The organism is Bifidobacterium pluvialisilvae, assembly GCF_019331695.1.
Classification (GTDB): domain Bacteria; phylum Actinomycetota; class Actinomycetes; order Actinomycetales; family Bifidobacteriaceae; genus Galliscardovia; species Galliscardovia pluvialisilvae.
The window spans coordinates 115,344-165,211 of sequence record NZ_JAHBBI010000008.1 but is presented as its reverse complement, the minus strand read 5'-3'; the positions used below and the strand labels follow the sequence as shown (position 1 = coordinate 165,211).

32 protein-coding genes, 1 tRNA gene and 2 pseudogenes are annotated in these 49,868 nt (G+C 63.3%); 19 read left to right on the top strand and 16 right to left on the bottom strand.

Annotation, left to right across the window (positions count from 1 at the left end):
- Window positions 1-641: 641 nt before the first annotated feature.
- Window positions 642-2,513 (bottom strand): methionine--tRNA ligase, encoded by a 1,872-nt coding sequence (gene metG, locus KIH77_RS07830; protein WP_219100696.1) that lies wholly within the window; start codon window positions 2,511-2,513, stop codon window positions 642-644.
- Between the two features lie 271 nt (window positions 2,514-2,784).
- Here metG and KIH77_RS07825 point away from each other — a divergent pair, with 271 nt between their 5' ends.
- Window positions 2,785-3,636: a hypothetical protein gene (locus KIH77_RS07825; RefSeq protein WP_219100694.1), complete on the top strand. Its 852-nt coding sequence runs from the start codon at window positions 2,785-2,787 to the stop codon at window positions 3,634-3,636.
- 140 nt (window positions 3,637-3,776) lie between these two features.
- The gene (locus KIH77_RS10480; RefSeq protein ID WP_236024560.1) at window positions 3,777-4,235 is read left to right on the top strand and encodes a variant leucine-rich repeat-containing protein; all 459 of its coding nucleotides are present in this window, start codon (window positions 3,777-3,779) and stop codon (window positions 4,233-4,235) included.
- A gap of 32 nt (window positions 4,236-4,267) precedes the next feature.
- Here KIH77_RS10480 and rsmI read toward each other — a convergent pair whose 3' ends face one another.
- Window positions 4,268-5,278 carry a 16S rRNA (cytidine(1402)-2'-O)-methyltransferase gene (gene rsmI / locus KIH77_RS07815; RefSeq protein WP_372445379.1) on the bottom strand — a complete coding sequence of 337 codons (1,011 nt, stop codon included), beginning with the start codon at window positions 5,276-5,278 and terminating at the stop codon, window positions 4,268-4,270.
- A 183-nt stretch (window positions 5,279-5,461) separates the two neighbouring features.
- Here rsmI and KIH77_RS07810 point away from each other — a divergent pair, with 183 nt between their 5' ends.
- The 4 genes from KIH77_RS07810 (at window position 5,462) to KIH77_RS07795 (ending at window position 10,374) form a co-directional block, all read left to right on the top strand.
- Window positions 5,462-7,699: an RNA degradosome polyphosphate kinase gene (locus KIH77_RS07810; RefSeq protein ID WP_219100690.1), complete on the top strand. Its 2,238-nt coding sequence runs from the start codon at window positions 5,462-5,464 to the stop codon at window positions 7,697-7,699.
- Window positions 7,700-8,030: 331 nt separating this feature from the next.
- Window positions 8,031-9,092, top strand: coding sequence for an NUDIX hydrolase (locus tag KIH77_RS07805; RefSeq protein WP_219100688.1), 1,062 nt, complete (start codon window positions 8,031-8,033; stop codon window positions 9,090-9,092).
- Complete coding sequence (locus KIH77_RS07800; RefSeq protein ID WP_219100686.1) at window positions 9,082-9,795, top strand: thymidine phosphorylase; 714 nt, start codon at window positions 9,082-9,084, stop codon at window positions 9,793-9,795. Before KIH77_RS07805 ends, KIH77_RS07800 begins: the two co-directional genes overlap by 11 nt.
- 505 nt (window positions 9,796-10,300) lie before the next feature.
- Window positions 10,301-10,374, top strand: a tRNA-Lys gene (locus KIH77_RS07795).
- Between the two features lie 335 nt (window positions 10,375-10,709).
- Here KIH77_RS07795 and KIH77_RS07790 read toward each other — a convergent pair.
- From KIH77_RS07790 to kdpA, 5 genes are all read right to left on the bottom strand, one after another.
- Window positions 10,710-11,402, bottom strand: coding sequence for a response regulator (locus KIH77_RS07790; protein ID WP_219100684.1), 693 nt, complete (start codon window positions 11,400-11,402; stop codon window positions 10,710-10,712).
- Complete coding sequence (locus KIH77_RS07785) at window positions 11,399-14,350, bottom strand: sensor histidine kinase (RefSeq protein ID WP_219100682.1); 2,952 nt, start codon at window positions 14,348-14,350, stop codon at window positions 11,399-11,401. The genes KIH77_RS07790 and KIH77_RS07785 overlap by 4 nt, the downstream gene beginning before the upstream one ends.
- A 192-nt stretch (window positions 14,351-14,542) precedes the next feature.
- The gene (gene kdpC / locus KIH77_RS07780; RefSeq protein WP_236024559.1) at window positions 14,543-15,172 is read right to left on the bottom strand and encodes a K(+)-transporting ATPase subunit C; all 630 of its coding nucleotides are present in this window, start codon (window positions 15,170-15,172) and stop codon (window positions 14,543-14,545) included.
- A 42-nt stretch (window positions 15,173-15,214) separates the two neighbouring features.
- Window positions 15,215-17,389, bottom strand: coding sequence for a potassium-transporting ATPase subunit KdpB (gene kdpB, locus KIH77_RS07775; protein ID WP_219100678.1), 2,175 nt, complete (start codon window positions 17,387-17,389; stop codon window positions 15,215-15,217).
- A gap of 1 nt (window position 17,390) precedes the next feature.
- Window positions 17,391-19,067 (bottom strand): potassium-transporting ATPase subunit KdpA, encoded by a 1,677-nt coding sequence (kdpA, locus tag KIH77_RS07770; RefSeq protein WP_219100676.1) that lies wholly within the window; start codon window positions 19,065-19,067, stop codon window positions 17,391-17,393.
- Between the two features lie 617 nt (window positions 19,068-19,684).
- Here kdpA and KIH77_RS07765 point away from each other — a divergent pair.
- The 3 genes from KIH77_RS07765 to KIH77_RS07755 all read left to right on the top strand — a co-directional run bounded on the left by KIH77_RS07765 (window position 19,685) and on the right by KIH77_RS07755 (window position 23,830).
- Window positions 19,685-21,097 (top strand): THUMP-like domain-containing protein, encoded by a 1,413-nt coding sequence (locus KIH77_RS07765; RefSeq protein ID WP_219100674.1) that lies wholly within the window; start codon window positions 19,685-19,687, stop codon window positions 21,095-21,097.
- 123 nt (window positions 21,098-21,220) lie between these two features.
- Window positions 21,221-22,414, top strand: a complete 1,194-nt coding sequence (locus tag KIH77_RS07760; RefSeq protein ID WP_219100672.1) for a pyridoxal phosphate-dependent aminotransferase — start codon at window positions 21,221-21,223, stop codon at window positions 22,412-22,414.
- 753 nt (window positions 22,415-23,167) lie between these two features.
- A complete protein-coding gene (locus KIH77_RS07755) occupies window positions 23,168-23,830 on the top strand; it encodes a hypothetical protein (protein ID WP_219100670.1) in 663 nt (220 codons plus the stop codon).
- A 212-nt stretch (window positions 23,831-24,042) separates the two neighbouring features.
- Here the strand turns inward: KIH77_RS07755 and KIH77_RS07750 are convergent, their stop codons facing one another.
- Entirely contained in the window at window positions 24,043-24,411 is a 369-nt protein-coding gene (locus KIH77_RS07750) for an endonuclease domain-containing protein (RefSeq protein WP_219100669.1), read from the bottom strand.
- Between the two features lie 400 nt (window positions 24,412-24,811).
- On the bottom strand, window positions 24,812-25,561 hold the full coding sequence (locus KIH77_RS07745) for a hypothetical protein (RefSeq protein ID WP_219100668.1): 750 nt from the start codon (window positions 25,559-25,561) through the stop codon (window positions 24,812-24,814).
- Window positions 25,562-25,816: 255 nt separating this feature from the next.
- On the opposite strand from KIH77_RS07745, the gene KIH77_RS07740 reads away from it, so the two are divergent.
- Genes KIH77_RS07740 through KIH77_RS07730 form a run of 3 tightly spaced genes read left to right on the top strand, consistent with a single transcriptional unit; the run spans window position 25,817 to window position 31,347 of the window.
- On the top strand, window positions 25,817-28,546 hold the full coding sequence (locus tag KIH77_RS07740) for a YhgE/Pip domain-containing protein (RefSeq protein ID WP_219100666.1): 2,730 nt from the start codon (window positions 25,817-25,819) through the stop codon (window positions 28,544-28,546).
- Window positions 28,543-30,732 (top strand): YhgE/Pip domain-containing protein, encoded by a 2,190-nt coding sequence (locus tag KIH77_RS07735; protein WP_219100664.1) that lies wholly within the window; start codon window positions 28,543-28,545, stop codon window positions 30,730-30,732. Before KIH77_RS07740 ends, KIH77_RS07735 begins: the two co-directional genes overlap by 4 nt.
- A gap of 39 nt (window positions 30,733-30,771) precedes the next feature.
- A complete protein-coding gene (locus tag KIH77_RS07730) occupies window positions 30,772-31,347 on the top strand; it encodes a TetR/AcrR family transcriptional regulator (protein WP_219100662.1) in 576 nt (191 codons plus the stop codon).
- Window positions 31,348-31,681: 334 nt separating this feature from the next.
- On the opposite strand, the gene KIH77_RS07725 is transcribed toward KIH77_RS07730, so the two are convergent.
- Window positions 31,682-32,635, bottom strand: a complete 954-nt coding sequence (locus KIH77_RS07725) for a hypothetical protein (protein WP_219100660.1) — start codon at window positions 32,633-32,635, stop codon at window positions 31,682-31,684.
- A 132-nt stretch (window positions 32,636-32,767) separates the two neighbouring features.
- Entirely contained in the window at window positions 32,768-33,115 is a 348-nt protein-coding gene (locus KIH77_RS07720) for a DUF4186 domain-containing protein (protein ID WP_219100716.1), read from the bottom strand.
- Between the two features lie 466 nt (window positions 33,116-33,581).
- Here KIH77_RS07720 and KIH77_RS07715 point away from each other — a divergent pair, with 466 nt between their 5' ends.
- A complete protein-coding gene (locus KIH77_RS07715; protein ID WP_219100658.1) occupies window positions 33,582-34,925 on the top strand; it encodes an alpha/beta fold hydrolase in 1,344 nt (447 codons plus the stop codon).
- A gap of 18 nt (window positions 34,926-34,943) precedes the next feature.
- Here KIH77_RS07715 and KIH77_RS07710 read toward each other — a convergent pair whose 3' ends face one another.
- The gene (locus KIH77_RS07710) at window positions 34,944-36,758 is read right to left on the bottom strand and encodes a RecQ family ATP-dependent DNA helicase (RefSeq protein WP_219100656.1); all 1,815 of its coding nucleotides are present in this window, start codon (window positions 36,756-36,758) and stop codon (window positions 34,944-34,946) included.
- A 161-nt stretch (window positions 36,759-36,919) separates the two neighbouring features.
- Between KIH77_RS07710 and KIH77_RS07705 the strand changes: the two genes are divergently transcribed.
- Complete coding sequence (locus tag KIH77_RS07705) at window positions 36,920-38,884, top strand: zinc-ribbon domain-containing protein (RefSeq protein WP_219100654.1); 1,965 nt, start codon at window positions 36,920-36,922, stop codon at window positions 38,882-38,884.
- A 381-nt stretch (window positions 38,885-39,265) separates the two neighbouring features.
- Here KIH77_RS07705 and KIH77_RS07700 read toward each other — a convergent pair whose 3' ends face one another.
- The 3 genes from KIH77_RS07700 to KIH77_RS07690 all read right to left on the bottom strand — a co-directional run bounded on the left by KIH77_RS07700 (window position 39,266) and on the right by KIH77_RS07690 (window position 43,420).
- A complete protein-coding gene (locus KIH77_RS07700) occupies window positions 39,266-39,472 on the bottom strand; it encodes a hypothetical protein (RefSeq protein WP_219100652.1) in 207 nt (68 codons plus the stop codon).
- 273 nt (window positions 39,473-39,745) lie between these two features.
- On the bottom strand, window positions 39,746-42,961 hold the full coding sequence (locus tag KIH77_RS07695; RefSeq protein ID WP_219100650.1) for a DUF3427 domain-containing protein: 3,216 nt from the start codon (window positions 42,959-42,961) through the stop codon (window positions 39,746-39,748).
- Between the two features lie 6 nt (window positions 42,962-42,967).
- Window positions 42,968-43,420 carry a (deoxy)nucleoside triphosphate pyrophosphohydrolase gene (locus tag KIH77_RS07690; protein ID WP_219100714.1) on the bottom strand — a complete coding sequence of 151 codons (453 nt, stop codon included), beginning with the start codon at window positions 43,418-43,420 and terminating at the stop codon, window positions 42,968-42,970.
- Between the two features lie 388 nt (window positions 43,421-43,808).
- Here KIH77_RS07690 and KIH77_RS07685 point away from each other — a divergent pair, with 388 nt between their 5' ends.
- The 5 genes and pseudogenes from KIH77_RS07685 to KIH77_RS07675 all read left to right on the top strand — a co-directional run bounded on the left by KIH77_RS07685 (window position 43,809) and on the right by KIH77_RS07675 (window position 48,859).
- On the top strand, window positions 43,809-44,987 hold the full coding sequence (locus tag KIH77_RS07685) for an ATP-binding protein (protein WP_219100648.1): 1,179 nt from the start codon (window positions 43,809-43,811) through the stop codon (window positions 44,985-44,987).
- Window positions 44,926-45,210 (top strand): annotated as a pseudogene (locus tag KIH77_RS10640) (zinc-ribbon domain-containing protein); the annotation flags it as partial. The gene KIH77_RS07685 and the pseudogene KIH77_RS10640, both read left to right, overlap by 62 nt.
- Before the next feature lie 36 nt (window positions 45,211-45,246).
- Window positions 45,247-47,166, top strand: a complete 1,920-nt coding sequence (locus KIH77_RS07680) for a hypothetical protein (protein WP_236024558.1) — start codon at window positions 45,247-45,249, stop codon at window positions 47,164-47,166.
- A gap of 238 nt (window positions 47,167-47,404) precedes the next feature.
- Window positions 47,405-47,488 (top strand): annotated as a pseudogene (locus KIH77_RS10635) (zinc-ribbon domain-containing protein); the annotation flags it as partial.
- A 138-nt stretch (window positions 47,489-47,626) separates the two neighbouring features.
- Window positions 47,627-48,859 (top strand): hypothetical protein, encoded by a 1,233-nt coding sequence (locus tag KIH77_RS07675; protein WP_236024557.1) that lies wholly within the window; start codon window positions 47,627-47,629, stop codon window positions 48,857-48,859.
- Window positions 48,860-49,032: 173 nt separating this feature from the next.
- On the opposite strand, the gene KIH77_RS07670 is transcribed toward KIH77_RS07675, so the two are convergent.
- Window positions 49,033-49,536, bottom strand: a complete 504-nt coding sequence (locus KIH77_RS07670) for an FMN-binding protein (protein WP_219100642.1) — start codon at window positions 49,534-49,536, stop codon at window positions 49,033-49,035.
- Window positions 49,537-49,868 lie beyond the last annotated feature (332 nt).

Sequence of the window (49,868 nt, the reverse complement as noted above, 5' to 3'; positions counted from 1 at the left end):
CCGCCACCGGCGTCGACGCCTACGAAAGCGGGTTCGGCATCAGAACCGGCTGGGCCGGACGCTCACACTAACCTACCAACACGCCAACAACACGCGCGAATAAGACCCACGTTTTGACCCTTAGCCCCGAAAACCTTGGAGTTTTCTGGGAATCCGATGTCCATGCCGACAACCGCCCCATCGCGCTTTGCATGGCGCGGATAGGCGAAGCGCGGATGGGCGATGGGAAAAGAAAAAAGAAGAAGCCCGGCGGGAGAGAAGCCGCCGGGCTACTAGAGAGAGAAGAGAGAAGAAGGGTTAAGTTATCAGATTCCTTGGGAATCTCATCTGCGGTGCTGTCCGCTGACATTTCTTATATAACTACCCGTTCCTTGGCAAAACGATGCGAAAACCTTGGAGTTTTCTGAGAATCGCAGCATCGGACTACGAACATGCCGTCCTGCCGTACAAAACGTGGGCCGAAATCCCCGAAATCGGCGATTCATGGTGTCTTTCGGTCGTTATTCACAGCGAAAACGACCATTTGGCACCGCAAATCGCGGATAACGGGGATTTCGGCCCGTGTTTTGTCAGGGGTCAGAGCGCTCAGGCTAAGGGTCCGGGCGTTCAGATGACGTCCGGACGCCCCTGACTCCGTTCGGTCATTTGGATTCGGCGGCGAGCTTGGCCTTGGCGGCGGCGAGGCGCTCGGCCTCCTTGGCGCGACGGGCGTCGAGCTCGGCCTGGAAGCGGTCGAGCTCCTCCTGCACGGCCTCCTTCGGGATCTTCGCGAAGATCGGCTTCGGCTTCGGCACGACGGCGCCGACCTCGATGGGTTCGCTCGCCCACGGGTGCACGTTCACGCCGAGCTTGTAGTCGCCGGTGATGATCGGGTACTCGAAGCCGGGCTTGTCGAGGTCCTCGACCTCCTCGATGTGCGGCAGCGGCGAGAACGTCCCCTTGCCGCCGAGCGCCTCCCACACCTTCTGCGCGGAGTGGGGCAGGAACGGGGCGAGCAGGTGGTTGGCGTCGGAGACGGCCTGCGCGGCCACGTGCAGCACGGTGCCGAGACGGGCGTCGTCGTCCTTGATCTTCCACGGTTCGATGGCGGAGATGTACTTGTTGATCTCGCCGACGATGCGCATGGCCTCGGTCAGGGCGGCCTTCTGGTGGTGCTTCTCGATGAGGTTGCCGACGGTGTCGAACGCGGCCTTGGACTCGTCGAGCAGGGCGCGGTCCTGATCGGTGAGCTTGGCGTCGTCGATGGCGGGGATGGAACCGAAGTTCTTGGCGATGAGGTTGGCCACGCGGTTGACGAGGTTGCCCCAGGCGGCGGCGAGCTCCTCGTTGTTGTGGCGCACGAACTCGGCCCACGTGAAGTCGGAGTCGGAGGATTCCGGGCCGGCCACGGAGATGTAGTAGCGCACGGCGTCAACGGGGTAGCGGGCGAGGATGTCCTTCACGTAGATGACGATGCCGCGGGAGGAGCTGAACTTGCGGCCCTCCATGGTCATGAACTGGGAGGCGACGACCTGCTCGGGCAGGTTGAGCGGGCCGAGCGGGCCGGTCTCGCCGCCCTTGGAGCCCTGGCCGTTGTAGGCGAGCATCTCGGAGGGCCAGATCTGGGAGTGGAACGTGATGTTGTCCTTGCCCATGAAGTAGTAGCCGGGGGTGGCCGGGTCGTTCCACCAGGCGCGCCAGGCTTCGGGGTCGCCCTTGCGGCGGGCCCATTCGATGGATGCCGACAGGTAGCCGATCACGGCGTCGAACCATACGTACAGCTTCTTGTTCGGGTTGTCGATCCAGCCGGCCACCGGCACGGGGATGCCCCAGTCGATGTCTCGCGTGATGGCGCGCGGCTTGACCTCCTTGAACAGGCCGATGGAGAACTTGATGGCGTCGGTGCGCCAGCCCTCACGGGTCTTCAGCCATGCGAGGTTGGCGTCGGCGAGCGCCGGAAGGTCGAGGAAGTAGTGTTCGGTCTCCTCGAAGCGCGGGGTTTCGCCGTTGATCTTGGAGACGGGGTTGATGAGGTCGATGGGGTCGAGCTCGTTGCCGCAGGCGTCGCACTGGTCGCCGCGTGCGCCTTCGGTGTGGCAGATCGGGCATTCGCCTTCGATGTAGCGGTCGGGCAGGGTGCGGCCGGTGGACGGCGAGATGGCCACCTGCTGGGTGCCCTTGTAGATGTAGCCGTTCTTCAGGCACTGCTTGAACAGTTCCTGCACCACGTGCTCGTGGTTGCCGGTGGTGGTGCGGGTGAACAGGTCGTAGCTCAGGCCAAGGTCGCACAGGTCCTTGGCGATGACGCGGTTGTAGCGGTTGGCGAGCTCCTGGGCGGTGACGCCTTCCTTTTCGGCCTCGACCAGGATCGGGGTGCCGTGTTCGTCGGTGCCGGAGACCATGAGCACGTCATTGCCCTTCATGCGCTCGTAACGGGCGTAGACGTCGGAGGGGACGCCGAAGCCGGCGACGTGGCCGATGTGGCGGGGGCCGTTCGCGTACGGCCAAGCAACGTTAACAAGAATATGACTCATAAACCCTGATTATCCGTACCGGCATTGACACGGTGCGGGGCGGGGCGCCGAGGCGGCCGGACGAGGCCGGAGGGTTCGGGGAGCGACGGCGGACGGCTGTGCGGCGGAATGGCCGGAAATCGGTTTTGGATTGGTTTTGGAACGGTTTCGAGTCTGTGGAAACGTTGGCCGGTTATCCACATTTTCCCCGATGGATGAGGTGGTTATCCACTTATCCACATTTTTTCCGGACGGCCGGCGGGAACCACGATGTTTCCGGTACCGTCAAGGCATGGATACGCAGACCACCACAACGGCGGAGGCCATCACGGCCGCCGCCCCGCCCACGACCCCGCAGCCGACGTTCATGGATCCGACGACGTGGAGGCCGAGACTCGACCCGGCGACGTTGTCGTCCATTGCGACGTTGTCGATTCCACCGGCGCCGCTCGCCCCGCCGACGTTCGCGTCGATGCCGTCCGCATCGGTGCCGGACCCCATGGATCAGCGGTCCGTCATGGAAGCGACGGAGGAGATGCCTACGTACGCGGCCATGGGGACCGATGGCCGCGCGAAGTCGGATTCCTCGCCCAATCCCCCGCTGGTCAATGTCGATGACGTCCCGGGAGGCATCGGCATGTCCAGGCTGCTGGACGAGGACGTGCTGGTCGGTCTCGACGACGAATGCGGGTACATGAACGACCACGCCGACACGTTGTACGGCAGGGCGTCGATCGCCAATCGCATGGTGCCGTTCGGTTCGATCGCCGCCGGACCGCTGGCGGCGTGGGTGTGGGTCGGCGGAGAGTTTCCCCACCGGCTCGACATGATTTCGAACTCGCGGTACCGGACGCTGGCCCATGGACGGCAGATAACGGTGTACAACCGCAAGACGCCGCCCGACCATGTGATGCGGCTGGGACAGCTGCGGGTCACCTCGCCGTTGCGCACGATATGCGACATCGCGTGCATGGACGAGGGCGGCAAGATCCTCGCCGGGGCCGACTCGCTGCTGCCGATGCTGCTGGAACGGTACGAGGTGAAGGTGGAGACCTGCCTGCAGACGCTGTGGGAGAACCCCCGCTGGCCGAACCATGGCGGCGGCGTCCACACGCTGATGCGGCTGAGGCATCGGAGACCATGAGAAGGGAGGTACAGAGGACACGACGGAGGACAGGCTCGCCAGGGGCATTCGGGAACGGCGTATCCATGGCCGATCGGCTGCACGGCACGGTGGTGCGGGGCGACGCCCTGCCTTGCGACGGCCTGCCCTGCGACGATGGCATGGACGGTTGCGGAGGCGGGGGCGGGGGCGACCGCGAGGACGGGGACGGCACCCGTGCGGATGCCGAGGTCCACGGCATCGCGGACGTCACACGGATTCCGGCGCCATGGGGCCGAACGGTGCGGCGGCGCCAGCGCGCGCGGATGGCGGAGCGGTCCGCGCCGGCGCCGAGGCGGCTGAAGACCATGCGGGGTCTCATGGCCAAGGCCGCCGGGCAGCCGAAGGCCCGGGGATTGCAGCCGCCCGAGCCTCCGCTGCTCCTGACCTCCCAGGTGGCCAGCGACCCGGACACCGATGAGGATGTGCTGTGGCATATCGCCGAGCATGCGCCGGAACTGCGCCGGTGGCTGATTGCGAACACGGCCGCGTCGGCCGAACTGCTGGAGTATGTCGCACAGGCGGGAGGGCCCGGCGTGGCACGTGGATTCGAGGTGCTGTTCGAATCGCTTGAGGAGTGAGGGCACAGCGGCCGACGGAGCGGCGCCGGACGCTACTGCTTGATCTCCAGCACCGCGGAGTAGACCTGCTTGCGGTTGGCGAGGGAGCCGTCGGGCAGCGGATGCTCCTCGATCACCTCGGCGATAGCGTCCTTGATGCGCAGGCCGTCCTCGAGCGCCCGGTCGATGGACAGCACGGCGAGCTCCTCGACGCTGAGCGTGGAAGCCGAGTTCTCGCGCGCCTCGTCCTCGGACGCGCCGGCGATGACCAGCACGATCTCGCCGCGCGGAGGATCCATGACCACGCCGTCGAGGATCTCGGCGATGGTTCCGCGGCGGATCTCCTCGTAGTCCTTGGTCAGCTCGCGGGCCAGGGCCATCCGCCGGTCGGGGCCGAAGGCGGAGAGCAGGTCGTCCATGGAGTCGGCGATGCGGTGGGGCGTCTCGTAGAACACGATCGTGCGTCGCTCGGCCTGCAGCGAACGCAGACGCTGCACGCGTTCGGCGTGCTTGCGCGGCAGGAAGCCCTCGTAGCAGAACCGGTCGGTGGGCAGGCCGGAAAGCGCGAGCGCGTCGAGCACGGCGGACGGGCCGGGCGCGCAGGTGACGGGCAGGCCACGTTCGATGGCGCGGCGGACGATGGACAGGCCCGGGTCGTTGATGGTGGGCATGCCGGCGTCGGAGACGACGAGCACGCAGGCGCCGGCCTCGACCTCGTCGAGCAGGCCGTCGGCCTTCGCTCGCTCGTTGTGGTCGTGGAAGGCGACCACGCGGCCGTTCACGTGGACGTCGAGACGACGGGCGAGGTCGTGGAGCCGGCGCGTGTCCTCGGCCGCGACGATGTCGGCATGCTCCATCAGGGCCCTCAGCCGCGCCGACGCGTCGCCGGTGTTGCCGATCGGGGTGGCGGCGAGCACGACCGTGCCGCGCGGGACCTCCACCGTCAGGAGCGTTCCGCGGTCGGGCCCCGCGATCGCGGGGCCCGCGTCGGAAGCGCCCTCCGTGACGTCGGATGCGATGGTCGTGGGGGTCGGCTGTGATTCGCCGTGTTTTGCCGAATGCATACCTCCAGTATCCACGATGCCCATACGAGACGTCGTATTTGCGGGAAATGTCGCCATGGACCGTCCGTCGGAACGCCGCGGGCACGCCCGCGCACCCCAAGAATTCACCGGGAATATGAATTGCCGTTGAATTTTGGCGGGTTACTGACCGTTTACGGGCGAGCGGATAATAAAGTGATAGGTATGGCCCAAATATTCAATGCACCCTCAAAGGCGATTCTGAAGAGTCAGATCGCGGAGCATATCGCGGAGACGCCCAAGCAGAGCCGTCTCAACCCGAACGCTCCCCACTACGAGCCGCTGCCGACCGATCGGTTCTTCGATCGCGAGCTCAGCTGGCTGAAATTCAACAAGCGCGTGCTTGAGCTGGCGCAGGATGAATCCCTGCCGGTCCTCGAACGTGCGAACTTCGAGGCGATCTTCGCCTCCAACCTCGATGAGTTCTTCATGGTCCGCGTCGCCGGCCTGAAGCGCCGCATCGACACCGGCCTGGCCGTCACCGCGGCCAGCGGCCTGAGCCCGCGCCAGCAGCTGCGCGCCATCACCGAGCAGGCCCACCGCCTGCAGGACGAGCACGCGCGCTACGCCATCGAGCACATCCTGCCCGACCTCGCCAAGGAGAACATCGTCCTGCTCAAGTGGAGCCAGCTGACGATCTCCGAGCAGGAGCGCCTGAGCAAGTTCTTCCGCCGCCAGGTGTTCCCCGTGCTCACCCCGCTGGCCGTGGACCCCGCCCACCCGTTCCCCTACATCTCCGGCAACTCGCTGAACCTCGCCGTGATCGTGGAGAACCCGAACTCCGGCAAGTCGCACTTCGCCCGTGTGAAGATCCCCGACAACCTGCCCCGTCTCGTCGCCGTCGACGACCTGACCGAGGACGAGAGCAACGACGTCCGCTACGGCTTCGTGACGATGGAGAATCTGCTCATCGCCCACCTCGAGTCGCTGTTCCCGGGCATGATCATCAAGGAGGCGCGTTCCTTCCGCGTCACCCGTAACGAGGACATCGACGTCGAAGAGGACGATGCCGAGAACCTGCTCAACGCCATAGAGAAGGAACTGCTGCGCCGCCGCTTCGGACCGCCGATCCGTCTGGAGATCTCCGACGCCACCAGCCCGTTCCTCTCGCATCTGCTCGCCGACCAGCTCGGCGTGAGCGACGACGAGGTCTACCGTCTGCCGGCCCCGCTCGACATGACGGTGCTCTTCGAGCTCGGCGCCATCGACCGCGCCGACCTGAAGTTCCCCAAGTTCATTCCGACGACCAACCGCCAGATCGCCGAGGTCGAGTCGAGCCGTGCGCAGGACATCTTCGCCGCCATCCGCGAGCGCGACGTGCTGCTGCACCACCCCTACGACTCGTTCTCCACGTCGTTCCAGGCGTTCCTCGCCCAGGCGGCGGCCGACCCGAAGGTGCTGGCCATCAAGCAGACGCTGTACCGCACCAGCTCCAACTCGCCGATCATCGACGCGCTCATCGATGCCGCGCACGCCGGCAAGCAGGTGCTGGCCCTGGTGGAGATCAAGGCCCGCTTCGACGAGGACGCCAACATCGCGTGGGCCCGCAAGCTCGAACGCGCCGGCGTGCACGTGGTGTACGGCATCGTGGGCCTGAAGACCCACTGCAAGCTGTGCCTCGTCGTGCGCCAGGAGGCCGACGGCCTCAAGCGCTACTGCCATGTGGGCACGGGTAACTACAACCCGAAGACCGCCCGCCTGTACACCGATCTCGGCCTGCTCACCTGCGACCCGGTCGTCGGCCAGGATCTGACCCGCCTGTTCAACCAGCTTTCGGGTTATGCGCCGAAGTCGAGCTTCCACCGTCTGCTTGTCGCGCCGCGCACCATCCGCACCGGCCTCATCGAGCGCATCCAGCGCGAGGAGGCCGCGGCACGCGCCGGCAAGGAGGCCTGGATCAAGATCAAGGTGAACTCCATCGTCGACGAGAAGACCATCGACGCCCTCTACCGTGCCTCGCAGGCCGGCGTGAAGGTCGACATCGTCGAACGCGGCATCTGCGCCCTGAAGCCCGGCGTGCCCGGCATGAGCGAGAACATCCGCGTGCACTCCATCCTCGGACGCTTCCTCGAGCACAGCCGCATCTACGCGTTCGCGAACTCCGCGGGCCCGCAGATCGGCGAAGGCCCGGCGTCCGGCCCCGAGGTGTGGATCGGCTCCGCCGACCTCATGCACCGCAACCTCGACCGTCGAGTCGAGGCGCTGGTGCGCATCACCGCGCCGGAGCAGATCGAGGAGCTCATCAAGTACGTGGACTTCCAGATGGCCGACACCACGAGCTCGTGGCACATGCAGCCGGACGGCACCTACATCCGCCACTCCCGTGACGCCGAAGGCAGGCCGCTGGTCGACAGCCAGGAGGCGCTCATCAAGAAGCACACGCGTCGTCCGCGCGGCAACTGATCGTCGCATCGTCCGACCGATGATGATACCCGGCCGACGATGTCCGGCTGATTGATTGGCATCGGTCGGACGTCGTCGGTCCCGCCATCGATGACTCGCCGGTATGGCATTGCATACGCAACGTCATACCGGCTTTTTTCATCCGCGACCACGGCCGGAATCGCAACGTTTCCGCTCACATCCCCGGAATTCCCAGCCTCGGAATCGACATCGGTCCGAACTTTTTGCAATTACGATAGGAAATGGCTTTCGCGCCGTTTACGACGAATCGTCATGGACGACAGTCATGAACGGCATGGACGCGCATTATCAATCGACAAAAGGACAGACCATGAACACAGTCGTCGAGGCAGCCGGCGGCATAGTGTACCGTTGGCGCGATGGCATCGAGATCCTCGAAGGGGGCCAGGACTATTCCGACCTGGCATTGGAGAATCTTGAGCTCTGCGTGGTGCATCGACCGAAATACAACGATTGGAGCTGGCCGAAGGGCAAGCTTGAGAACAACGAGTCGCACCGTCATGCGGCGGTGCGGGAGATCGGCGAGGAGACGGGTCTGCCCGTCGCGATCAGCGCATATCTGGGAGACATCGAATACCCGCTCGAGGACGAGGGCAAGGCGAAGGTGCATCGGATCGACCCCAGGAAGCCACGCAAGCACGTGCAATACTGGATCGCCTCGATCATCGACTCCGAGGTGGCGATGAACCGCCGCTACGCGTTCGGCCCCATCAACACCGACCCGAACGAGGTGGACAACATCGAATGGATGTCGCCCGCCGACGCCCGGCACAAGCTCACGCACCCGCTCGACCGCGGCATCCTCGACGAATTCGTGCGCAAGGTGCGCGAAGGCATCCTGCGCTCCAAACTGTTCCTGCTCATCCGCCACGGCAAGGCGGAAAGCCGCAAGGTCTGGGGCGGAACCGACGCCGACCGGCCGTTGACGCCGCTCGGTTCGGCGGCGGCGTTCGGACTCACCCGCGAGATCGCCTGCTTCGGCATCAATCGGCTGGTCACGTCGCCGTGGCGGCGCTGCATCGGCACCATACAGACGTTCGCCTGGCAGACCGGCCTGCCGGTGAACCTCGCCGAGGACCTGACCGAGGACGCGTTCGCCGACCACCCCGACTCCGCATGGGAGTGCATCCACCATGAGATGGAGCTGACGCTACGCACCGGCAAGACCACCGCCGTATGCATGCATCGGCCCGTGATCGGCGGCGTGTTCGACCATCTGCGCCAGATCTGCGTGCGCAAGTCGCTGGCGAAGCGGCTTCCGGCGAAATCTCCCTATATGGCGACTGGGCATGCGGTGGTCTTTAATATCATTGATACGGACGAAGGTCCGCAGATCATCGATATTCAGAAGGTAAGTCCCATTGTCTACTAGCTCCTCACCATTCGGCTCCTCATCCGTTCGCGCCGCCGGCTCCGGGTTCGCCGCATCCGGGCGGTTCACCCGTCCGGCGCAGCTCGACCAGGCACTCGTCGACCACATCGCCGGCGGCGCGGACCCGCAGAAGCTCAGCGAGGTCAGCCATGCCACGGCGGCGTCGCTGCTCGACCGCGTGCACCACACGCAGGACCCGCAGGTCGTGCACCGGGTGCTCACCCTGGTCGAGCATGAGGGCGTGGACCTGGTCGCCGAACTGTGGAGCGAAGCCGATCCGGAGTCGCTGCCGGGTGTGCTCTGGCGGCTGTACATGCTGCGCACGTGGATGCACCGCAACCGGGAGTCCATCTCGCGCCTGTGGCGGGTCGGCGAACCGGTGGCCGGGGCGTCGTCGGCCATAGCCGGCGTCGATCAGGCGCCGACCGCCGACGACATCGCCCGCACCGCGGACTCCATCCTCTCCGGCGCGTTCGTCGGCGACTTCGCCGTGGCGCTGGAGCGTGCGAGCGCCTTCTGCTCGGTGATTTCGGCGGGTTTGCTCGCCGAGGCGCGACGCCGTCAGGAACGGGCCGCCGAGGTCGGCGAGCCCACCGTGGCCGGCGCGAGCCGTCATTTCGTCAAGACCGCGAAATCATTGCATGGCACGGCGACCGACTTCCGCAAGGGCGCCACGCTCTGGCGCGAGGGCCGGCTGGAGTAGCCGACCGAAGCGGGAGCGCACGGGTACCCGACATAGGCACGCCCAGACTCACAGACGCTCCGGCCGATACCGGGCACTTATCCCCGCCATCGCCGATTTATGGTGTTTTTTGGTCGTTTTTCAGACGAAAAACGACCAAAAAACACCATAAAATCCGGGGTTCGGGTGTTTCGGACCGGGTTTCGGGTGCCGTAGGTCCGTGTTCGGACCTGTGTCGCGACGGTAATGCAGCCACGCGCGAACACTCCCGTTTGGCGATGGCCTCGCAATGCCGTACACTGGGAGCCGCGTCGGGCCGTGCATTGCCCCGGGCTCCATTTTTTGCCGCTGCGAGCGGCCCTTGCGCCGACAGGCGCATTCACGGTTCGGCGCTTTTCTTTCCCGTTTCCCCTGCGTTTCCCCATACGGACCGTTTTCACAGAACCTTCCGACACAACGTTTCGTGAAAAACTCTCGTAGGGAACTTGCACAATCCATTGGAAACGATGTATCATGAGATTTTGTTGCCCCTCTAGCTCAATTGGTTAGAGCAGCGTCCTTTTAAGTCGTGGGTTGTGGGTTCGAGTCCCACGGGGGGCACAGTAAGACCCTTGGAATCGGATGATTCCAAGGGTCTTTGTCGTATCCGCCTTGTCGCCATGGGTACCGTCTCGTACCACGAGCGGGATTGCCCGTCTGGCGAGAACCAACCGGGTGGACATACCGGCATGAGCGTGTCGGTCTCTCCCTCAGTCATGCTTCGCATGACAGCTCCCTCATCAGAGGGAGCCGGAGCATGGGACCTCAACGCTACTCAGCCGTCATCCTGAGCGAAGGCCGACTATCCTTTTCTGTCATCCTGAGCGAAGGCCGTGGGCCGAAGTCGAAGGATCCTCTTCACCCCGGCAAAATCCAGGGAGCCTATGAGATGGGGCTCATTCGCCTTTGGGGTCGAGACGGTAGCCCATGCCGGGTTCGGTCTTGAGATAACGCGGATGCGCGGGGTCGGGCTCGATCTTCTTGCGCAGCTGCGAGATGTAGAGCCGCAGGTATCCGGAGTCGCGCACATGCTGCGGCCCCCAGATCTCGGTGAGCAGGTCCTGCCGGGTCATGAGCTTGCCGGCGTTGCGCACCAGCGCCTCGAACAGCTTCCATTCGGTCGGCGTGAGCCTTACGCGCACCTGGCGTCCCTTGCGGCCGCGGAACACGGCATGCGAGGCCAGGTCCACGGTCACGTCGCCGATGGTCATGACGGGCGGTTCGCTGTCCTGCGGCACGCGGCGCAGCAGCGCACGGATGCGGGCGAGCAGTTCGTCGATCGGCACCGGTTTGGTCACGTAGTCGTCGGCGCCGGCGTCCAACACCGCCACCTTCTCCCGTTCGTCGGTGCGTCCCGACACCACGAGGATCGGCGCATCGGTCCATCCGCGCAATCCCTGGATCACGCCCATGCCGTCCATGCGGGGCATGCCGAGGTCGACCATGAACAGGTCGGGATGCTCACGCACCGCCACGGTGATGCATTCGACGCCGTCCTTCGCGGTCACGATGTCGTATCCCTGCGAATGCAGGGTGATCTTCAACGCCTTCAAAAACTGGGGATCGTCGTCCGCAATCAGTATTTTCATTGGCTCTCCCCTTTCACTGGTTCCACTGTATTCCCATCGGATGAACGTGCGTCGACCCTATCGGCGTCGGCATGGCCGACGTCAAGATGATCGTCGTCGTGGTCTTGGCCGACGCCGCCACCGACGTCACTGCCGCCATCGTCGGCGCCGTCACCACTGTCATCGTCGTTGTCATCGTCGTCGTCATCGTCCTTGCCGCCACGGTTGATGGTGTAGTTGATGAACCGGTCGAGGCCGCGCTCCTCGGACGGGCCTTCACCGGGCAACGGCAGGATGACGTCGGAGACCGCGCCCGAGACGTTCAGCGTGTCCTGCTCGAGGATCTCGGCCGGGTTGGGGCGTTCGGCCTTGGGAATCGGCTGCCCAGCCGCGAGCGACGGATCGGCGACGCGCAGGGCGATGACGATGGTGAGGCCGCCGCCGGGCGTGTCCTCTGCGGAGATGGAGCCGCCCATCGATTCGACGAAGCCCTTCGACAACGCCATGCCCAGTCCGAGACCGGTCGTGTTGTCGGTGTCGCCGAGCCGATGGAACGGCACGAATATCTCGCTTTTGCGGTCGTCGGGCACACCCGGCCCCTGGTCGACGATGCGGATCTCGACGATGCCGTTGAACGTGGATGCGGCGATGCGCACGCGCTTGTCGTCCGGCGTGAAGCGCATGGCGTTGACGACGACGTTCGAGAGCGCGCGCTGCAGCAGCGCCGGGTCGGCCACCACGAGCGGCAGGCCGGGGGCGATGTCGAGGTCGACCTTCCACGGGCCGATGTCGAGTTCGTCGAACAGCGGCACGATGGCCCCGCCCACGTCGGTGGCAACCAGCGCCAGCGGCAGCGCGCCCTCGCGGATGCGCGAGACGTCGAGCAGGTCGGTGACGAGTTTGGTGAGCTGTTTCAGCCCGTTGTCGGCGACGTCCAGGAGCTCGCGACGGTCGCGGTCGCTGGCCGCGGAACCCATGCGCTGCAGTCCGGAGACCGCGGTGGTGGCGGAGGCGAGCGGCCGGCGCAGGTCGTGGCTGACCGCGTTGAGCAGCGCCGTACGCACCTTCTCGGCCGCGGCCAGCGGTTCGACCTCGCTGGCCTTGCGCATGAGGTCGTTGTGTTCGAGCACGGTCTGGATCTGCGAGAGGATCGCCATGAGCATGCGCTGGTCGGACGCCTCGATCGCGCGGCCGTACAGTTCCAGTGAGGGACCATGGTCGTTGAGCGATATGGAATCGTGCTCGATGCCGTTGCCGCCGGTGTCGGCGTCGCCGGCATCGCCGGCGGAATCGCCAGCCGACGCAGGCGACGCGCCGACCGGCAGGCTGTTCACCGATGACGACGGGTCGGCGTCGGAGATGACCACGCGGCCGTCCTGCACGACCCGCACGCAGTCGAATCCGAACGCCTCACGGGTGCGGTGCACGATGGCGCGCAGCGGGTTGTTGCTGCGCAGCACCGAGCCGGCGACGCTGGCAAGCATCTCCGATTCCGCACGGGCGCGCTGCGCCTGACGGGCCCGCGCGTCGGCGCGGTCCACCACGGCGCCGACGATCACGCCGACGATCACATACAGCACGATGGTCACGACGTCGGACGCCCGAATCACATGGAACGTGCCGACGGGCGGCGTATAGAGGAAGTCGAGGGCGAGGCCGCTGAGCACGGCGGCCACGGTGGCGGGGATGACGCCGCCGATGACGGCCGCGAGCACCACGATGAGCTGCAGAATCAATGCGTCGCGCTGCCCGGAATGCGGGGTGCTGAACGTGAAGAGCAGCCAGCTGACCGTGAGCACGGCCACCAGGGAGAACAGCACGCCCACGATCTTGCGGCTCACCGCCATCGATTCACGGTATTTGGGCAGATGGAAGCCATGCTGCACGAACTCATGCGTGACGATGTGCACGTCGATGTCGCCCGACTTGTCGACGATGCCGGTCGTGGCGGACGGACGTCCCAGCCATCGGGCCAGCAGTCCGCGCCGCGAGACGCCGACGATGACCTGCGTGGCGTTGTTGGCGCGCGCGAAGTCGAGCAGGGCGTCGGGGATGTCCTCGCCGACGATCTGATGGTAGGTGCCGCCGAGCTGTTCGACGAGCCGGCGCTGGCGTGCCAGCAGCGTGGGGTTCGACCCGGCGAGGCCGTCCTCCGCGGTAACGTGCACGGCGATAAGGTCGCCGCCGCCCGACGCCCTGGCCACGCGGGCGCCGCGCCTGAGCAGCTGGTCGCCCTCGGGACCGCCCGACAACGCCACGACCACGCGTTCGCGCGTCTCCCATTTGGCGCGGATGTTGTGCTCGTCGCGGTATTCCTTGAGCGCCTCGTCGACGCGGCCTGCAAGCCACAGCAGGGCGAGTTCGCGCAACGCGGTGAGGTTGCCGACGCGGAAGTAGTTGCTCAGCGCCGCGTCCACGCGGTCGGACTTGTACACCAGTCCGGCGGAGAGGCGTTCGCGCAGCATGGCCGGCGGCAGGTCGACGAGCTCGACCTGCGTGGCCGAGCGCAGCACCTTGTCGGGCACGGTCTCCTTCTGCGTGCTGCCGGTGATCTCGCGCACCACGTCGTTGAGCGATTCGATGTGCTGCACGTTGATGGTGGTGATGACGTCGATGCCGGCGGCGAGCAGGTCCTCCACGTCCTGCCAGCGTTTCTCGTGCACGGATCCGGGGATGTTGGTGTGCGCCAGCTCGTCGACGAGGGCGACGTCGGGATGGCGTTCGATGACCTTGAACAGGTCCATGTCGTCCATCCACATGCCGCGGTAGCGCACGCGCCGGCGCGGCACGATCTCCAATCCGCGCGCGGCGGTCTCGGTGGCCTTGCGGCCATGCGATTCGATGAGCGCGATGACGACGTCCTTGCCGGACGCCTTGAGACGATGCCCCTCCTTGAGCATGGCACAGGTCTTGCCGACGCCGGGCGCGGCGCCGAGCAGCACACGGAACGATCCTCGCGCCTTGGCCATGGATTCCCCCTCGTTCGTTGCGATACGTCGTTGACGACATCCGTCGGCATCCGTCGTCGTATCGTGACGACGACGTTTTCAATGGCCGTCTTCAACAGCCGTTTTCAAGAATAATCGGGAAACACGTCGAGTCGAAGGCCCGTCCCGTCGGGAACGGGTCCTTCGACTCGGTCGTGGTTCACTGCCCGCGGGCTACCGGAGCCCGTCGAGGGCGAGATTGAGCTGCACCACGTTGACGACGGGCTCGCCGATGAAGCCGAGTCCGCGGCCGGTGGTGTACTTCTTCACCTGCTGCTCCACCTGATCCTCGCTCAGCCCCCTGGCCTTGGCGACGCGACGCACCTGAATGGCCGCGTAGTCGGGGCTGATGTTCGGATCGAGGCCGGAGGACGACGACGTGGTCGCGTCCGCCGGCACCTGCTTGACGTCCACGCCCTCGCGTTTGGCGATCGCGGCGCGCCGTTCGGCGACGCTCGCGATGAGGTCGGCGTCCTGATGGCCCTTGTTCGTGCCGGAGGAGGCGTTCGCCGCATAGTTCACGTTGTCGGTCTGGTCCTCCGGAAGGTTCGGGTCGGACGCGGCGGACGGACGGGACTGGAAGTACTGCGGCAGCGCCTTGCCGTCCTTGTCGGTGAACGACTGGCCGATGAGCGACGAGCCGACGACCTCGCCGGACGCGTTCGTGACCATGGAGCCGTTGGCCTTGTCGGGCATGCCGAGCTGGCCGATGCCGGTCATCACGAACGTGTAGACGATGACGATGACGGTGAAGACCAGCACGGCCTTGAGGCCGGCCCAGTAGCTGCGCATGTTCAATGCCATGGCGTTTTTCATGATTGGCACACTTTCTCTCGACGGCTTCGGTCAGAAGCCGGGGATCAGCCTGACGAACAGGTCGATGATCCAGATGCCGACGAACGGCGCGACGATACCGCCGAGGCCGTAGACCGAAAGGTTCCTTCCGAGGATCTTCTCGGACGCCTCCGCACGGTACTTGACGCCCTTGAGCGCCAGCGGAATCAGCAGCACGATGATGATCGCGTTGAAGATGATGGCGGACAACACGGCCGACAGCGACGAATGCAGGCCCATGATGTTGAGCACGCCGAGGCCGGGGAACTTCTCCATGAACATGGCCGGGATGATGGCGAAGTACTTCGCCACGTCGTTGGCGATGGAGAAGGTGGTCAGCGCGCCGCGCGTGATGAGCAGCTGCTTGCCGATCTGCACGATGTCGATGAGCTTGGTCGGGTCGGAGTCGAGGTCGACCATGTTGCCGGCCTCCTTCGCGGCGGAGGTGCCGGAGTTCATCGCCACGCCGACGTCGGACTGCGCCAGCGCCGGGGCGTCGTTCGTACCGTCGCCGGTCATCGCGACGAGCTGGCCCTTGGCCTGCTCCTTCTTGATGTAGGCGAGCTTGTCCTCGGGCTTGGCCTCGGCGATGAAGTCGTCGACGCCGGCCTCCTTGGCGATCGCGGCCGCGGTCAGCGGGTTGTCGCCCGTGACCATGACCGTGCGGATGCCCATCTTGCGCATGTCCTCGAAGCGTTCGCGCAGACCCTTCTTGACGACGTCCTTGAGCTGGACGACGCCGAGGATGCGGATCGACCGGTCGGCGGACTGCTTGACGACGACCAGCGGCGTGCCGCCGGCGTTCGACACGGCCTTGACACGGTCGTGCATGGCGTCGATGACCTCCTGGCCGACGTTTGCGCCCTCCTCATGGATCCAATGCTCGACGGCCGAGGTGGCGCCCTTACGGATGCGCTCGCCGTTCGGCAGGTCGAGTCCGGACATGCGGGTCTCGGCGGTGAACGGCACAGCCACGGCGCCGTCGACCTCGTCGAACTCCCTGCCCTCCTTGCGGGCGAGCTCCACGATGGACTGGCCCTCCGGGGTGGAGTCGGCCAGCGAGCTCAGCGCGGCGGCCTCGACGATCTCGTCGTGGTCGACGCCGGGCAGGGCGTGGAAGTTGGACGCCTGGCGGTTGCCGTACGTGATGGTGCCGGTCTTGTCGAGCAGCAGCGTCGTCACGTCGCCGGCGGCCTCGATGGCGCGTCCGGAGGTGGCGAGCACGTTGCGCTGGACCAGACGGTCCATGCCGGCGATGCCGATGGCGCTCAGCAGGGCGCCGATGGTGGTCGGGATGAGGCAGACCAGCAGGGCGACGAGCACGGTGAGGCTCACGTTCGCGCCGACGGCGGACGCCTGCGGGTTGATGCACAGCACGACCACCAGGAAGATGATGGTCAGCGAGCTGAGCAGCACGTCGAGGGCGATTTCGTTCGGGGTCTTCTGGCGGTTCGCGCCTTCGACCAGGGCGATCATCTTATCGACGAAGCTTTCGCCCGGCTTCTGCGTGATGCGCACGACGATGCGGTCGGACAGCACGCGCGTGCCGCCGGTGACGGCGGAGCGGTCGCCGCCGGACTCGCGAATCACGGGGGCGGATTCGCCGGTGATGGCGGACTCGTCCACGGATGCGATGCCGGAGATGATGTCGCCGTCGCCGGGGATCAGTTCGCCTTCGGAGACGACGACCACGTCGCCGAGCTTCAGGTCGGAGCTCGGGACCTCCATGACGGAGGTGGGGCCGTGGCCCGTCTCGGGGCCGCGCACGTCGGGGTCGTTCTTCTCGTCGTAGCCGACGACGAGCTGCGCCGGCGTGGTGGTGCGGGTCTTGCGTAACGCGTCGGCCTGCGCCTTGCCGCGGCCCTCGGCCACGGCCTCGGCGAGGTTGGCGAACAGCACGGTGAACCACAGCACGACGGCCACGATCCACGTGAAGTAGACGGGCTCGCCGTTCGCCAGGGAGCCGTCGGCGATCTGGAAGATGCCGAGCAGCGTAAGGAACGCGGCGCCCACCCATACGATGAACATGACGGGGTTGTGCCACATGTTGCGCGGATCGAACTTCTTCAGCGCGTCCGGCAGGCTCTTGACGAGCATCTCGCCAAGCGACTTGTTGTTGGATTTCTTGACGTCGGCCGCGATATCGTTCGCGTTATCGGCGACGCCATTCACAGTTGCGGTAGACATATCAGGCCACCAGACCTTCTGCCAACGGTCCCAGGGCAAGCGTCGGGAAGAACGTCAGCGCGGAAATAAGGACGATAACGAATACGAGCAGACCGGTGAACAGCCTGGTGTCGGTCCGCATGGTGCCGGCGGTCACCGGGACGGCGTCCTGCCGGGCCAGCGAGCCGGCCAGGGCGATCACCAACGCGATCGGCAGGAAGCGGCCGATCAGCACGGCGAGTCCCAGCGCGGTGTCGAGCCACGGGGTGTCGGCGGTGATGCCGGCGAAGGCGGAGCCGTTGTTGTTCGCGGCGGAGGTGAACGCGTACACGACCTCGGAGAAGCCGTGATTGCCGGTGTTGTTCAGCGAAACGTCGAAGATGGACTGCCTTGCGAACGGCAGGGCGAAGCTCAGCGAGACGCCCACCACGACCGTGATCGGCATGACGAGGAAGTACAGCGACGCCATCTTCATCTCGCGCGGGCCAATCTTCTTGCCGAGGTATTCCGGCGTGCGGCCGACCATCAGGCCGGCGATGAACACGGCCACGACGGCCATCACGAGGATGCCGTACAGGCCGGCGCCCACGCCACCCGGCGAGACCTCGCCGAGCATCATGTTGAGCATGTACATCATGCCGCCGAGCGCGGTGTACGAGTCGTGCATGGAGTCGACGGCGCCCGTGGACGTGGATGTGGACGTGGTGCCGAACAGGCTCGACCAGACGATGCCGAACCGGTCCTCCTTGCCTTCCATCGAGCCGCCGGTCAGGCTGGTGATCGGGTCGTTGGAGAAGGATTCCGCGGTCACGAGGCAGAGGAAGCTGACGCCGAAGAGGATGACCATGGCGCCGAGCAGCGCATAGCCCTGCTTCACCTGGCCGACCATGCGGCCGAAGGTGCGCGTGAGCGCCACCGGGATGGCGAGCATGAGGATGATCTCGATGAGGTTCGTCCACATGTTCGGATTCTCGTACGGATGCGACGAGTTGGCGTTGAAGAAACCGCCGCCGTTGGTGCCGAGCTCCTTGATGACCTCCTGCGAGGCGACCGGGCCCTGCATGATGGTCTGCTGGTTGCCGGCGATGGTGGTCACGTGGATCCAGTCGGCGAAGTTCTGCGTGACGCCGAGGCCGATGAGGATGATGCCCATGACGATGGAGATCGGCATGAGGATGCGCATCGTGCAACGGGTCAGGTCGACCCAGAAGTTGCCGATGGTCTCGGACTTGCGCAGCGCGAAGCCGCGCACGAGCGCGACGGCCACGGCGATGCCGACGGCAGCCGACACGAAGTTCTGCACGGCGAGGCCGGCGAACTGCACGGTGTAGCCGAGCGTCACGTCAGGCGAATACGACTGCCAGTTCGTGTTCGTCACGAACGAGGCGGCCGTGTTGAACGCCAGCGGTCCGGGCACGTTGTCGAAGCCCATGTTGAACGGCAGCCAGTGCTGGACGCGCTGGAGCAGGTACAGCACCAGCACGCTGAGCAGGGAGAAGCCGAGGACGCCGCGAAGGTACGCCTTCCAGGTCTGGCCCTTCCTCGAGTCCACGCCGATGATCCGGTAGATCCATTTCTCGAAGAACAGATCCTTGTCCGACGTGAACACACGGTACATGTAATCGCCCAGCGGTTTGTATATCGCCGCCAGGATTATGGCAATCAGACCGAATGCCATGATTGCGTAGAAGTACACCATGATGATGAACCTTGTCTGAACCTTAGTATGTGAAAAAGTCTTCTAGAATTTCTCGGGACGGCACAGGGAGTAGATCATGTATGCGATGCCCACGACCCCCAGGACCACGCCAAGAATGTTGAAAGCTGCCATCATAGCTTGTCCGCCCACTTTCCGAACAGATCGAAGACGACGAATACCGCTATCGTCCCGATCACATAGGCGACATCAACCCACCAGGGCATGTTCTCTCCTTCAATCGAACAAGCCCGGAGCGGTTCCGTCGTCCCGCGGACTTCGCCGCGTGGACGTACCGGAACCTTCCGGGCCTCATTGCGTCTCCCATGCTATGGGCGGACGAATGGCGTGCAGCCGGTTTTTACGGGTTCCATACGGGGTGTGACGGCGATGGCGGCGAGTCACTAACGGTTCGCTAACGGGTGGCTTGGGTCGGGTTTTTTGTGACCTGGTGCGAGTACGTGGGGCCAGGCTTGTGACCAGGTGCGGGTCTGCCATGTAACGCGATAATAGAAACGCTGCAATTGCAACGATTATCACGGTGCGTGACTGGGTGCGGGTGTGCCCGGTCACGTTGATGCGCCCGGTCACGTGCCCATGCCCGCCGATACAATACTGACGTGGAAATCAGCCCCGGAACCCGCGAATTCATCCGTACGCACCGCGACGACGACGTCCGCGACCTGGCGTTGCATGCCAAGGCCGGCGACGACGTCGACATGACGACGGCGCTCGAACAGATCGACGGATGGCAGCGGGCGACGACGAAACTCCCCGAATGGGCCGCGCACGACGGCATCGTCTACCCGCCGCACATCTCGATGGAACAGTGCTCGTCGCAGACGACGGCACTGTACAAGACCGCCGTGGCGCAACGGTTGATGGCCGGGCACGGCGAGTCAATGGCCGGGCATAGCGATACGACGCTCATCGACCTGACCGGCGGGTTCGGCGTCGACTTCTCCTATATGGCGCGGGCGTTCACACGCGGCATATATGTGGAGCGGCAGGCGCGCCTGTGCGAGGTCGCCGAGCACAACATGGCCATACTGGGGCTCGATAACGTCACGATTGTCAACGCGGACGCGGAGGACTTCCTGCGACGGCCGGACGACACGACGGACGGCATGGCCACGACCAATCCGTCGTCCACGATGATCGTCATCGACCCGGCCCGACGCGACGCGCATGGCGCGCGCACGTATGCCATCGCCGACTGCACGCCCGACGTGCTCGCATTGGAGGACGAACTGCTGGAACGCGCGACGACCGTGATGGTCAAGCTCTCCCCCATGCTCGACTGGCGCAAGACCGTGCGCGACCTCGGCGGCCCGGCGACCGTGCGCGAGGTGCATATCGTCTCGACCGGCAACGAATGCAAGGAGCTGCTCGTCGTACTACGCCGGCGTGCGGCGAACGCGACCGACGACGCCACCGGTCGTTATCTGCTCATGACCTGCGTCAATGATTCACAAGTGGTTCAATATCATATTGATGAATCGTTGGAGATATTGGCCGATGACGATAATGCTGACGACGGCGGGAACACCGTCGTCGATAGCAGGAATGCCGTTGGCGACGTCGACGCACCCAACGATGACGTCGATACGTCCGACGATACGGAACGCGGCAATCGATACGTGTACGAGCCGAACGCGTCCGTCATGAAGGCGGGCTGCTTCGCGCTGCTGGAACGACGGTACGGCGTACGGCAGATCGGTCCGAACAGTCATCTGTTCGTTGCGGACCGTCCGGCGCAGGACTTCCCCGGTCGCGGATTCGTCGTCGACGCCGTGACCGGCATGGGCAAGCGCGAACTCAAAGGCGCGTTGGGCGGCATCACCCACGCGAACATCGGCACACGGAACTTCCCGATGAACGTGGCCGCATTGCGCCGGAAACTCAAGCTCAAGGACGGCGGCGACACATATATCTTCGCCACGACCGACGCCACGGGACGGCACATGCTGCTCATCACGAGGAAGACGACCGGCGAGCCGGGAAACCGGGAACCCGAACGAGACATGGCATAGCGGTGTGGAATGGCGTCCGCGTCACTTCGCCGCGTCATGGTAAAACGGCAAGCATCGGGACGTGCATAACGCATACGCGCGGGAGACACGCGAATATATGTACAACAGAACAGGAGTCACGGCATGATCAACGAGGATTACAAGGCGATGCTCGGCGGCAAGTCCGTCATTCGCGAACTCAGCGAATACGCGACCGCGCGCGGCAAGGAGATCGGCTACGAGAACGTGTTCGACTACAGTCTCGGCAACCCCTCGGTGCCGGCGCCCGCGGCGTTCACCGACGCGATGGTCGACCTGTACGAGCACGGCGACCCGGTGGCCATCCACGGCTACTCCCCCTCGCTCGGCATCCCCGAAGTGAAGGACGCCATCGCCGCGAACCTCAACGAACGCTTCGGCATGGACTACACCGGCAACCACATCTTCCCCACCACCGGCGCGGCCGGCGCGCTCGCGCACGCCATGCGCGCGGTGACGAAGCCGGGTGACGAGATCATCACGTTCGCGCCGTACTTCCCCGAATACCAGCCGTACGTCAAGGGCACCGGCGCGAAGCTGACCATCGTCCCGGCAGACACGGAGAACTTCCAAATCAACTTCGAGGCGTTCGAGAAGGCATTGAACCCGGGCGTCATGGCCGTGCTCATCAACACGCCGAACAACCCGTCGGGCGCCGTGTACTCGGCCGAAACGCTGGAAAGGCTCGCCGGCGTCCTGCGCGCCAAGCAGACGGAATACGGCCACGACATCTTCCTCGTCAGCGACGAACCGTACCGCGAAATCGTGTTCGACGGCGGCACGCAGGCGTATCCGGCGAAATACTACGACAACACGCTCACCTGCTACTCGTGGTCGAAGTCGCTGTCGCTGCCCGGCGAGCGCATCGGCTATGTGGCGGTGAACCCCAAGGCCACCGACGCCGAGCTGCTGGTGCCGATGATGGGCCAGATCTCGCGCGGCACCGGACACAACTGCCCGCCGAGCTCCATCCAGCTGGGCGTCTCCAAGGTGCTGGACAAGACCGCCGACCTTTCCGTGTACGAGACGAACATGAACCTGCTGTACGACGCCCTGACCGGCATCGGCTTCGACGTGGTGCGCCCCGGCGGCACGTTCTACATCTTCCCCAAGGCGCTGGAGGACGATGCGACCGCGTTCTGCCTCAAGGCCAAGGAGCACGACCTCATCCTCGTGCCGTCCGACAGCTTCGGTGTGCCCGGCTACTTCCGCATGGCCTACTGCATCGACACCGAAAAGGTGAAGCGTTCGATCCCGGCGCTGGAGAAGTTCGCCAAAGAGGAATACGGCGTGAATTGATACGTAATGGAGTGGCGTCGGTCGATGGGAAGACTCGACGTATTGATATACGCCTTCGCCTTCCATCCGACCGACGCCACACACATCACGCACCAATTCACCTATGAAGGGTTGCGACGGGGTCTCTCCCTCAGTCCGCCTTCGGCGGCCAGCTCCCTCGTCAGAGGGAGCCGCTGACGCGCCGCTCAGACAGTGCGACACACCAAATCGGCTCGTGACGCGTGTGGCATCACGCCCCACCTTCTGTCATCCTGAGCGAGCGAAGCGAGTCGAAGGATCTCACCCCTCCAACCCGACGCCACTTCCTTCCCTCGTCAGAGGGAGCCGCTGACGCGCCACTCAGACAGCGCAGCACACCAAATCGGCTCGTGACGCGTGCGGCATCACGCCCCACCTTCTGTCATCCTGAGCGAGCGAAGCGAGTCGAAGGATCTCACCCCTCCAACCCGACGCCACTTCCTTCCCTCGTCAGAGGGAGCCGCTGACGCGCCACTCAGACAGTGCGACACACCAAATCGGCTCGTGACGGTACGACCCGCTCGTGACGCGTGTGGCATCGGCCGGCCGGAGAATGAAGGCGTACAACGGTACGTCGAATTCTCCAGCCGGACGATGACACTCCGTCACGAGTCGAGTTCAGGTGATGTTCAGGAAACTTTGACGATACATCGGCAAAAGTCGCAGAGGACGTTGCGCGACGATTCAGTCGGTCTTGTGACGGGCATCGTTTACTGAGAATCAGCAGTACAACGAATGTTCTCCCCTAAGGACCGCATCATGACCGATAACGTCAGCAATAACATCAACAACGGCGACAGCAACAACAACGGCAACGCCGTCAATACGACCAATACGAACGTCAATTCCGGGGCCGGTGCGCAGCAGACGCAGGCACAGCAGCCGCAACCGCAACAAGCGCAGCCGGCACAACAACCGCAAGCGCAGGCGGCGCAACAGCAGGGGTACGGCCCGGTTCCGGGCGCACAGCCGACCTACGCGCCACAACAGGGACAGGGGGCGCCGCAGCCGTATCAGACCTACCCGCAGCAGGGGTATGTGAACGCCGGCACGAACACCCAAGTACCTAAGCCCGCCAAGCCCAAGGGCCAGCGTCTTGCGACGATGACGGGGCTGAAGGGCCGGAGCCTGGCTTCGGTGGCCGTGGTGGCTCTGGTGTGCGGATTGCTGGGTGGTCTGGGAGGCGCGGCCATCTTCTCGGCAATTCATGAGTCCGATGACGGCCAGCAGTACGGCCAGTACATGCAGATGCCTTATCGCGGCAACGGATACGGTTACGGCAATAGCGGCAACGGTAACAGCGGCAACAGCGGCAATGGTTCCGGCTCACTGCCTGGCTCCAGCTCCGGCAACAGCGATAGCGGCTCCGGTTCCAGCAGCGATTCCGGCGCAATGTAAGCTCTCGGCAACGCGCCAGCCCCCTGACAAGGGAGCAGTGTTGTGATCGGAGGGACGGAAGATCCTTCGACTCGCTGCGCTCGCTCAGGATGACAGGAGATGGACCGCGACGCAGGCAATCCGACTCTCAGCAACGCGCCAGCGGCTCCCTCTGACGAGGGAGCTGTCCGCCGTAGGCGGACTGAGGGAGAGATGGACAACGTCCGCAGCTGCTACCGCCCAAGCACCGCCAACCTCTCACGCGCAACCCGGTCGATGACGTCGCAGACTTCGGCGAACCGCGTATCGATTTCGCGGTTGGTATAGCGCAGAACGTGCAGCGACATCTCGTTGAGCTCAATCGTTCGGAGCCGGTCGGCTTCCATCTGCTCGGCCGTGTAGTGTCCGCCGCCGTCGAGCTCCACCACCAGCCGGGCTTTCGCGCAATAGAAGTCCGCGATGCGGTTTCCCAATGGCTTTTGTCGTTGCCAACGGATCGGATGCTTGCGGAGGAACCCGTACCATAGTTTGCGTTCCCATGGGGTCATTTCTCGGCGCAGTTTTCGTGCGCGGGCGACGCTGCCCTTGTTGTAGTCCTTCATGGGATGAGTTTAGCTGAGACACGGTGGTCTCTCCCTCAGTCACGCCGTAGGCGTGACAGCTCCCTCGTCAGAGGGAGCCGCTGACGCGTTGCGCAGACCGGCCACAGACATCGAATCCCCAGCCATACGGATAACGACCCATTTGCAGTCATCTCTCCCTCAGTCACGCCGTAGGCGTGACAGCTCCCTCGTCAGAGGGAGCCGCTGACGCGTTGCGCAGACCGGCCACAGACATCGAATCCCCAGCCATACGGATAACGCGACCCATTATGCAGTCATCTCTCCCTCAGTCACGCCGTAGGCGTGACAGCTCCCTCGTCAGAGGGAGCCGCTGACGCGCAGCGCAAACGGTCACAGGCATCGAGGGCTCAGCCGCGCGGGAGGATGCCCATCGCGCTGTTTATTCGATGGTGTTGATGGTGCCGCCCCATGAACGCTGCAGCTTCTCTATCTTGGTTTGTTCGCCGACGATGACCCAGCGTTTGCCGATGAGCATGGCGTATTTGGTGTCGCCGACTTCGCCGGAGTATTGGTCGAGGAGTTTGGAGGCCTGGGTGGCGAGCGGGGTCTTGTAGAGGTTGATGGCGCTGTCGTTGTCGAAGACGGCGTAGGCGACGCGTGTCTGCTTGCAGATGGCGATGGATTTGACGCCGGGGTATTGGCTGGCGTTGATGCTCTGCCAGTCGCTGGTGCAGGCGCCGAAGACGCCTTCCATGCCGGTTTGCATGGCGGTGGTGTCGCTGATGGGGGCTTCGTCGCGGACGGCGGGTTTGACGATGCCGTCGTTGAACATGTTGCCGACGAGGAAGCCGAGGCAGGACAGCAGCAGCGACAGTACGATGGCGATGACACCCCATGTGGTGGCGGCGCCGCGTTTGCGGTCGATGGGCGCGGTGACGCGTGCGATGATGACGAAGATGAGAGTGGCGACCGCGGCGATGACGGCCAAGGTGAGCCATGTGGAGGTCGATTGACCACCGACGATGGGCAGTGCGGCGGGCGCGATGGCCCGGACCGCCGCGGCGGCTCCGGCAAGTACGGCGAGTACGCCGGCGATGACGCAGAACGTCTTGCAGAGCATGTTCGCCCCTGATGCGCGGCCGCCACGGTATGAGTCGTCGATATGATCTCCGGCGCGATGTGAAGGCATGTCGTCCTCCTTACGTTGCAGCATCCCCATGACTGCGTTCAGTCTATCGTCCGCGGGCGCGAGGATGTGAGCCGCGGACGAATATTCTCACGGTCCCGTCATCTTGCGACCGTTCGATGGTTCTCCTTGTGATGATTCGACATGTATGGCTACGGACAACGTAGTGCTACGTACTGCGTAGTGCTACGATTAGCGTAGCTTTACGGATGTCGTATGGCGGGATGAGATAAACGAGATGGATAAGGGAGTGGCGACGTGGGGAATGTATTCCGACTGGTCAGGCGTGATGTTCTGCGTCTGCTCCGGGTGCCGGCCGCGTGGGTGATCTGCGCCGGCCTCGTCGTGATTCCGTCGCTGTACGCGTGGTTCAACATCTACGGGTTCTGGAATCCGTATGGCAATACGAAGTCGATCCAGGTGGCCGTAGTCAACGAGGACAAGGGCACGACAAACGATACGCTCGGCAAGCTCGACCTCGGCGACCAGATCGTCACGGCCATGAAGGCGAACGACCAGCTGGGCTGGCATTTCGTCAGTCGCGACCAGGCCATGGACGAGGTGAAGACGGGGAAGAGTTCCGCGGCGTTCGTGATTCCGAAGGATTTCAGCGCCAAGCTGGCGACCATCATCTCCGGCGATTTCCAGCAGCCGAAGCTGGAGTATTACGTCAACGAGAAGGCGAACGCCATCGCACCGAAGATCACGGACGTCGGCTCGTCCACATTGTCGACGCAGATCAACGGCACGTTCGTCTCCACGGTGAGCGAGGTCGTGTCGTCCACGGTGAACACCAAGCTCGCCGAGGCCGAAGGCAAGGTGAGCGCCGCCCAGTCCAACACGGTCAAGGCGCTGGGACGTTCGGAGGGCAACATCGAGGACGCGCGCGACGCCATCGACGACCTCGACGACACGGTGACCACGGCCCGGCGGAAGGCGCAGAACGCGAAAACCACGCTGGACAAGGCCACCAGGCAGGCCGAAATCATCAGCCACGGACTGCAGGGCACATCGAAACTGCTGACCAGCACCAGCGATTCGCTGACGAAATTCTCGTCATCGATGGGCGCGACGCTGGACAACGGCTCGCGGCTGATGTCGCAGTCCGCGGCGAAGGCCAACCTCTCCGTAGGCAAGGCGGCGGCGACCATCACCACGGCGCAGGGCAGCGTGGGGGCGGCGTTGGCGACCGGCAAGGACATCAACACGCAGAACGCCGAGATCATCACCGAGCTGGAGGACATCCAGCAGGCGCTGCCAAAGGACTCGCTCGCCTACACGCAGCTGGACCAGCTGCTCAACGGCCATGACGGCGACGGCAAAAGCGGCTTGAAGCATACCAATCAGGCCGTCAAGCAGACGCTCGACAATCTCGGTACGCTCAACGACGACACTGGCAAAACCGCCACGTCGGTCGCCAACGCGGCCGATACCATCACCGCGGCGGCGCAGGGCACGCTGAACACGGTGGACGGCTATCGGTCCACGCTGGGCTCCGCCACGATCCCACAGGTCAATGGCGGACTCGCCCAACTGAGCTCGACGGCGAACGGGCTGAGCGGAGCCATCACCAGCCAGCAGGGGCTCATCGACCAGACCAAGGCGATCCTCGACCAGCTGGACTCCACGCTGGCCACGACGTCCAAGGCGCTGCGGCAGACCGACGGCACGCTGAAGAACATCGGCGACGACCTGTCCACCGCCAAAACCGATGTGGCGGCGCTGTCCACGTCAGCCGCATGGCAGAAGCTCACCAAGAACGGCAAGCTGGATGCGCAGAAGATCGCGAACTTCATGTTCGCGCCGACCACGTTGCGCACGCACGCCCTGTATCCGGTGAACTCGTATGGTTCGGGCATGGCGCCGCTGTTCACCGACCTGTCGCTGTGGGTGGGCGCGTTCGTGCTCATGGTCATCGTCAAGCTGGAGGCGGACGACGAGGGCATCCCCGGGCTGACGGTGGGGCAGGCGTACATGGGCCGGTGGCTGCTGCTCTCCATTCTGGCGGTCTTGCAGGGCATCGTATGCTGCGTGGGCGATCTGGTCATCGGCGTGCAGGCCGCGAACGTGCCGGCGTTCATCGCCACGGGCGTGCTCTCGTCGCTCACGTATCTGAGTATTCTCTACGCGCTGTCGGTGACGTTCCAGCACGTGGGCAAGGCGTTGTGCGTGGTGCTCATCATCGTGCAGATACCGGGCGCTTCGGGCCTCTACCCAATCGAGATGATGCCGGCGTTCTTCCGCAGGCTCTACCCGTTCTTCCCGTTCACGTACAGCATCGACGCGCTGCGCGAGACCATTGGCGGCTTCTACGGCAACCATTATGCGGTGGCCGTGGGCCATCTGCTCGTGTTCGCCGCGTTGAGCTTCATCCTCGGACTGCTGCTGCGGCCGTATCTGACGAACCTCAACCGTCTGTTCGCCAGGGAGATAGCGCAGAGCGACATGATCATCGGCGAGGAGGTACAGGCGCCGTTCCACCGGTACCGGTTCTCGCAGGCCATCCGCGCGATGGCGAACCGGGCGGAGTATCGTGCGGCGATCCATCATCGCGCCATGAAGTTCGCCCGGCTGTATCCACGGCTGAAGGTGGGGGCCATCGTCGCCGGCGTCATCGTGCCGTGCGTGCTGATCGTGCTGTTCTCGGTGAGCCCGAACTTCGTGAGTCCGAACGGCAAGGCCATCATCCTCGCCTCGTGGGCCATCTGGATTCTCCTCATGATCGGATTCCTCATCGCCATCGAATACATTCGCGACAACATCGAACGTCAGCTGCTGCTCGGTTCGATGAACGACGACGACATCCGGTCCATGTTCTCGGTGCGCGACCGGCTGAAGAACATCTCGTGGACGCCGCCGAAACCGCAGCGCAGGCCGCGGCACGCGGCCTCGACCGCGGGCGGCGAGTCAAGAGACGACGAAGCGAGAGACGACGACGGCCGTACCGGCACCGTGACGGAAAAGACCGAAGGGAGGAATGACGCATGAGCACGATATGGAAGCTGTTCACCGGCGACGTCAGGCGCATGACCAGCAACGTCGTCTCCGTGATCATCGTCATCGGACTCGTGGCGCTGCCGTCCCTGTTCACCTGGTTCAACGTGACCGCCGCATGGGATCCGTTCAGCAACACGAAGAACGTGAAGTTCGCGGTGGCCAACACCGACGCCGGATACAAAAGCGACCTCGTGCCGCTGAAGGTGAACGTCGGCGACCAGGTGATCTCCGAACTGCGCGCCAACGACCAGCTCGACTGGACGTTCACCACGGAGGCCGACGCCATCGACGGCACGAAATCCGGCAAATACTATGCGGCCGTGGTGATTCCGAAAAGCTTCAGCAAGGACATGATGACGTTCTTCTCGTCCGACGTGGACCATGCGAAGCTCACGTACTACACGAACCAGAAGAAGAACGCGCTGGCCCCGCAGCTCACCGGTCAGGGCGCGGACCAGGTGGCCGCGCGCATCAACCTCATGTTCGCCACCACCCTGTCGAACGTGGCGTTGAACATCGTCTCCTCGTTCTCGGACTATCTTGACGACGCGGATGCGAAAAGCAGCATCGCGAACCTCGCCGGGCACATCGGCGACATGGCCGACCAGCTGGCCGACGCGTCGAACACCGTGGGCACGTACGCATCGCTCACCGATTCGGCGCAGTCGCTGATCGGCAACTCGTCGAAACTGCTGCGGCAGGCGTCGGGCTCGGCCAAGTCGGCCGGCACGACGCTGGACGAGACCAAGCAGGCGGGCGCCACCATCGGCGACGCGCTCAAGGCGTCCACGGGCGCATTGTCCACGGCATTGCAGTCCAGTGCCAGCAGCTACGACGCGGTGTCGTCCAGCATCGACGACGTATACGCCAACATCGGCACGCAGACCAAGGACAGCGCCAAGGCGTTGCGCGACCAGGCCACGACCATCGGCGACCAGATCGGCGAATACCAGCGCATCGGCAAGGAGCTCGAGGCGCTGCGCGGCAACCTGACCACCGATGTGGCCAAGCAGGCGGTGGACCGCATCACGGCGAAGATCGACGCCATCGTGACCGTGCAGACCGCGTTGAAGAACAAGCTGAACTCGGCGGCGAACACCATCGAATCCGGCAACGCCACCGCGCAGAAGGACCGCGACGACATAGCCAAGTTGGCGAAGCAGGCGAACAGCAGCATCGGCGGTCTGAAAACCGATTTCGACACCAAACTCAAACCGCAGATCAACGATCTGGCTACGGACGTGGCCGAATCGGCCACGCTGATGAAGTCCGGCGCCGCCGATCTGGACGCCGCGGTGAACGACCTGGCGGACTCCTCGGCTTCGGCGGGCACGAAGCTGAGCGACGTGCGCAAGACGCTGAACACGACCGGCTCCGAACTGGCGGATGCGGCGAACACGTTGAAGGCGCTGTCGAAGAACATCACAACCGCGTTGAAGAACGGCGACAGCACGGCGCTGAAGAAGGTGCTGGACGGCGACGCCGAATCGTTGGCGAAGTCTCTGGCCGCGCCGGTCGGGGTGACACGCAAGGCCGTGTTCCCGTCGGAGAACTTCGGTTCTTCGCTCAGCCCGTTCTACACGTTCCTGCCGTTGTGGGTGGGCTCGCTGCTGATGGCGGTGACATTGAAAACGTCCGTCTCCCGCCGCATTCGCGCGAAGCTGGGGCCGGGGGTGCGGCCGCATCAGCTGTATCTGGGACGGTTCGGCATCTTCGCCGTGCTGTCGCTGCTGCAAAGCTCGTGCGTGCTGCTCGGCAACCTGTTGTTCCTGCGCGTGCAGGCGAACCATCCGTGGCTGTACATGCTGTCCGGATGGCTGTCGGGACTGGTGTTCATCTTCATGATCTATACGTTGGTCGTATCGTTCGGCAACGTGGGCAAGGCCATCGGCGTGCTGTTCCTCGTGGTGCAGATATCCGGGTCCGGAGGCGCGTATCCGCTGGCGGTGATGCCACAGTTCTTCACCGACATCAGTCCGTTCCTGCCCATCACGCATTCCATCAGCGCCATGCGCGCGGCCATGTTCGGCATCTACGACAACGACTACTGGCGTGAGATCGGCGCCCTGCTGCTGTTCATCCTGCCGACGCTGCTGCTGGGGCTGGTGCTGCGCAAGCCGCTGGTGAAGTTCAACACGTGGTATGTGCGCACCATCGAAAGCACGAAACTGCTGTAAACAACAAAGCTGCCGTAATCGGAGGAATCGAGGGAGATTATGAATACGCAGCGCGGGGAGCGGACGCGCAAGGCGACCGACCGCAAGATCATGCAGTCGACGTTGGAGATCGCCCTGTCGAAAGGCATCGGCGCGATCTCCATCGAGGAGATCGCACGCCGGTCGGGCGTGGCGAAGACGACGATATACCGGCGGTATTCCAACGTGGAGGACCTGTTGGAGAAAATCACCGCATTGGAGATCTCGTCGTCGCCGGAGCTGGCCGACCTGGAGCCGACGAAGGAGAACCTGACGCTGCTGCTGCGGCGCATGGTGGACCGGTACGTGTCCGGCATCGGCGTGAAGGCCATCGGCATCATCCTCACGTCGAAGGACGGGTTCTTCCAGCGGATCGTCAGTCAGGCGATTCGCCCGGAGGAGGAGACGTTCGCCTCGTTCTTCGACCGGGGCAGCCGGCTCGGCCGGTTCAAGCCCGACCTGAACACGAAGTTCCTGTTCGGCACGATCCTGGGGTCGATGATCGCCTGCGAGGCGTTGCGCGGATCGGTGGATGACGGATGGGCCGAGCGCATGACCGACCTGCTCTGGCCGTCGATTGCGGTAGAGGACGAGTGAGGGGACGAGTATGGGCGTGTATGGAGGTGTCAGTCTCTCCCTCAGTCATGCTGTCGCATGACAGCTCCCTCGTCAGAGGGAGCCAGGGCATGGACGTTTCAATCTCGCGCTCGATGAATCGCGCTCGCATCGCCTACAGACCCCTTTTGTCATCCTGAGCGGAGGCCGCAGGTCGGAGTCGAAGGATCTTCCATCACTGCCCCAAGATCCTTCGACTCGCTACGCTCGCTCAGGATGACAGTACGCCGAGACTAGGGGTGGCCCGAAACCTACCCAGCAGCACACCAATCACCCTCAGTCGACTATGCTGACAGCTCCCGCCAGCGGGAGCGGCTCAGGTGGTGGTGGAGCCGTGGGAGTTGGTGGAGGAACCGCTGCCGAACTGCTGGAGGCTGCCGCCCCACGCGTGATGCAGGGCGCTCATCTCGGTATCGCCGCCGATGACCATCCACGTGCCGCCGCGCAGCACAGTGTACCGTTCCCCGCCCTGCGGCGCGTCCTCGGCGAGACCGAACAGGTCGTTGCCACTGCCCAGCACCTGGCTCACGTACTGCATGGTCGTGTCGGCATCGGCCGAGGTGGAGAACATGACCAGCGCCATGTCCCTGCCGCACGTGTAGGCGCCCTCGGTGCCGACCATGGAGGCGTTCAGGCCGGCGGAATCATCGTGCCAGGTGCATTGCGCCCCAGTGATGCGCGTGATGTCGCTGCGCATCTTCGCGGGATCGTTCGACGGCACCGGCTGCTGCTGCCCGCTGGCGGTGGTGGTGCCGGAATCGGAGCTGGTGGAGCCGGCGATGGCAAGCAGGCCGATGATGCCGACCAGCACGAGCACCACCCCGACGACGCAGCCGATGATGACGCCGGTTTTGCTGCGGCGCGGCGGCTGACCGTACGGATACTGTGGATACTGACCATATGGGGCGCCCGGATTCGCGGACGGCGACGGCATGCCCGACTGCGGGGAAAGATTCATGGTCCGGGCGCCACCAATCGGTGCCGCAGCGGGGATGATCAGCCGGCCGTCCGACGAGTAATATCCGGACTGCTGCATCGGATCCGTTGGGACCGGGGGCTGCATGACGTAGCCGCCGTACTGGTATGGCGGCATCTGAGCGCCCTGCTGGGCATATGGCGACGGCATGGGACCGAAATCCCGATACGGCAGGCCGGGGCCGGGGTTCTGTGACATCTGCCCATACGCCGATGATGCGGTTGCGGGAGGCATCGGCATCGGACCCGCCGGCGCGGACTGGTACGGGGCTTGCTGGCCATCGGGATTCGTCATGCCCACCATCCTAGACACCGGGGCTTATCGCGACGCGTATTCTCGCCATGCGCCGAAGCCGTTGCGACATATCTCACACACCGCCCGCGCCGCCGCACCATCCGACGCACCGCTTGCCACCCATCTCGCCCGTCACTGCGGATGCCGTTCGAGGTCACGGTCTATCCATGCCATGACCACGGCGGCGAGCCTGTCCACCTCCTCGGCGGTCAGGGCGCGCCCCTTGGGAATATGATGCCATTTTTCGATGCAGCCGCGGCAGCAGGTGGCGGTGGCATGCTGGGCGGTGAACACGGGATGGCCGCGCCACGGCGTCTGCCTGCCGTCCTTGTACGGTTCGGCCGGCCCGACCCTTTTGGCGAGCATCTCATGCGCGTGACGGTCGATTGTCTCCCGCCCCTTTGTCCGCGCATAATCACGGTCCTTGGCGCTCAGCACGAACTTTGCACGGAACGCCGACGTGCCAAGCCGGTGCAGCATCGCTGCCGCATAGTCGGAATAATCGGCGTGCGCGATGCCGCCCGGAACCGGTTCCGGCGTCTCGGCTTCGGGCTTGCTTACGGCACGTCCGCCATGAGGCGTTCCGGCCGCGGAATCCCCCAGATCCAGCATCGGCTGACTGTACCGCTCCCCCGCCGTTTCGCCGTCATGCATCCGCATCAATCCCCTTTTCATCGCAATATGCCGAGTTGTGGGTGTTCGCTTCGGAGTTTACGCCCAAGAAGTGTTGAAAATCCGCGGATGTGGAATCCATCAACGGTGGTTTCCGCCCAGGCGGACACCCACAACTCGCCGTTTCGGCATATTCGCGTTACATGGCGGCAAAACAACGCGCGATTGCCGCGCGGACAATGGCCCCAAACCAAACCAAACCAAACCAAACCAATCATGCAGACCGGAGCCGCACGCCGGCTGCACGAACAACACATGGGGGCACGAACAACACATGGCATCCGCAACAGCAGCAACCACACCCGCAACACAGCCGCATCCGCAACCACAACCGTCGCATGGCTATTTCGTACCCGGCTTCTATGTGGAGGACCACACCATCGACGTGCCCCTCGACTGGGATGACGAATCCAAGGGCACGATCTCGGTGTTCTACCGCATCATCACCGCCGTGGACAAGCGCGACGAGGACCTGCCGCTCCTGCTGCACCTGCAGGGCGGCCCCGGCGGCAAGGGGCAGCGGCCGATGCCCGGCGACACGTGGCTCACCGAAGCCACCAAAACGTATCGCGTCATCATGCCCGACCAGCGTGGCACGGGCCGGTCCACGCCCGTCGACGGCACGCGCATCGCGCGATTCGGCGACGCGCAGGCGGCCGCCGACTATCTCAGCCATTTTCTCGCGGATTCCATCGTCAGGGATTTCGAATACCTGCGCGTCACACGGTTCGGCGGCCGCCGGTGGACGACCATCGGACAAAGCTACGGCGGATTCCTCACCCTCACCTACCTGTCGCTGTATCCGCACAGCCTCGGCGCATGCATGACCATGGGAGGCATCCCCGGCGTGCCGCCCTGCGCCGACGAGGTCTACCGGCACACGTATCCGCGTGCCGCCGCCAAGACCCGGCTGTTCTACGAGCGCTACCCCCAGGACGAGAAGATCGTGGCCGACGTGGCCGACTATCTCGCCGGCAATGACGTGCGCCTGCCCAACGGCGACCCGTTCAGCGTGTCCCGTCTGCAATCCATCGGCGCCGTATTCGGCATGGGCACGGGCTTCGACCAGATCCATTGGCTGTTCGACGAGGCGTTCACGCCCGACGGCCGGCTTTCCGACACGTTCCTCTACCAGTCGCTGGCACGGTCGTCGAACGCGGACAGTCCGCTGTATTGGACGTTGCAGGAGTTCATCTACGGCAACGACGACAGCGGCCCGATGAACTGGTCGGCCGAACGCGAGCTGGGCAACCATCCCGAATTCGCCACCGACCATCGTCCGCTCATGTTCTTCGGCGAAATGACGTTCCGTTGGATGTTCGACGAGATCAGTGCGCTCAGGCCGTTCAAACCCGCCGTGGAGCTGCTGATGCAGCGCCGGCACTGGCCGCGGATCTACGACGAGGACGTGCTGGCGCGAAACGAGGTGCCGTTGCAGTCGCTCGTGTACTTCGACGACCTGTACGTCGACTCCGGCATCCAATTGCGCACGCTCGGCAAGATCGGCAACGCGAAGGCGTGGGTGACGAACGAATACCAGCACAACGGCATCCAGTCGCCCGGCGTGTTCACGCATCTCAACCGGCTCATCACCGAACGCGGCGGCGCGCTGCGGTAGCGGCGAGCGTCCGTGGGCTCACTCCTTGTCGACGCCGAATATGGCGGCATACACCGAATCGGGTGACGTGCGCAGGTCCTTGCCGCTGCGGCCGGAAGCCGCGGAGTCGCCGAAATCGTCGTCATCATGGCCGAAGCCGCTGCCACGGCCCGAACCATAGCGTTTCCAGCCGCCCCGACGGCCGCGGCCACGGCCATGCCCACGGCCTCCGCCGCCATACCTGCCGCGCGAATCCTGCGCGTCGTCCGACGAACCCCACCCGTCGGAGCTGCTGACCTCGCCGTAGCCGTCGTCGATGTCGTCGTAGTCCGAGGCGCGACGGAACCGTTTGCGAGACGAGCCGGAACCATACGTGCCGTGCGACGAGTCCGAACCATACCGCGAGCGCGAGCCGGAACCGGAGCCGTGCCGCGGCTTCGAGCCGAAATTCGATGTCCGCGAGGCCAGTGTGCGCGCGTGCCCGCCATCGCCGCAGCAGTTCGAGCATTTGCCGCATTTGCCGGCGTCCGGCTCCTCGCCGAAGTATCGCAGGAGTTCGGCACGGAGGCAGCCACTAGTCCGGCAGTAGCGTTCCATGGCGTGGAGCCGTTCGAATGCGGCGGCGCGGGCCGCGCTCTGCGCCTTGTCGTCCATGGCGTCGTTGTCGTACGATTCGCCGATCCGTTGTTCCATCCATGCGAAGTCGTCGTCATCCCACAGCAGCAGGCTCACTGATTCCTTGCCGTCGCGCCCTGCGCGGCCGGCCTCCTGATAGTATTCCTCGATGCTGTCGGGCGCGCCGTCGTTGATGACCCAGCGCACGTCGGGCTTGTCGACGCCCATGCCGAACGCGGTCGTGGCGCACATCACCTGGATGTCGCCGGAAAGGAAGCGGTCCTGCACCGGTCCCTTGTCCGCTTCGGCCATGCGCGCGTGGAAGTGGGCGGCGGCCACGCCGGCGTCGAGCAGCGCCTGCTCCAGCTCCTCGGTGCGTTTGCGGCTGTTGCAGTACACGATGCCGCACTGGCCCTTATGCGTGAGCGCCCATGCGACGATCTCGTCCTCGCGGTCCCATCGGCCCACGGTTCTCGTGTCGAACCGGATGTTCGGCCGGTCGAAGGTCGTTCCCACGCGGACGGGGTCGTACTGGCCGAGGTTGCCGCTGATCTCGTCGCGCGTCGTCGGCGTGGCGGTGGCGGTGAACGCGGCGATCACCGGCCGGATTCGCAGCGAACGCACGAATGCGCTGATGTTCAGATATGCGGGGCGGAAGTCCTGTCCCCACTGCAGTACGCAATGCGCCTCGTCCACGGCGATGAGATCGATGGGCATGCGTGCGGCGAATGCGGCGAAGTCGCGGGTCCCCAATCGTTCCGGCGCCACGTACAGCAACCGCAGTCCGCCGGCGAGCGCCTTGTCGTAGATGGCGCGGCGTTCGGCGGCGCCGGTGCCGGCGTCGATGAGCGCGGCGGGGATGTTGCGGCGTTCGACGAGCGTCTGCACCTGGTCGCGCATGAGCGCGCGCAGCGGGGTGATGACGAGCGTGAACCGCAGTCCCATGGCCGGCAATTGGTAGCAGACGGATTTTCCGGCGCCGGTGGGCAGTATGGCCAATACGTCGTGACGGTTCATGATGGCGTTGACGACGTCGGCCTGGCCGGCGCGGAAATCGTCGTATCCGAAGAACCGTTTCAGCGCCTTGCGGGCGAAGGGGATGTAGTCCACGTCCTGCCGCTTCGCCGGTCGGGTGCTCTGGTCCGTGGACGTCGGCGATGCCGATGCCGTGGCCGTCGCGTGCGTCTCCGTGGATGCCGCCGGCTGGGATGCCGACAGGGGTGATCGTGCCTCGCTCATCGTCCGCCTTTCCGTATTTCGCCTGTAGTCTAAATCATCGGTCGTTTTTGAACAAACGCCGGATTTTCATGCGATGGACGAACACAGACAACATGGCTACACTATGCTGAATTGCAATACGGCCCTGGAACGGGACATGGAGAGAAGGAACCGAACGAATCATGCCGGATAAATTGGCGAAGCCAGATAAATTCTGCCCGAAGTGCGGCACGCTGCGCAGCATGGGCATGAGGTTCTGCGCGAACTGCGGATATCGGTTCCCGAGCGGCGACGGCGGGGCCGAGGATGCCGCGGCGGACGCGGCGGCGCAGGATATTCCCGACAGTCCCGCCGAAATCACCGTCGTCTCGCAGACGGGGTCGATTCCGCCGGTGCAGGATGCGCCTTCGGCGGTCGTCCACGGCGCAGGGGCGGATGTCCCCGGCGCGAAGGCGGGCGCCCATGCGGCGGCATCGATTCCGGTGCCATTGCCGGGGTCGATGCACGGCACCGTGCCGTTGCCGACGAGGCGGCAGCATGACGACGACCATGCCGATGAGGAGGCCACGCGGCTGATGGCCCCGCAGGCGTTGCCGACGCTGCCCATCGACGTGTCCGATATCCGCGCGGGCGCGACGACGGGCACGATGGCAGGTACGGCAGCGGGCACGACGAACGCCGACGCATCGAACGCCAATGCATCGAACGTCGACGCGCAGCAGACGATGGCGATGCCGGCGCCCATGCCGGACGCGGCGACGGCGGCACCCGAACATGCCCCGGCACCCGTGAATGCGGATGACAGGGACGCCGTCAACGAGCAGAAGACCGAGGTCATCGCGCCGCTCGCCGGCGGTGCCTCCACCCAGGTATTGCCGCCCATGCAGGGCGGCGGTGCGGCGGCCCCGGATGATCTTTCCCCGTTGGCGCGTCTGGCGGCGGTGTCCAACGTGGATACCGGCACGGGTGAGGATGGTACGGATTCCAACGTCTCGAACGCCGCTGGCGGCGGCGCGGCAGGCGGCAACGGCAACGGCACGCCCGGCGCCGGCGTCACAGGCGGCGGTCCGGCCGATCCGAACGCGAAACGCGTGCGCATGGCCATCATCATCGCGGTCGTCGTCGTGGCGTTGGCCGTCATCGGCGGCGGCTGGGCGCTGTGGGCGAAGCATCAGCATACGGCCGCCATGGAAGCGTGCGTGGCCGCACAGAACGATTTCGACGCGGCCAAGACGTCGATGAACGCCACGCTGAAGAAGGTCAAGTCGACGGCCGGCACCGACGAGTCGAAACTCACCGACGCCAACACGCTCACCGACCTCAAGGACCTCATCAGCCAGGGGTCGAAGGACGTGTCGGTGAACGAGCAGACGTGCACCGACGGCATGTCCACCAAGGATCTCAACGCCCAGGCCGACGCCATCGGACTGAAGACGAAGGCGCTGAAGGCCCTTGACGGCAAACTCGACACGGCGGCCAAGGCCGTGACGGCCAGCAAGAACAAGAAGGCCTTCAACGAGGCCGAATCCTCGCTGAAGAAGGCGTACACCAAGGCCGAGCAACTGGTCTCCAACGCCACCGGCAAGGTGGCTGACGTCAACACGCTGACCTCGCTCAAGCAGGCGCTCACCTCCGCCAAGCAGGCGTTGGACGCGGCCGATGACGCCGACACGTCCAGCAGCGACACCGTCGACGAGATGAACACGCAGCTCAAGGCCCTCAACACGGCGATGGACAAGGTGAACGCCTCGGTGAAGGCCAAGCAGGCGGCCGACGCCAAGAAGAAGGCCGAGGAGGAGAAAAAGAAGGCGGACAAGGCGCGCTGCTCCTCGATCGCCGGCAACTACGGCGGCTTCCAGTTCGACGAGCTCATCACCGTGGCATCCGACTGCAGTGTGACGTACAAGCCGAACTTCGGCGCGCAGACCACGGCCAAATACGTGGCGAACTCGTACAAGGGCAGCGGCAAGGGCGCGTCGTGGAAGCTGTCGAACGGCAAGACGATGACGCTGTACCCGGCCGGCACGAGCGCGCCCGTGATCGACAAACTGTTCTCCACGGCCTTCAAGAACCAGGCCTCCCAGAAGTCACAGGTCACGTCCAAGACGCAGCTGCAGAGCGGCGACAAGGCCTACGTCGCCGACTGATCCGCCGCGATTCGGCGGCTGACCGGTGGGCGCGTTTGGTGATCGGTGGGTTTGGCGAGTGGTGGAATCGGCGAGTATGACGTAACTACGCTCGTTCATTCGCCAAACCCACCGCAATTTTTCGTCGTTCGCCAAACCCACCGCAAACTCTCGTTGTTCGCCAAATTCACCGCAAAACCACCTGCGCAAGCGCTTGTTTGCGGTGAACTTTGCAGACAACGCCCGTTGCGGTGAATTTGGTGGGTAACGGCGGCTACGCAAGTAATTCGATATGGCGAGCGAAAGATGAAAGTGGAAAAGGATACGTTGACTGCCGCAACGCAATATCCGCACCGTGCACCGTAGTATCCTGGCACCATGGGTCAGGGACGACGGAATTGGTCACATAATGGTCGTCTTCTTTTCGAGGGTCATCACGGACATTGCCTTGACTGCATGCTCGTGAAGGTAAGTGATAAGTTCCGACGCTGTTCCGATTTGAAGTCCAGCATTGAATAACGCATCCACCTCCACCGCATCACACGGCCAGTGGAGGATCGTGCCGTCATCCATCACGAACAGGATTCGCGCATTGACATTAATCTGCATCCCATATCCTTTCATTCAAAAGGGCAAACCGTAATTATCGAGAGATAACCCTCATGATGATCGGAGCAGGGGCCCATGGCGGCCTTGTGCAACCACGATCCGCCAAGGATCCACAACCTGGCAGGGAATTAAGGCCTAAACATCGAGTTGTGAGGCTTTACTTGAGAACAACGGCCCTTCCCCTATTCGAGATCGTTGAAATTTCAATGTCCGTAATCAGAGAAAACCCCGATATCGCCAATCAAAGACTCACAACTCGCAGAAACGCCATGCTCACTCTGCACTCTGGCCGGTGATGTGCCGGTAGAGCTCCATATCGAGCGGCCGTTCCAGCCTCAGCGTGGAAAGCGTGACATTCACGGATTTTTCGCCGTTCGCATCCGGCTTGGTGGTGAGTTCCGCACGCTCCAGCGAGGTCACGTGACCGACGTAGTAGTACTTCTTGTCGGCAGCCTCCTCACGGCGCATAACGAACAACGGAACGAAATGCTCGCCGTCCTCTTTTCCGACGCCTTCCCGCATCCATTGGAATTCAGGGGAATTGGGTGTACGTCCGTTCTTGCTGAACCACTTCATCTCCTGCTGGTTGAGGAACCGGTCCTCGTACTGGCTGGAGGCATATTTCACGAAGATGGGCATGGTGTTGGTTTCCTTATGACGGAAATACCCGCCGACGTTCTGCCCGTTGAGTTCCTTGTGCCAGCCGCACAGTCGCATCACATCGGCGAGCGTGTACTTCTGCTCGTACATGAATCCGCGATCGAACGGACGTCGGTTTTCACGCGCTTTGGCATAGAGATCCCGACAGTTACGCAGTCCCACGCGCAGAGTGTCCGCAAAGAAGATACGGAACGTACGGTTTTCGGACAGCATTCCGACGAATGCGTCGGTGAGACGGCACATGCCATCATCGTCACGTTCGACCAGCGGGGTGCCGCCGAACCGTTTGCGGCTGGCGTCGAAGTACGAGTAGTCGAGCACGTGCAGGGCGGAGTCGATTTGTTCCGGAGTCACGTAGGCTTCAGGGAAGCGGTGCCGGATGGCTTCGGCGAGGTCAGAGTCCCGGATGGCGGGAGCGGGCTGCCATGCCGCCGCGTCGGCCGCGTTGTCATTCCCGCGAGCCGCCAGACGTTCCTCATGGAATCGGCATAGTTCATCAAGCATCACCAGTTCGTGCGGACGCAGGCCAGGCAACAGCGCCGACGTCGCCATGTCCAGTATGCCGCTCTCGGTCTTGGTGACCGGTTCGAGTTGGTCAAGGAAATCTCCTCCGGAATTCTTGCCGCGGCTGAGACTCTGCTCCCGGGAACGGACGAATTCAAGGTAGTTTTTCTTCTTTGCAGCCAAAGTGAACGGCAACGATGAGTCGTAATCGTAGACGTCCGTGAGCATGGGGATGCGCCCGTGCTCGTAACGAATCTGCCGATACTGTTCGGTCAGTTTCTTCATGTCGGACCAGTCGGCGGTGTCCAGTGATTTGAGAATGCGTTCGCGTGAGATCCGGTCGAAGCTGATGGATGACAATCCGATAGACGTGCGCTGCAGGTTTTTGCGGGCGATGTCACGGTCGCCGGTATTGCCGTACAGTGCGACCGGAATGAGATAGTTGTTCGCATAGTTGCCGATGAAATCGATGACGACGACACGGTCCTTGTGCGGGAATTTGCGTAGACCTCGACCGAGCTGCTGCGTGAATACGATGCTGGACTGTGTGTTACGCAGCATCACGATCTGATTGAGTGCGGGAATGTCGACGCCCTCATTGAATAGGTCGACGGTGAACAGATAGTCCAGCTCGCCTTCTTCAAGCTTCCTGATGAGCGGCTCGCGATCCTCCTGTTTCGGGTACCGGCTGCTGGTGACGGCCGCCGTACGATAGTTGCGTTCCATCTGCTGGTTGTACTGTTGGTTGAACAGGTCGGAAAGCGCTTCGGCCTCCTCCTGCCGGCTGCAGAACACCAGTCCAGTGATTTGCTGGTGGTATTGCCCATACTGCTGGATCTTGTCGATGATGTACTGGACGCGTTCTTCGGAGGCCAGCTGGCTGATTTCGTAGGTGAGTTGGCCGGCTTCATCGGTGGTTGCGCCATGCGCTACGTCGATGGATTCCCCATCGTCTCCGAGATATTCGGCGACGCCATGATATTCAAACGGACACAGCATGTCTTCGTCAAGCGCCTTTTGCAAGCGGATTTCATAAGCGATGTTGTATCCGAACAACTCGAAGATGTTGATGCCGTCGGTGCGTTCCGGCGTGGCGGTCATGCCGAGCATGAAGTCGGCGTCACGGAAGTGGTCCATGACACGTTGATAGCTGGCGGCACCGGCGTGATGCACCTCGTCGACGAGGATGTAGTCGAATTCGTCGGAATCGAATTGTTTAAGAACTTCCGGGCGACTCAACGTCTGGACGGTGGCGAACACGTACTTGCGATCGCTTTCCTTGCTGTTGCCAGTGAAAAGGCCAAGCTCATCTTTCGAACAGCCAAGAACCCGTTGATACGATTTCATAGCCGCCTTGAGAATCTGATGCTGCTGGGCTACGTACAGCATTCGTTTCGGATGATACTGACGCACATCGAACGCCGAAAGATAGGTCTTGCCGGTGCCGGTGGCGGAGACGATGATCGCCCGGTGTTCGCCTTCATCACGCAGTTTCCGTAGATTTGCAAGCGCTTCGGACTGCATGACATTCGGCTTGATCTCGCGGTTTTCCACGGATTCAAGAATCTCGCGGCGGGGCGGAGCATACTTTTTAAAGTCCTCTTCATATTGTCTGATCCACTCTTCGGTCAGTGGCTCCGATTCGCCGACCTGCTCGTCGAGTTCCTCACGGAACTGCCGGACCAATTCGCCTTCCGGCAACGACGAGACTTTAAGGTTCCACTCACGCTGCACACCGCTGAGCGCCAACGACGTGAGATTGGAGCTGCCGACGTACAGGTTGAAATATGGATTGCCGTCTTTGGTTTTACGGGTGAACACATATCCTTTGGGATGGAATTTGGGGTCCTTGCCTGTCTGGGAACCAGCATGATCGTTCCAGATACGAACATCAATGCCCGTTCTCCGCTGGATTTTGAACAGATCCCAAAATGCCTGCGGATTATTGAAATACCCTTTGGTGGAAGTGATGATCCGACCGTTGCCCTCGCCGCCATGGGCCTCATGCCAATCATCGAAATCCTGCTGAAGACTGCCTATGGCATCCGCGCTGACGAACGCGACCGACATATCGAAGTCATCGCAACCGGAGAGCTCGGCGCCAAGCTCATCTTTCATCGTCAATCCCGGACGATTGGCAATCAGCTTGGGGGAATATGTTCCCGGAGCGTCGACGTTCTCATGAATGAATCCAGAGGACACGTCGGCCCGTACCAGCGAAGTCAATGCGTTATCCACATGCGATATCGCCGATCGCCGTTGGATTTCGTCATCGGAATCGTATGCCGTGCCCTTCAACGGCTCCGATTGTGCATCGCCGCTCATATCAGCTCACTTCCTTGTGACATCCATAACGGAGATCATGCTTACGGCCTTATGGTCCGCCGGGGCCCAATCGAGCGTCGGCATGTCGGCGGGCTTGAGCCAGCGGAACTGCTGGTGTTCGGTGCGGCGGGGCTCACCGGAGAGCAGGTGGCAGATGAACACGGTGAGCGTGACGGTGCCGAAATCGTAGTCGTACGAGTCGGTGCAGACCTCGTCGCCGATCTCGACCTCGCAAAGCAGTTCCTCCTCGATCTCGCGGTGCAGGGCTTCACGCGGGGTCTCATGCGGTTCGATCTTGCCGCCGGGGAACTCCCATTTGCCGCTCAGCTGCTTGCCGCCGCCGCGCTGCGCGCACATCACCATGCCGTCGCGCACGATCGCCGCACCGACCACGCGAATCTGCTTGCGCGGAGCGGCCTTGGCTGCGCTCGCGCCAACACCCCCTGTCACCGTCGCCATCGTCTCGTTCGTTGCATTCTCGGCCATCTGTCCTCGCATCTCCTCGTCCAATCCGGCAAACCGACATACCACGATACCGATCCCCAGGATACCGGCCCCAATCGCAATATGTCGGCGTCGCGGCCGATCTGACGCAATACATCGCGCGAATATCAGTTGAACACGGCTCGACCCCAAAACACATGAACCGGGAATGATTATTTTCGAGAGTAAGCCGAATCGGAAGTCTCCCCTTGTCGACTCAATCGCATCATATCGATTCCCGCTACTGCAACAATTCGGTCTTTCTTATATCAATGTTATGGCAGAGCCTATGTCAATATTATGGTAAAGTCTATGTCAATATTATGGCATTCTCTACATCAATATTATGGCAAAGGAGCTTCCTATGATCCCACGAATATTGTCAGAACAAGTGCGGCGATCCACCACTTGGTTTCCCATAACCTCGGTTACCGGGCCAAGACAAAGCGGCAAATCCACGCTGGTACAACACGCATTCCCCGACTACTCGTACCTCAATCTCGAAGACCCTGAACTTCGTCGCAAAGCGCAGATTGACCCAATCAGCTTCATCCGAGATAATCCCGGTCACCTCATCATCGACGAAGCACAATACGCGCCCGAACTGTTCTCCACGCTCCAAGTAGTAGCAGATGAGAACAAGGCAACAGGTCAGTTCATACTTTCCGGCTCACAAAATTTCCTGCTTATCAAGCAAATCAAGCAATCTTTGGCCGGCCGAGTAGGAGTGCTGAAGCTCCTGCCACTTTCCTACAAGGAAGCGCTATACACGAACCCCGATCTGACAGTTGAAGACTTCATCCTCACCGGTGGTTATCCCCGGCTGTACAGCGCCCACATTCCGCGCAGCATTTTCTTCGAAAGCTACATCAACAGCTATATCGAACGCGATGTCGCCGATTATCTCAACGTACGCAATCTAACGGCGTTCCGCACATTTCTACGACTTTGCGCGCAACATGTCGGCGGTCTCATCAAAGAAACCTCCATGGCGAACGAAATCGGCGTCGCTTATCGGACGGTCAAATCCTGGTCTTCGATACTCGAATCCAGCTACGTCACATTCCGGCTGCCGCCATTCTTCGGCAATCTGAACAAACGACTGACCAAAACACCAAAACTGTATTTTTATGACACAGGACTGCTCTGCCACTTATTACGAATCGAGACGATACAAGACCTGCAAAATCATCCTTTATTTGGCGAAATCGTCGAGAACCTCGTCATATCCGAAACAGTCAAGCGATACTGCAACGCCCTCAAAACACCTGAATTGTATTTCTACCGAGACGACAGCAAAGCCGAAATAGACCTCGTTGATTGCACAAAATCGCAGCTCACCCCCGACCTCATCGAAATCAAATCAGGCCGGATGTATCATGACCGCTTCGCAAAGCACCTTCGATCCGTGGGTTCCGCCATGAACATACCCGACGACAACAGAACCGTCGTCATGCGCACCGACGGCCAATATACCGACCATGGCATCAATGTGCTCGGCATCAAGGAGCTGCTATCGAAAGATGAGCAGCCAATCAGTTGAATATGGCAGCAAACGGGTAGGCTGGAAGGCAGGGATGTCGTACGCCGACCGAAGACGGTTGGTTGGCATGGTGGACATCACGCGGCGGCAACGTTGCGTGAAAACCATCGTGCGGCGACGAATCAACGAAAGAGAGACGATGATGAGCAACGGTCCGGCGAGATTCTGCCCCAAATGTGGAACGCCACGCAAGGAAGGCTCCAATTTCTGCATGAAATGCGGAACGCCGTTTGCGCAGGAGACGCAAGGCGCGACGCCAGTGCAGGGCACGGCGAACGCGCCGATGGCATCGCCGACGACGCCGATACCGATGCCGTCAACGGCGGCGCCGACGACCGTATTCCCACCGCATGACCCATACGGCGGTGAAGCGCCGACGACCGTGCTGGCCGGCAATCCCGCCGATCCTTCGGACCCCGACGCCACGGTCCTCTCCGCCCGGACCGCCGAAACCGCCACGCTGCCGACCGCGCATGACGCACTCAGCGTCAACGGACTGCGCAACCGACCGCTGGTTTCCCCCACGCCCGGCGTGGAGAACAAGCCGTTGGAGCGACTGGTCGCACGCACCGAGGAACGCGAGGAAATCAACGCGGCGGAAGCCGACAACCCGCCCATGCCCGGCGACGGTGCCAACGCCCACGCCGGCGACGCACCAACAACCGCGATGGCACCGACAACCGCGGCCCCCATGCCCGATGGCGTCCCGCTGCCGGAGACGCCCGCCTCCTCCGCCCCCACGATGGCCATCCCCATGCCCGGCAACGGTAATGGCAACGTCGATGGCACGGCACGGTTGCAGCCCACGGAAGTGCTGCAGCCGACCGCCCCCACGCAGGCCATGCCAGCCGAATCCCCCGTGCCGATGCCGCGCACCATGGAAAGCGAGAACGAAGCGCCTGCGTTGCCGGACGACGGCGACACAGCCGGGGATGGCGCGCCCGGCGGCAACGGCACGGTCCCGCCAGGAGGAATCTCCCCCGCCGGAGCCAACGGCCCCGAAACACCCGACGGTCCCGGCGCGAACGCCGGCAACCACAAACGCGTCATCATCATCGCCGTCATGTGCGTCATCGCGTTGGTCGTGGCCGCCGGCATCGTCATGTTCGGCATGAACCGTCGCCACGACACAGCCCTCGCCGCCTGCAACGACGCGCAGACCGCGTTGACGAACGCCGAACAGTCGCTGAAGAAATCGAAGGAGGCGGCCGTAAAGGCCACGGCCACCAAATCCAGCGACGTCAGCGACCCATCGGCCATCGACGATCTGAAAGACCTGTCCAACACCAACGTCGGCGGCAGCGTCGACAACACGAAATCCGCCAACGCGTGCAGCGCCGATCTCAAGGCGAACATCCTCCAACAGCACGCCGACACGTTGAACCGCGCGGCCACCAAGCGCACCGACCTCGCCACGAAACTCGACGACGGCACGCAGGCGGTCTACGACGGACAGGCCGCCAAGACGGTGACGACGTCGCGGTCGACGTTGCAGTCGACGACCGATAGCGCGCAGCAGCTCATGACCAGCTCGAACGGCAAGGTGGCCGACGACTCCACACGCACGGCGTTGAAGAAGGCCATCGACGAAGCGACGAAACTGCTGGAGAAATACAAGGACGATTCGAGTTGGAAGACGTCGTCGGGCGGATCGTCGGATTCGTCGAGTTCGTCGGGCGCGGCAGCGGGGTCGTCGGGTGCGGCCACGGCGGCGAAGGAGATGAACGACGCCAACACCACGGTGAAGAACGCGATGGACGCGGTCAACAGGTCGGTCAGCGCCAGGCAGGCCGCCGACGCGAAGAAGAAGGCCGAAGAAGAGGCGAAGAAGCGCGCCGAGGAGCAGAAGAAGGCCGAGGCCGCCGCCGACAAGACCCGTTGCGCATCGATCGCCGGCACGTACGGCATGTGGCAGGGCAGTCCGAAGCTGACCATCAGCGCCGACTGCAGCGCCACACAGTCCGATGTGACCGGCAGCGGCGGCTGGTCCGGCACCTACGTGCCGAACTCGTACCAGTCGGGCACGTGGAAGCTGTCGACCGGCAGATCGCTCACCTACTACCCCGCCGGCACAACGGCGCCGTCAATCAAACAGTACATGCAGAGCGCCGGCGGCGGCAGCGGTCCGAACAAGGCGCAGATCCAGACGTCGGACGGCACCCCGTACGTCAGGGAGTGACCGCGCGGGCGGAAACGCCCATGCTCCGGCTCCCTCTGATGAGGGAGCCAAGGCATGGAGGCGCCAGCTTCCACGGCCCCCCCTATTCCACCTACGACAACCAGCCCCTACAGGGTAGAATGACAACGACGCAGGTGATTCGCAGAATCTACGATTCCATCAATCGGGGGTACGTAAATGCAATACTGCCTGCGTAAAGCGAGAGAACCGACATATCAGTCAGCGAGGGATCGAAGGAATGGGAGACGGCCGTATGGCGAAATTCTGTCCGAAATGCGGCACTCGACGACAGTCCGATGCGAAATTCTGCATGAAATGCGGGCTGCCGTTCCCGGATGGCGTACCGATGCCGGCAACGACTTCCACCGGCGCGATGCCGTCGACTCCAGCTCCCGGCCCCGTCCCGATGCCAACCGACGTGCCCATGCCGAACGACGTGCCGGCACCAACCGACGTGCCAATGCCGGGCCAGAACGCCGGTCCAGCCGCCGGCACGCCAACCCCGGCGCCGGCCGCGGCCCCCGCAGCCACGGCCCCGACGCCCGCCCCGAACCCCGGCAACGGCAACGGCAAATCCGACGACAGTAATCGTCGCCGTCTCGTCATCATCGCGGCGATGTGCGCAGCGGCCCTGGCCATCGCCTCCGGAATCGTCGTATTCGGCATGAACCGACGTCACGACACCGCACTCGCCGCCTGCCTCGACGCACAGACCACGCTCGCCAATGCCGAAAAGACGCTAAAGGAGTCAAAGAAGGCGGCGGAGGCTGCCGCAAAAATCAACAGCGACGACGTCAGCGATCCGAAAGCCATCGACAACCTCAAGAACCTGACGAAATCGAATGCCGACATCAACAACGACGCCGTGAAATCCAACAACGGCTGCGGCGCCGACCTTACGGCGAACATCCTCCAACAGCACGCCGACGCGCTGAACTCCGCCGCTACGGAAAACACCGATACGGCCACGAAATTCACGAACAGCACGCAAACCGTCTACGACGGCCAGTCCACGAAGATGGTCTCGACATCGCGCAATACGTTGCAGACGTCCGTGAACGACGCGCAGAACCTCATGACCAGCTCCAACGGCAAAGTGGCCGACAACGCCACACGCACCAACCTGCAAAAGGCCATCGACGAGGCGAAGAAACTGCTCGCGAAATACGAGAAGGATTCGTCGTGGAAGACGTCCGACAACGCGACCGACAACAACGGCAACGCCAAGAACGCCGCCAAGGAGATGGATAAATCCAACAGCGACGTCAAGTCGGCCATGGGCAAGGTGAACGGTTCCGTCAGCGCCAAACAGGCGTCGGAAGCGAAGAAGAAAGCCGCCGAAGATGCGGAGAAGGCGGCAGCGCAGGCCGCCGCGGACACGAACCGTTGCTCGTCGATTGCGGGAAGCTATGCGACGCAGGCCGTCGGCGTGACCATCCAGGCCAACTGCAGCGCCAGCGCCCAGGACACCGGCAACTCGTTATGGTCCGGAACGTATGTGGCACAGTCGTTCCAAGACAACGGTGGCGCGTATACGTGGAAGCTCTCCAACGGCAAGAGCCTGTCGTATTATCCGTCGGGAATGGATGCGCCGGTAAGTGACATGGATAGAAACTACTTCGGTGCCGACGCCATACGGAGCGCACAGAAAATCGTCACGTCGGACGGTAAATACTACTCTCGCGTGAACTGACGGAAAGTGGGTGAGCTGTGGAGGTGTCAGTCTCTCCCTCAGTCATGCTTCGCATGACAGCTCCCTCGTCAGAGGGAGCCGGAGCATGGACGTGGCAACCCCGCGCTCGATACAATCGCGCTCGCATCGCCTACAGGCGGCTCCCTCTGATGAGGGAGCCAAGGTAAGGGCACTTACTCCGAGGCCTGCTCGCGGGCGACGTCGAGGGCCTTGTTGAAGGCGTCGGACGTCCAGCTGGCGCCGGCGACCTTGTCGACCTTCAGCCCTTTGAGCGGCTTGCCTTCGACGACGCCGGGAATGGCCTTGATGAAATCGTTCTGATGATTCTTCGAAATCGTGGTGAACGGGTGGCCGACAACCTGCACGTCGGCGACCTTGCCGTCGGCGATCTTCAACGTGACGTCGATGCTGTCCTCGCCGACCGGACCGTACTGGCCCTTGATCGCGTACGTGCCGTCCTTGTATTTGCCGGTGTCCTTGGTGGCGGCGGAGGATGACGCCGACGAACTCGCGCTGGACGACGGCGACGACGTGGATTCGCCGGAGCTGCCGGCGTATTCGTCATCCATCGGCACGGCCTTGGATTTGGGGTCGCCGCAGCCGCCGAGCAACGCACTAGCCACGACCAGGCCGGCGAACGCCGCGGCCGCGGTCTTGACGGAAGTCTTGTGGGTCAATGTGGTCTCCTTCAATCTGGGACACAGTCTAGTAGGGTTTTATGGACTTGCGCATGTAGCGGAGGGGAAGCTGTGGAGGTGTCGGTCTCTCCCTCAGTCTGCCTTCGGCAGACAGCTCCCTCGTCAGAGGGAGCCAAGGCATGAACGTGGCAGCCTCGCAACCTGTTCCTGTCATCCTGAGCGAAGGACGCAGTCCGGAGTCGAAGGATCTTCCGACACTCCAAGATCCTTCGACTCGCTCCGCTCGCTCAGGATGACAAGGGCGGGACGCTCCCCCGTCAGAGTGAGCCAAGGCATGAACGTGTCGACCTCGCGCTCGATGCATCGCGCTC

Coding starts and splice junctions, on each gene's coding strand:
- KIH77_RS07745 (WP_219100668.1), bottom strand. CDS start 25,561: ATGCCTTCACATCGCGCCGGAGATCATATCGACGACTCATACCGTGGC.
- KIH77_RS07690 (WP_219100714.1), bottom strand. CDS start 43,420: ATGGCGACGGTGACAGGGGGTGTTGGCGCGAGCGCAGCCAAGGCCGCT.
- KIH77_RS07710 (WP_219100656.1), bottom strand. CDS start 36,758: ATGAGCGAGGCACGATCACCCCTGTCGGCATCCCAGCCGGCGGCATCC.
- KIH77_RS07715 (WP_219100658.1), top strand. CDS start 33,582: ATGGCATCCGCAACAGCAGCAACCACACCCGCAACACAGCCGCATCCG.
- KIH77_RS07785 (WP_219100682.1), bottom strand. CDS start 14,350: ATGGCCAAGGCGCGAGGATCGTTCCGTGTGCTGCTCGGCGCCGCGCCC.
- KIH77_RS07705 (WP_219100654.1), top strand. CDS start 36,920: ATGCCGGATAAATTGGCGAAGCCAGATAAATTCTGCCCGAAGTGCGGC.
- KIH77_RS07755 (WP_219100670.1), top strand. CDS start 23,168: ATGTTCTCCCCTAAGGACCGCATCATGACCGATAACGTCAGCAATAAC.
- KIH77_RS07735 (WP_219100664.1), top strand. CDS start 28,543: ATGAGCACGATATGGAAGCTGTTCACCGGCGACGTCAGGCGCATGACC.
- KIH77_RS07720 (WP_219100716.1), bottom strand. CDS start 33,115: ATGCTGCACCGGCTTGGCACGTCGGCGTTCCGTGCAAAGTTCGTGCTG.
- KIH77_RS07675 (WP_236024557.1), top strand. CDS start 47,627: ATGCCGGGCCAGAACGCCGGTCCAGCCGCCGGCACGCCAACCCCGGCG.
- kdpA (WP_219100676.1), bottom strand. CDS start 19,067: ATGGTGTACTTCTACGCAATCATGGCATTCGGTCTGATTGCCATAATC.
- KIH77_RS07760 (WP_219100672.1), top strand. CDS start 21,221: ATGATCAACGAGGATTACAAGGCGATGCTCGGCGGCAAGTCCGTCATT.
- KIH77_RS07725 (WP_219100660.1), bottom strand. CDS start 32,635: ATGACGAATCCCGATGGCCAGCAAGCCCCGTACCAGTCCGCGCCGGCG.
- KIH77_RS10480 (WP_236024560.1), top strand. CDS start 3,777: ATGGACGGTTGCGGAGGCGGGGGCGGGGGCGACCGCGAGGACGGGGAC.
- kdpC (WP_236024559.1), bottom strand. CDS start 15,172: ATGGCATTGAACATGCGCAGCTACTGGGCCGGCCTCAAGGCCGTGCTG.
- metG (WP_219100696.1), bottom strand. CDS start 2,513: ATGAGTCATATTCTTGTTAACGTTGCTTGGCCGTACGCGAACGGCCCC.
- rsmI (WP_372445379.1), bottom strand. CDS start 5,278: ATGCATTCGGCAAAACACGGCGAATCACAGCCGACCCCCACGACCATC.
- KIH77_RS07810 (WP_219100690.1), top strand. CDS start 5,462: ATGGCCCAAATATTCAATGCACCCTCAAAGGCGATTCTGAAGAGTCAG.
- KIH77_RS07805 (WP_219100688.1), top strand. CDS start 8,031: ATGAACACAGTCGTCGAGGCAGCCGGCGGCATAGTGTACCGTTGGCGC.
- KIH77_RS07790 (WP_219100684.1), bottom strand. CDS start 11,402: ATGAAAATACTGATTGCGGACGACGATCCCCAGTTTTTGAAGGCGTTG.
- KIH77_RS07685 (WP_219100648.1), top strand. CDS start 43,809: ATGATCCCACGAATATTGTCAGAACAAGTGCGGCGATCCACCACTTGG.
- KIH77_RS07730 (WP_219100662.1), top strand. CDS start 30,772: ATGAATACGCAGCGCGGGGAGCGGACGCGCAAGGCGACCGACCGCAAG.
- KIH77_RS07700 (WP_219100652.1), bottom strand. CDS start 39,472: ATGCAGATTAATGTCAATGCGCGAATCCTGTTCGTGATGGATGACGGC.
- kdpB (WP_219100678.1), bottom strand. CDS start 17,389: ATGTCTACCGCAACTGTGAATGGCGTCGCCGATAACGCGAACGATATC.
- KIH77_RS07825 (WP_219100694.1), top strand. CDS start 2,785: ATGGATACGCAGACCACCACAACGGCGGAGGCCATCACGGCCGCCGCC.
- KIH77_RS07750 (WP_219100669.1), bottom strand. CDS start 24,411: ATGAAGGACTACAACAAGGGCAGCGTCGCCCGCGCACGAAAACTGCGC.
- KIH77_RS07695 (WP_219100650.1), bottom strand. CDS start 42,961: ATGAGCGGCGATGCACAATCGGAGCCGTTGAAGGGCACGGCATACGAT.